Below are 55,633 nucleotides of genomic sequence, written 5' to 3' on the forward strand. Positions count from 1 at the left end.
CGGCATTGGCGCCTGTCGTCAGGCTGGCATAGATCGGCGCGCAGCCCGGCGGATCGATGATCACGAACAGGGTGACGAAGGCCGAGATGAAGAGGTCGAGCATCAGCGGGGCACCGCCGCGACGCGATCGTCGATCACCGGTTGCATCGCGGTGCCGTCCCACATCCGAACCGTGACGCGGCGCGAGCCGTCGGCGGCGACGCTCGACGTCCAGCTCAAAGTCTGGTCGGGCGAAACGCCGACGACCATATCGCCGCCGCCTTCCCCGGCATCGACCGCGACCCCGGGACGCGAACCGCATTTCGCCTGCTTCGCTTCGATGAAATCGGGCGTATCGCGCGGCGTCGTCAGCGTGTCGCCATGATCGAGCACCCAGCGTATCCGGCCTTTCTTGGGGTCGCGCCGCCAGACGGTGGTGAAATAGCCCTGCGCGCCGCCCTTCTGCCACGCACCGGTGGTGGCGCCGCTATGGCCGTCGCAACTGATATAGACGGCGTGCGGCTGCCATTTGACCGCCTCGGCCGGGTCCTTCTGCGATTTGAGCCAGTCCAGCGCGACGACGCGCTGCGGCACGAACATCACCGCATCGGGCGCGGCGGTCTCGCGAAACGCCGTCCACTGGCCCTTTTCCTGCGCCAGCCGGGCAAAGGCGATTTCGGCGGCGATATAGGCGCTGGGGTTCGGCGCCAACGGCCGGTCGCGCTCGCGCGCCGCCGCGCCGCCGACCGCGATCGCCGACGACAGGAGCGCGGCGATCAGCAGACGCCGCATCAGAAACCCTCCGGGTCGGCGAGCCCGGCGCGGCGATGCGCGGCGACGAGCGTGTTGCGCAGCAAGCAGGCGATGGTCATCGGACCGACGCCGCCGGGCACCGGGGTGACCGCCGCCGCGACCGTCGCCGCGCCCGCATAGTCGACGTCGCCGACCAGCCGGCCTTTCGCGGCGCCATCGGCGGGCGGCAGGCGGTTGATGCCGACGTCGATCACCGTCGCGCCGGGCTTGATCCAGTCGGCCTTCACCATCTCCGGCCGCCCGACCGCGGCGACGACGATATCGGCGCGGCGTACGACGTCGGCGAGATCTTTGGTGCGGCTGTGCGCGATGGTGACAGTGCAATTGGCGCCGAGCAGCAGCGCCGCCATCGGCTTGCCGACGAGAATCGAGCGGCCGATCACCACCGCATCCTTGCCCGACAGGTCGCCGAGCCGGTCCTGCAGCAGCAGCAGGCAGCCATAGGGGGTGCAGGGGACCATCCCGGCTATGCCGAGCGCGAGGCGCCCGGCGCTGACCGGGGTAAGCCCGTCGACATCCTTGTCGGGGTGGATCGTCGCCACCGCCGCCTGTTCGTCGAGATGACCGGGAAGCGGCAATTGCAGCAGGATACCGTCGACGCTGTCATCGGCATTGAGCTGGCGCAGCAGCGCCTCGACCTCGTCCTGCGCCGCGCTGGCGGGCAGGCGATGCTCGAAGCTCGCCATGCCGGCGGCAACCGTCGCCTTGCCCTTCGATCCGACATAGACCGCGCTCGCCGGATCGTCGCCGACGAGGACGACCGCGAGCCCGGGCACGCGCCCCGCCGCCGCGGCGAAGGCGGGAACCGCATCGGCGATCCGCGCGCGCAGGCCGGCGGCGAACGCCTTGCCGTCGATGACCTCAGCGGTGGTCATCTCAGGCCACTCCGGCGTTCATGCCGAGCTGGTAGAGGTAGGAGATTACCGGCCCCTGCAGGATGATGATCAGGATCAGCACGACCATCGGCGTCAGGTCGAGCCCGCCGAAATCGGGCATGATCCGCCGGAACGGACGATAAAGCGGTTCGGTGATCCGCTCGAGCACATGCCAGAGCTGCGCCACGAAATCATTGTGGGTGTTGATGACGTTGAAGGCGATCAGCCACGACATCACCGCCTGCACGATGATGATCCACCACAGGACGTTGAGGATGATCGACAGGATTTGCAGCAACATTACGTACATCAAGGTCTCCGGCCGGGCTGGTGTCGGGTCGTAGCCCCTCCTAGCGGTGAATGAGCGTGCCTGCACCCCTGGCGGTGAAAATTTCGAGCAGCATCGCGTGCGGGATGCGTCCGTCGAGGATGACCGCCGCCTCGACCCCGGCGTCGACCGCGGCGACGCAGGTTTCGACCTTCGGGATCATGCCGCCGGTGATCGTCCCGTCGCCCTTCAGCGCCTCGATAGCCGGGCGGTCGAGATCGGTGAGCAGCGCCCCCGACTTGTCGAGCACGCCCGAAACATCGGTGAGCAGGAAAAAGCGCTTCGCGCCGAGCGCCCCGGCGATCGCCCCCGCCATCGTGTCGGCGTTGATGTTATAGGTCGCGCCATCGGCGCCGAGGGCGACGGGCGCGATGACCGGGATGAAATTATCCTTGGTCAGATTGGCGAGGATCGTCGGATCGACCGCCACGGGTTCGCCGACGAAGCCGAGGTCGACGTGGCGCTCGATTCCCGAATTGGGGTCGGGTTCGCTGCGATGCACTTTTTCGGCGAGCACCAGATTGGCATCCTTGCCCGAAATACCGACCGCGCGGCCGCCGAGCCCCGCGATCCAGCCGACGATTTCCTTGTTGATCTTGCCCGCCAGCACCATTTCCGCGACCTCGGCGGTGGCGGCGTCGGTGACGCGCAGCCCGCCGACGAACTGCGATTCGATGCCGAGCTGTTTCAGCATCGCGCCGATCTGCGGCCCCCCGCCGTGCACGACGACCGGATTGATGCCGACCGCTTTCAGCAGCACGACATCCTCGGCGAAATCGCGCTGCGCCTCGGGGTCGCCCATCGCGTGGCCGCCATATTTGATCACGAAGGTCTCGCCCGCATAGCGCTGCAGATAGGGCAGCGCCTCGACGAGCGTTTCCGCCTTGGCGAGCAGGTCGGGCATTTTCGAGGGATCAGTCACAGGGGTCATTCCGCATTCTTTGTATCGAGACGGCGGCCGATCGCGACCACCGCCATCACGAGCAGCGGCACCATTACCGCCGACAGCACTACCTTGGCGATCATCTGGCCGAGCATCAGGTCGCCGATCGGCCGCACGCCATAGAAGCTGACCGTGATGAAGATCAGCGTGTCGATGATCTGGCTGAGCGCCGCCGCGACAAAGCCGCGGACCGGCAGCAACCGGCCGTTGTTCGCGGTCATCCGCGAGAAGAGCCAGACGTTGAGGCTGACCGAGACGCCATAGGCAAGGATGCCCGCCGCCATCATCCGCCAGCCCTGGCCGACGATGATCGGAAAGGCTTCCTTCGCGGGCTCGTACATGCCGGCGTCGGTCGGCAGTTGCAGGACGAAAACGGTCAGGATGATCGCGAGAATCAGCGGGATGAAGCCCAGCCGCACCAGCCGGTCGGCGACGACGCGCCCGTGCAGTTCGGCGATGCCGCTCGAAATCGCGATCAGGGTCAGGAAGGGAAAGATGCCCGCCTCGACCGCCAGCGGCCCGAGCGCGACCTGCTTCGCGCCGAGAAAGCCGCCCAGCGGAACCATGCCGCCATAGAGGATCGCAAAGAGCAGCAGGGAGGGCGCGATAACGCGCGGGGAGCCTTGTTCCATCGGCGCCGCTTAATCGCTTTTGATGGCGCTGGAAAGATAGCGCGGCCGCGCAAGCTTGCCCCGCCGCCAAAGCCCGTTAGACAGGCGGCATCATCTTTGCGGGGACGCGGCGGACTATGGAACGGTTTATCGGATTGCTCGGCATCGTCGCGCTGCTGGCGATTGCCCTGCTGTTTTCGTCGAATCGCCGCTGGATCCGCCTGCGCGTCGTCGTGCCCGCCTTTCTGCTGCAGGCCGGTTTCGCGCTGCTGGTGATCGGGACGCCGTGGGGCCGCGCGATCATCCAGGCGATGTCGAGCGGCGTGTCGAACCTGCTCGGCTATGCCAAGGCCGGGACCGATTTCATCTTCGGGCCGCTCGCCTCGCCCGAAATCGGCGCCAACAGCTTTGCGATCGCGGCGCTGCCCGTCATCATCTTCTTCGCCTCGCTGATCTCGATCCTCTATTATCTCGGCATCATGCAGCTGGTGATCAAATGGGTCGGCGGCGCGATCCAGAAGATCACCGGGATTACCAAGGTCGAGAGCCTCGGCGCCGCGGCGAATATCTTCGTCGGCCAGAGCGAAAGCCCGCTCGTCATCCGTCCCTATCTCGCGGGGCTGACGCCGTCGCAATTGTTCACCGTGATGACCGTCGGCATGGCGGGGGTCGCGGGTACGATCCTCGGCGCTTATGCGAGCATGATCGGCGAGCAATTGCTGCCCTATCTGCTCGCGGCCAGCTTCATGTCGGCGCCGGGCGGCATCCTGATGGCAAAGATCATGATGCCCGACGACCCCAAGGACATCGGCATCGAACCCGTGATCATGCCCGAGGCGAGCCACGACGAGGAGCGCCCCGCCAACATCATCATGGCGGCAGCGCAGGGCGCGCAGACCGGGGTCAAGCTGGCGGTCGCGGTCGGCGCGATGGTGCTCGCCTTCGTCGCTCTCGTCGCGCTCGCCAACGGGCTGCTCGCGGGCATCGGCGGCTGGTTCGGCTATCCCGACCTGTCGTTCCAGGCGGTGATCGGCGCGATCTTCCGCCCCGTCATGTGGCTGATGGGGGTGCCATGGGACGAAAGCGCCGCGGCGGGCGGGCTGTTCGGGACCAAGGTCGTGCTCAACGAATTCGTCGCCTTCATCGACCTCGGCAAGGTGCAGGGCGATTTGTCGGCGATCTCGGTCGCGATCGCGACCTTTGCCTTGTGCGGCTTCGCCAATTTTTCGAGCATCGCGATCCAGATGGCGGTAACCGGGGGGCTGGCGCCGAACCAGCGCCCGATGATCGCCCGGCTGGGGCTGAAGGCGCTGCTCGCGGGCAGCCTGTCGAACCTGATGTCGGCGGCGCTGGCAGGGCTGATGCTGGGGCTGATGTAGCCGGATTGCAAATCGGGCCGGTGTGACGTAGCCTTGCCCGGGACCAGCAGTGACCTTTGGCAGGGAAAGGTTTTGCGGTGATGCGACTTTCATTCCCATGGCAAGCGGCGGCAGGCATTGCGCTGATCGCCGGCAGCGGCATGCTGACCACCAGCACGGCACAGACCCCCGAAGAGCGGCGATACCGGCCGCCCGAAGCCACCATCTATCGCGATGCCGCCTACCGCGGACCCGCGGTGTTCATCGGCGAGGCGAAGTCCAACCTCGGCCTCGCGTGGCCGGTCAATTCGATCCGCGTCGCCAGCGGCCGCTGGGAATTGTGCGAAAAGACACGCTATCGCGGCACCTGCCGGACGGTCGAGCGCGACACGCCGATGCTCGGCAACGTCCTGCGCGGACTGACCATCCAGTCGATCCGCCCCGTCGGGTCGGGGGGTGGCGGCTGGAACCCGAACCCGCCCGCCAGCGATCAGGTCGTGCGCGGCAATTTCGCCGAATTCCATACCCAGCCCGGCACCGGCGGCTATCGCGTCCTCGCCTGCGCCAACGGATCGTCGACCGCCAATTGCGCCGCGCGCACCGCCGACAGCTGGTGCCGCTCGATCGGCTGGAACGGCTCGGCGCGCGAGCATATGGAAACGGTCGCGAACCGCGTCTATCTGGCCGACGTGCTGTGCGTCCGCTCGGGCTATTGACGATGCGGAGCGCCCCGACGATCGCCCTCGCCGCCACCACGCTGGCGCTGGCGGCCTGCGCTTCCACTCCGGCCCGTACCGGCACATCCTATGATTGCGACCGTGGAACGCGGCTGGTGGTCAACTATCTGCCCAATGCCGCGATCGTCCGCGTCAACGGACGTCAGACGATGACCCTGCGGTCGACGCCCGCCAATATGGGCCAGATTTACGAGAACAAGAGCGGCGCGCGGCTGCATCGCACCGGCAACAGCGTGACATGGAATACCGCGCTGCGCTCGGCGCCCGAAAGCTGCCGCGTCGCGATACGGCCGCTCTGAAAAAGGGGGATGGGCCGCCGGTAAAAGCCGGCGGCCCTTTCAAAGATCCATCTGCGCAAAGGCCGCGCGGACCTCGGCGGCGAACAGCTCGGGCTGTTCCCAGGCGGCGAAATGGCCGCCGCGAGCCGCTTCGCTCCAATAGACGATGTTGCGGTACCGCCGTTCGGCCCAGCGCCGCGACAGGCGCATGATCTCGTTCGGGAACAGGCTGCATCCCGTCGGCACGTCGATCTCGCCCGCCGCAAACTGGCGGAAGCTCTCCCAGTAGAGCCGCGCCGACGAAGCGGCGCTGGCCGTCAGCCAATAGAGGCTGATCGTGTCGAGCATCGCATCCTTCGACACCGCCTGTTCAGGGTGGCCGCCGATCGACTGGCCGCCGAGCTGATGCCCGCAATCGGTCCAGCCGTGGAATTTCTCCGCGACCCACGCCATCTGCCCGACGGGAGAATCGGTGAGCGCATAGCCGATCGTCTGCGGCCGCGTCGCCTGCTGCGTCGAATAGCCATTGTCCTTGGCCTGATACCAGCCGAAGCGCGCGAGATAGAGCTTCTCTTCGTCGGTGAGGTCGCTCATCAGCTCGGGTGGCGGCGCGCCGGTGACCATGTTGACGTGGATGCCCGCGCAATGGCCGGCGTGGTGCATGCCGATCGCCGAGGTTACCGCACTGCCCCAGTCGCCGCCTTGCGCGAAATAGCGGTCGTAGCCGAGCGCCCGCATCAGCGCGTCCCACGCGGCGGCGATCTGTTCGACACCCCAGCCCGACCGCTCCGGCTTGCCCGAAAAACCGAAACCGGGGAGCGACGGGATGACAAGGTGATAGTCGACCGACAGCAGCTCGATGACGTCGAGAAATTCGAACACCGACCCCGGCCAGCCGTGCGTCAGCACCAGCGGCCGCGCGGCGACATTGTCCGAGCGGATATGGAGGAAATGGATATCAAGGCCATCGACGGCCGCCAGAAAGTTGGGCCAGGTGTTGAGCCGCGCCTCGATCTGCCGCCAGTCATACTCATCGCGCCAATAGGTAGCGAGTTCACGGGCATAGGCGAGCGGGATGCCCTGATCCCAATCGTCGACCGTTTCCTTCTCAGGCCAACGCGTGCGCGCCAGCCGGTCGCGAAGATCGTCGAGCGCGTCCTGCGGCACCTCGACACGAAACGGCCGGATATTGTCGACGTTCATCTTGTCCCGCTCCTCTTTCCGTTCAAGGCCGCGCCGGTGCCTTGCAGCCGCGTTGCAGGCCGATGCCTTTCAGAAAGCCGCGGCGCACCGTTCCGGCATAGACCGCAAAGGCGTAGCGGCGGCGTTCGGCATTGGCGCCGGTCACCTCGCCGATCAGCCCGCCGAACGGGATGATCGATCCGGCCACATTGCCCGCGACGCGGCCGGCGGTTTCCTCGCGCTTCTTGCCGAGGCTCTTGTCTACCTGTTCGTTGACGTCGGGGCCGAGCACCTCGTTGAGTTCGCCGACCTCGCGGATGATCGCGGCACATTTGCCGAGCCCGGCGAGCGAATAGGGGTCGCCCTGGATCGCCAGCAGCTTTTCGGGCACTTCCTTGCCGTCGAAGGGTTCGGTCACCGAATCGGCGGTTTTCTTGACCGTCGATTCCTCGGGTGATCCCTGTTGCGCGTAAAGCGGCGTGGCGGATGTTACGACAAGCAGCGAAAGCGTGAAGGCAATTTTGCGGTGCATGATCGGCTCCCCTGGCGGCGCCGGAGGGCGCCTTTTCTTGCAAACGCCCGCCGGCCGTTTCGGCTCCGTTCAATCGCCGACCGCCGCCACTCTGTGCAATGACCCGGCGATCGTCCAGCCATAAATGCCGGGCGGCGCGCGCCCGCTTTCCGTCACCGCGTCGGCACGGGCTCCGGCCCCGTCCAGTCATAGAAGCCGCGCCCCGCCTTTTTGCCGACCCAGCCTGCCTCGACATATTTGACGAGCAGCGGCGCGGGACGGAATTTCGGATCGCCGGTGCCGCTGTAGAGCACGCGGATGATCTCGAGGCAGGTATCGAGCCCGATGAAGTCGGCGAGCGTGATCGGCCCCATCGGATGGTTGAGGCCGAGACGGCAGCCGGTGTCGATGTCCTGCATCGACGCGACGCCTTCACCCAATGCAAAGACCGCCTCGTTGATCAGCGGCATCAGCACGCGGTTGACGATGAAGCCCGGCGCATCGTTGGCATGGACGATTTCCTTGCCGAGACCGCGCCCGAACGCCTCGACGGCCGCCAGCGTCGCATCGCTGGTGGCAAGGCCGCGGATCAGTTCGATCAGGCCCATCACCGGGACCGGATTGAAGAAATGAACGCCGATGAAGCGCGCGGGGTCGTGCGCCGCCTGCGCGAGGCGGGTGATCGGAATCGAGCTGGTGTTGGTCGCGAGGATCGCGGTGGCCGACAGATGCGGACCGACGCTGGCGAAGATCGCGCGCTTGATTTCCTCGCGCTCGGTCGCCGCTTCGATCACCAGGTCGGCGGGGGCGAAGGCGCTGTGGTCGGCGACCGGGGTGATGCGGCCGAGCAGGGCGTCGGCGCCCTCCTGCGTCATCTTTTCCTTGGCGACGAGGCGTCCGAGCGCTTTGGCGATGCCCGCCTTGCCCGCTTCGGCGCGCGCGAGGTCGATGTCGGAGAGCAGAACGTCGTGCCCGGCGCCTGCCGAGACCTGCGCGATGCCCGCGCCCATTTGCCCTGCCCCGATGACGCCTACGATCATTGCCTGCCCTTTCGCTGGAAAACTCGCCCGTGCCCCTACGGCCTCGGGCATCCGCGTCAAGAGCGGGCGTCAGGGAGCCGAGCGGAATTCCGTCGCGGCCGCAAGGATCAGCGCGAAGGCGGGATCGGCGTCGTCCCAAGTCGCGAGCGGGGTCCAGCCGCCGGCGCGGAGCAGCAGGTTCGCGTCGCGCGGACCATATTTGTGGCTGTTCTCGCTGTGGATCGTCTCGCCCTTCGCCATATGGTAGCGCTGCCCGTCGACGGTGAAGTCCATGTCGCAGGCAGCAACGAGGTGCATTTCGATCCGCGCATGGACATCGTCCCAGATCGCGCGGTGCGAGAAATTCTCGACCGGGATGGTGCCGCCGAGCTCGCGGTTGATGCGTTCGAGCAGGTTGAGGTTGAATGCCGCGGTCACCCCGGCCGGATCGTCATAGGCGCGTTCCAATATGCCGACATCCTTGATCCGGTCGATGCCGATCAGCAGCAGCGATTCGTCGCCGAGCGCCTCGCGCCAATTCCGGAGCAGATCGATCGAGGTGCGCGCGACCATGTTGCCGATCGTCGAGCCGGGAAAGAAGCCGAGTTTGGGCAGCGGGCAAATCTCGCGCGGCAGCGCGACGCGCTGGGTGAAGTCGGCCTCGACCGGATAGACCGGCAGGCCGGGAAAGCGCGCCGCGAGCGCGAGCGCGCTGTCGCGCAGGAATTCGCCCGAAATATCGACCGGGACATAAGCGGCGGGATCGATCGCGGCGAGCAGCAGCGGGGTCTTGGTCGAGCTGCCCGACCCCAGTTCGACCACCGCGCGGCCGGGCCCGATCGCCGTCGCCATCGCGGCGGCATGGCGGCGCAGCAAGTCGGTTTCGCTGCGCGTCGGATAATATTCGGGGAGCGCGGTGATATCCTCGAACAGCGCCGAACCGGTCGCGTCGTAGAACCAGCGCGCCGGGATCGCCTTTTGCCGCTGCGCGAGCCCGGCATGGACGTCGGCGCGAAAGGCGACATCGATCCCGGCATCATCGGCCGAAATCTGCCGAAGTTGACGTACAACACCCATATTCAAAGGTCTTTCGCGAGCCGCACGCCGGTGAATTGCCAGCGCTGGTGGGGGTAGAAGAAATTGCGATAGGAGGCGCGGCAATGGCCGCGCGGGGTCGCGCAACTGCCACCGCGCAGCACGAACTGGCCGCTCATGAACTTGCCATTATATTCGCCAACCGCGCCGGGCGCGGCGCGAAAGCCGGGATAGGGACGATAGGCGCTGCCGGTCCATTCCCACACGCTGCCGAACATCTGTTGCAGATCGGTGTCGCCGTCCCCGGCCGCCACTGGATGCACCGGTCCCGCCGCGTCGAGTTGCTGCCCCGACGCGGGATCGAGCGCCGCCGCCGCGGCCTCCCATTCGATCTCGGTCGGCAGCCGCGCGCCCGCCCATGTCGCGAAGGCGTCGGCCTCGTAAAAGCTGATATGGGTCACCGGCGCGGCGGGATCGATGTCCTGCCACCCCGACAGGGTGAACTGGCGCCCGCCGTCCCAATAGGCGGGCGCGTCGATATCTTCGCCCTGCACCCACGCCCAGCCGTCGCTGAGCCAGAGCGACGGCGTGTGATAGCCGCCGTCGTCGATGAACTGCTGCCATTCGCCGTTGCTCACCGGCCGGCTGGCGAGCGCATGCGGGGTGAGAAGTGCGGAAAACTGCGGAAGTTCACAGTCGAATGCAAAAACTTCACCCGCATGACCGATCTGCACGACGCCCTCGGCGCCCTTGATCCAGCGCATCGGGCCGGCATCGGCCGAAGCCGCGGAAATCTGTGCAACTTCATTCGCGATTGCGTCTTTTTCCCACACCGCGGGGCCGAGCGGGTTCTGCGCGAAGAGATGCTTCACATCGGTGAGCAGCAGTTCCTGATGTTGCTGTTCGTGGTGGATGCCGAGCGTGACGAGCCGCTGCGCGGCGAGCGGCAGCGCCGGAAGCGCGCTTTGCACCGCGGCGTCGACATGCGCGCGCCAGACGCAGATTTCGTCGAGCGACGGACGGGTCAGGAGTCCGCGTTGCGGGCGGGCGTGGCGCGGTCCTTCAGCCTCGTAATAGCTGTTGAAGAGATAGGGATAACGCGCGTCGAACAGGCGGTAGCCGGGGAGGTGGTCGCGCAGCACGAAGGTTTCGAAAAACCATGTCGTGTGGGCAAGATGCCATTTGGCGGGCGACGCATCGGGCATCGACTGCGCGCTGGCGTCGGCATCGGACAACGTGCCGACCAGATCGAGCGACAGGCGCCGCGTCGCGGCGAAGCGGCTGGTCAGCGCCATCATCGCGTCGGTGCCGGTGGTCAGGGGCAAAGCGTCGTTCTGGCTGGCCATATCGAGACAATCCCCCGGGGCGCGATTCGGTTTCGCAAGGGGAGGAATATGATGGCGCCAGCGCGGATTGTCTAGAACATTAAGGGAACAAGATTCGTCGTCCCCGCGAAGGCGGGCGCGACGAGCGTCAGCGCGTCGCGCCCGGTTTCCAGAGGATATCGCCGCCCGCCGCGGCATTGAGGTGACGGGTCAGGACGAAGAGATGGTCCGACAGGCGATTGAGATAGGTGAGCGCGAGCGGGTTGAGGTCGCGCTCCGCATGCGCAGCGACCGCGGCGCGTTCGGCGCGGCGCGCGACCGCGCGCGCGAGGTGGAGCCGCGCCGCCGCTTCGGTGCCGCCGGGCAGGATGAAGCTTTTGAGCGCCTCGAGCCCGTCGTTCATGCGGTCGATCTCGTCCTCGAGCCGGACGATCTGGCTGGGCACGATGCGCAGTGCCATCTCGTGCGGGCCGAAACCGAACTGGATGTCGGGCGGGGTCGCAAGGTCGGCGCCAAGGTCGAACAGTTCGTTCTGGATGCGGGAGAGCATCGCCGCTTCGTCGCTCGCGGCGTCGAGCGCGGCGGCAGCGATGCCGATCGCGCTGTTCGCTTCGTCGACATCGCCGATCGCCGCCATCAGCGGCGCCGACTTGGCGATGCGCGAGCCGTCGACAAGGCCCGTCGTGCCGTCGTCGCCGGTGCGCGTGTAGATCTTGTTGAGCTTGACCATCTTATCTGCCTAGCAGCGTTCGGCACCAGCTCGCTCCGCCGGGTTGGGGGGAGCGGTCCGGTGCCGTTTGTTCAAACCAATTAGCTGCCCGCGGCGAAAGCGCCGATCAGGATGAGCAGCACGATGGTGATCGCCTGCCACTTCACGCGCGCCATCATCATCTTGTTCTGCATCACCTGATTCTCGCGCACCGTGCCGTCGATCTGGGCGCGATGTCCCTGCGAGAAATAGAAAAGCCCGCGCGCGAGCGAGAAAAGGACGAAGCCGGCGGCGACCACGACGCCAAGGACAAGCAGAAGTTCCATGCCCCCCTATTTAGGGCATTTGCAGCGAATAACCAGTGGGAAGCCGCCCGGCGCGCAAATCGGCGGCGAGCGCGGGGCCGTCAATGCCCGCATCGCGAAACGCCGCGAGCGACGCAGCCGCGTCGCGCTTGGCGAGGCGCCGCCCGTCGGGGCCGCAAACAAGCGCGTGGTGGCGATAGAGCGGCGTCGGCAGGCCGAGCAGCGCCTGCAGCAGCCGGTGGACGTCGGTCGAGGCGATGAGGTCGGCGCCGCGGATGACGTGCGTCACCCCCATGGCGGCGTCGTCGAGCGTGCTCGCGAGATGATAGCTCGCCGGCGCGTCCTTGCGCGCGAGGACGATATCGCCGTGCGCCTGGCTGTCGGCGGCGCGCCTGCCCTGCCCCGCTTCTTCCCAGTCGAGGTCGCCGGTCGCGGCGACCGCGCGCCACATGTAGAGCCGCCAGCAATGCGGCTCGTCCGCCATGCGCCGCTCGCGCTCGGCGTTCGGGAGAGTACGGCAGGTGCCGGGATAGATGGCACCGGACGGCCCGTGCGGCGCCGCAAGGCTCGCGACGATGTCGGCGCGGGTACAGAAACAGGGGTAGAGGAGGCCGCGCGCGCGGAGCGTGTCGAGCGCCGCGGCATAAGCGGGGAGTCGGTTCGACTGGCGCACCGGCTCACCATCCCAGTCGAGACCTAGCCAATCCAGATCGGCCAGCGACGCGGCGACATAATCCTCGCGCGAGCGGCTGCCGTCGATGTCGTCGATGCGGATGCGGAACTGCCCGCCGGCGGCGCGTGCGGCGTGGTGCGCAAGCGCCGCGCTATAGGCGTGACCGAGGTGAAGATCGCCGGTCGGGCTGGGAGCGAAACGCGTCAGCATGGCCGCGTCATGAATCCATATGCTGTGCCGAGTCAAAGGCAATCGATCCATATCTTGCGGGCACAAGCCCCCTTGACGTCAGAATCTGATGCGGCATGTAATGATGGTGTCATGCAGGAACGGCAGTGGCGCGCCATCCCGCGAACATAGGGGGCAGCGTTACCAAGCCATGTTCCATCCCGATCTTGCCCGGCATCCCGATAGCTGTCCGGCCCTCGTCCTCAACGCCGATTATACGCCGCTCAGCTATTATCCTCTGAGCCTCTGGCCATGGCAGACCGCGGTGAAGGCGGTGTTTCTCGACCGCGTCACCATCGTCGAAAATTACGAGCGCGAGATTCATTCGCCAACGCGGACGATGGCAATCCCGAGCGTCATCGCGCTCCGCCAATATGTGAAGCCGTCGGAGCATCCGGCGTTCACGCGCTTCAACCTGTTCCTGCGCGACCGTTTCGCCTGCCAATATTGCGGCTCGGGCAAGGACCTGACTTTCGATCATGTCGTGCCGCGCCGGCTGGGCGGGCGCACGACGTGGGAAAATGTCACCACCGCCTGCGCGCCGTGCAACCTCAAGAAGGGCGGGCGCACCCCCAAACAGGCACATATGCCGCTCTATCGCCAGCCGTGGCGCCCGACGAGCTGGCAGTTGCAGGACAATGGCCGCGCCTTCCCGCCCAATTATCTGCACACGAGCTGGATCGACTGGCTATATTGGGACGTCGAGCTGGAGGGATAGGCCGAATTCGAGCGCTGCCCACCGGCCGGAATTCGCAGGAGAAAACCGATGCTTCGTCTCGCCGCCGCTTTCGCCCTCGGGCTTTCCGCGCTCGCGCTTTCGGCGTGCACCACGACCGGCGAGGCCGAGAACCAGCAATTCACGGTGAGCGGCAGCATCGCCTATCGCGAGCGGATCGCGCTGCCGCCGACGGCGCAGATCGAGGTACGGCTCGACGACGTCAGCCTTGCCGACGCGCCGTCGCGAACGATCGCGCGGCAGGCGTTCGGCGCCGACGGCCGGCAGGTACCGATCGACTTCCTGCTCCGCTTCGACCGCCGCCAGATCGACCCGCGGCACAGCTATGCCGTGTCGGCGCGGATCACCGGCGAGGACGGCAAGTTGATGTTCATCACCGACACACGCAACAGCGTCGATTTCGAAGGCGTCTCCGAAATCGCGATGGGGACGCTCAATCTGGTGATGGTGCGCTAACGCGCGCATAGCTATGCGCCGTTACGGCGCGCTTGACCCGGCGCCTGTTGCAGTGCAGCAAGCTGCGCCCATGGGCCCGCCGATCCAGATCTCGCAAAATCCCGACATCCGCTATCTCGGGCGGATCCTCGGTGACGTCATCCGTGCCTATGGCGGCGACAAATTGTTCCGCCAGACCGAATATATCCGCTCGTCGAGCGTCGACCGGCACCGCGGCATCGCGGGGGCCGAGGCGATCGATCCGGGGCTCGATGCGCTGAGCCTCGACGACACCATCGCTTTCGTGCGCGGTTTCATGCTTTTTTCGATGCTCGCCAACCTTGCCGAGGACCGGCAGGGGGTGGCCGCCGAGCCCGAGGCGACGGTCGCCGCGGCGCTCGCGAAGCTCAAGGCCGACGGGATCGACGGCGATGCGGTCCATGCGCTGCTCGGCGCGTCGCTGATCGCGCCGGTGCTCACCGCCCATCCGACCGAGGTACGCCGCAAGTCGATGCTCGACCACAAGAACCGCATTGCCGAGCTGATGCTGCTGCGCGACGCGGGCGCTATCGAAACCCCGCAGGGCGACGTCGTCGAGGAAGCGATCAGGCGGCAGATCGTCCTCCTCTGGCAAACGCGGCCGCTGCGCACCGAAAAGCTGTTCGTCGCCGACGAGATCGACAATGCGCTCACCTATTTGCGCGACGTTTTCCTGCCGGTGGTGCCCAAACTCTATGCGCGCTGGGAGGCCGAACTGGGCCAGCGCCCGGCGCCCTTTCTGCGCGTCGGGAGCTGGATCGGCGGCGACCGCGACGGCAATCCCTTCGTCACCGCCGACACGCTGCAGCAGGCGACCGCACGCAACGCCGCAGCAGTGCTCGGCCATTATGCCGATGCGGTGCACGCGCTCGGCGCCGAGCTGTCGGTTTCGGCGAGCCTCGCGCCGGTCCCCGATGCCGTCAGCGCGCTCGCCGAAGCGAGCGGCGATGATGCACCGAGCCGCCGCGACGAACCCTATCGCCGCGCCTTGTCGGGAATCTACGCCCGCGTCTGTGCGACCTATGCCGCGATCGCCGGCAAGGCGCCGCCGCGCCCGTCGGCGCTGAAGGGCGATGCCTATGCGGCGCCCGGCGATTTCCGCCGCGATCTCGTCACGCTCGCCGACGGGCTGGCGGCGAGCGGCGAGGGCCAGCTCATCGGCATCGGCGCGCTCGGGCGGCTGATCCGCGCGGTCGAGGTGTTCGGCTTTCACCTCGCGACGCTCGACATGCGCCAGAACAGCGCGGTGCACGAACGCGTGCTCGCCGAGCTGCTGGCGGTCGCGGGCGTCTGCGCCGATTACAAAGCGCTGGGCGAGGAGGAGCGGATCGCTCTGCTCACCGCCGAGCTGCAAAGCGACCGCCCGCTTGCCGCGCCGTGGCACCAGTGGAGCGACGAGACGGCGGGCGAACTCGCGATCGTCCACGCCGCCGCCGATATCCGCGAGCGGCTCGGGCAGGATGCGATCTGCCAGTGGATCATTTCGATGTCGCAGGAACTCTCCGACCTGCTCGAAGTCCATTTGCTCGCACGCGAGGCCGGGCTTTGGCGGAGCGGCGCGGCGGCGGGCAAGGCCAATCTGATGGTCGTGCCGCTGTTCGAAACGATCGCCGACCTCGATCGCGCTCCGGCGATCATGGCGCGCTATTTCGCGATGCCCGAAATCGGCCCGCAGATCGGGGTGCGCGGGCATCAGGAAGTGATGATCGGCTATTCGGATTCGAACAAGGACGGCGGTTACCTGACCTCGACCTGGGGGCTGCATCAGGCGTCGCAGGCGCTGACCCCGGTGTTCGACGAAGCCGACACCGCGATGCAATTGTTCCACGGCCGCGGCGGCGCGGTCGGGCGCGGCGGCGGCAGCGCCTTCGCGGCGATCCGCGCCCAGCCGGCGGGCACGGTACAGGGCCGCATCCGCATCACCGAACAGGGCGAAGTGATCGCCGCCAAATATGGCACCGCCGACAGCGCGGCGACCAACCTCGAGGCGATGGTCTCGGCGAGCCTGCTAGCCAGCCTTGAGCCCGAGGCGGCGAGCGACGCCGATGCCGCGCGCTTTACCGCCGCGATGGATGCGCTGTCGGACAGCGCCTTCGCCGCCTATCGCGGGCTCGTCTATGACACGCCGGCGTTCAAGGACTTCTTCCGCGCGATGACGCCGATCGCCGAGATCGCGACGCTGAAGATCGGATCGCGCCCGTCGAGCCGCACCAAAAGCAACGCGATCGAGGATCTGCGCGCCATCCCGTGGGTGTTCAGCTGGGCGCAGTCGCGCGCCATGCTGCCCGGCTGGTACGGCACCGGCGAGGCGTTTGCCGGGTTCGCAGACAAGGCGCTGCTCGCCGACATGGCGCAGGGCTGGCCCTTCTTCGCGGCGCTGCTTGGCAATATGGAGATGGTGCTCGCGAAATCGGACATGGGGATCGCGGCGCGCTATGCCGAGCTCGCGGGGCATGTCGACGGGCACGCCGCCATTTTCGGGCGCATCCGCGATGGCTGGAACCGGGCGCACGACGGGCTGCTCGCGATCACCGGCCAGACGCGATTGCTCGAAAAGAACCCGGCGCTCGAGGCGTCGATCCGGTTGCGCCTGCCCTATATCGAGCCGCTCAACCTGCTCCAGATCGAGCTGATGAAGCGCCACCGCGCCGGCGAGACCGACGAACGGATCGGCGAAGGTATCCAGCTCACGATCAACGCGATCGCAACGGCACTCCGGAACAGCGGGTAGGTTTCAACGCAACGTCATTGCGAGGAGCGTAGCGACGAAGCAATCTCCAGCTACCGATCTCGCGCACGGCAGAGGGCTGGAGATTGCTTCGCTTCGCTCGCAATGACGATACCCTTGCGTCTATTTCGAAACGATCCGCACTTCGCCCTTCGTATTCGCCCCGTCGGGCGCAAAGTTGATCGTGAAGTCGTCGCCGTCCTTGGCGGTCCCCGCAAGCGCGTCGCCCGAGCGGGTGATCTTGACGCCCTTTTTCGCGAACTCGCCCGCCATCCAGTCGGCGGCCTTCGCCGGAGCCGCGGGAGCGGTGAAACCGAGCTGGACCGTCGCCTTGCCAGCACCGTTGGTGTCGTTCGCATCGACGTTGACCGTCGTGACATTGCTGCCGGGATAGAGCTTCACCCCGTCGATATCGAAATCGCCCGAGACGTCGAGGTTGACGAGATCGGGGATCTTCATGTCGATGTTGACCCCGTCGCCGCCGATCTTGAGCTTGCCGCCGCCTTCGCCCGCGGTGATCTGTACCCCGCCGTCGGCGCCGCCGGCGTTGATCTTGATCTCCGGGCCGTCCTTCTTGTCCTCGCCCTGCCCGCAGGCGGCGAGGAGCATCATCGGCGGAATGAGGAACGCGAAACGCATGGCACATCCCCTTGGTGCATTAGTTAAATAATACACCTTGGGATTTTGCGAGTCAATGTTTCCCTCTTTCGTCATCCCGGACTTGATCCGGGATCCATCCAACAACCACGGTTATGGACCGCGGATCAAGTCGAACGAGCCACGTGTCTCGTTCGAGGATGACGATGAGGGCGTCAGGCGTCGATGCTCGTGCCGACATTGCCGTGCACCAGCCCGCCGTCGACGGTGATCGTATCGCCGACGACATAGTCGCCCGCCTTCGACGCGAGGAAGATCGCCGCGCCCGCCATATCCTCCGGCACGCCGATGCGCTTGGTCGGAATGCTCTGCGCTACCGCGTCGCCATGATCACGCGCTGCCTTGTTCATGTCCGACTGGAAAGCGCCCGGCGCGATCGCGGTGACGAGGATATGATCGGTGACCAGCCGCGCCGCCATCCGCTTGGTGAGATAGAGGATCGCCGCCTTCGACGCGTGATAGCTGTAGGTCTCCCACGGGTTGAGGCGCATCCCGTCGATCGAGCCGATGTTGATCACCTTCGCCGGGCGCTCGTGCGAGCCGCCGGCCTTGAGCAGGCCGTGCAGCGCCTGCGTCAGGAAGAAGGGCGATTTGACGTTGATGTCCATCACCTTGTCCCAGCCCGCCTCGGGGAAGCCCTCGAAGGGTTCGCCCCATGCCGCGCCGGCGTTGTTGACGAGAATGTCGAGGCGCTCTTCGCGCGCTTCGAGTTCCTTGGCGAGCGCACGGCAACCCTCGACGGTCGCGAGGTCGACGGGCAGGCCGATGACCTTGCCCGGGTAGCGCGTCTCGAAATCGGCGACGGCTTCCTCGATCTGCGCCGTCTTGCGCGCCGAGATATAGACGCGCGCGGCGCCCGCGGCGAGATAGCCCTCGACGATCATCTTGCCGATGCCGCGCGAGCCGCCGGTGACGAGCGCGATGCGGCCGTCGAGGCCGAACATGTCCTGAAGGTTCATTGTCTCATCCTTTTCTCCCTCCCCTTCAGGGGAGGGTTGGGGTGGGGCATGTCGGGCGCAATGCCCTCCCCGCTGCGCCCCGGATCAAGTCCGGGGCTCGCTGCCCCTCCCGCAGGCGAGAGGGGCGAAAGAGATTAGTAGCCGTTCATCCGCGCGACCTGGTCGATGTGGTAATGGACATCGCCCATAAATTCGGCGAGCGCGCGGTCGCGTTTCATATAGAGGCCGATGTCATATTCGTCGGTCATGCCGATGCCGCCGTGCATCTGCACGCCTTCGCGCACCGCGAGGTTGGCGGCGCGGCCGGCCTTGGCCTTGGCCACGGAGACCATCAGCTTCGCGCCCTCGCTGCCCTGATCGAGCAGTTCCTGCGCCTTCATCACCGTGGCGCGCGCGACTTCCATCTCGCCATAGAGATGCGCAGCGCGGTGCTGGAGGCCCTGGAACTCGCCGATCAGCTTGCCGAACTGCTTGCGTTCCTTGAGGTAGTTCACCGTCATGTCCATCGCGCCCTGCCCGACGCCGACCATTTCGGCGGCGGCACCGGTGCGGGTGGCGGCAAGCAGCGCGTCGAGGATCTCGCCGCCTGCATCGACTTCGCCGATCACCGCATCGGCGTCGACCTCGACGCCGTCGAGCGTGACATGGCTCGCGAGGCTGGAGTCGACGAGGCGGCGCGGATCGGCGGTGACGCCTTTCGCATCCTTCGGCACCGCGAACAGCGTGATCCCGCCGTCGGTCTTCGCCGCGACGATGCTCATGTCGGCGACATGGCCGTGGAGGACAAAGCTCTTCTTGCCGTCAAGGCGGAAGCCGTTGCCCGCGCGCGTCGCGCTGGTCGCGATGCGGTCGGGGCGATGCTTGGCGCCTTCGTCAATCGCGAGCGCGATGATTGCCTCACCGCTGGCGATCGCGGGGAGCCAGCGTCCGGCCTGCGTACCGCCCGCTTTCGCGAGCGCGGCGACCGCGCCGACGCTGGTCGCGAGGAAGGGTGACGGGGTCAGGTTGCGGCCGATTTCCTCGAGCACGATGCCCGCTTCCATATGCCCCATGCCAAGCCCGCCATGTTCTTCGGGAACAAGCATGCCGGGCAGGCCCATTTCGGTGAACTGTGCCCAGAGGTCGCGCGAAAAGCCGGTGGCATCGGCCTCGTCGCGCAGCTTGCGGAGGTGCAGGACGGGGGCCTGTTCGGCCACGAAGGGGGCGACGCTGTCCTTGAGCATCGCCTGGTCGTCATTGTGATACAAAGGCATGGGTCAGGCTCCGGGCAGGTCGAGGATACGCTTGGCGATGACGTTGAGCATGACTTCGCTCGTCCCGCCTTCGATCGAATTGGCCTTGGTGCGCAGCCAGCCGCGCGCGCGCGCGCCGCCCTTGGTCTCTTCGCTGTCCCATTCGAGCGCTTCGCTGCCGCCGCCCGACATCACCAGCTCATGCCGGCGCTTGTTGAGCTCTGTCCCGACATATTTCATCATGTTCGAGCTGGCCGGATGCGCGCGGCCGGTTTTCCACATGTCCATGAACCGCTCGCCCATCGCGCGATAGGCAAAGACGTCGACGTCGAAGGCCGCCATTTCGGCGCGCAGGATCGGGTCGTCTAGTTCGCCATGGTCGTTCTTGCCGAGCGACTTCGCAAAGAGCGCGCCGATGCTGACCATGTCGCCGCCCGCGCCGCCGCCCGAGATCATCTCGCGTTCGTGGCCGAGCAGATATTTGGCGACGTCCCAGCCGCGGTTGATCTCGCCGACGAACTGCGTCTTCGGCACCTCGACATCGTCGAAGAAGGTTTCGCAGAAGGGCGAATTGCCGCTGATCAGCAGGATCGGCTTGGTCGTGACGCCCTTGCTCGCCATGTCGAAGAGCATGAAGGTGATGCCCTGATATTTGTTCGCCTTGTCGGTCCGGACGAGGCAGAAAATCCAGTCGGCCTTGTCGGCATAGCTGGTCCAGATCTTCGACCCGTTGACGACCCAGTGATCGCCCTTGTCCTCGCCGAAGGTCTGCAAGCTGACGAGGTCGCTGCCCGAGCCGGGTTCCGAATAGCCCTGGCACCAGCGGATTTCGCCGCGCGCGATAGGGTTCAGATAGTGGATCTTCTGCTCCTCGGTGCCGAATTGCAGCAGCGCGGGGCCGAGCATCCAGATGCCGAAGCTGTCGAGCGGCGAGCGCGCGTTGATGCGCTTCATTTCCTGTTTGAGGATCTTGGTCTCTTCGGGCGAGAGGCCGGCGCCGCCATAGGGCTTCGGCCAGTCGGGGACGGTATAGCCCTTGGCGACACAGGCCTCGAGCCACTGCTTCTGGGCGTCATTCTTGAATTCCCAGTTGCGGCCGCCCCAGCAGACGTCGCCTTCCTCGCGCACCGGTTCGCGCATTTCTGCGGGGCAATTCGCCTCCAGCCAGACGCGCACCTCGGCGCGGAAAGCTTCCAGATCGCTCATCCTCTTGGCTCCTCTTCTCCGTCCAAATCTACGTCCGGTTCGCTACTTTACGCAAGCGTCAACTTGGGCGCGCCGACCTGCCGCTACGGCGCCGTAGCGTCGGTTCGACCGCCGTTGACGCGGCTTTTCGCGCGCCTAAGCTGAGTGGCAAAAGAAAACGGGAGCAGAGGATATGCGATTCGCAGGCAAGGTCGCCGTCGTCACCGGCGCGGCGTCGGGTATCGGCAAGGCCACGGTGCTGAAACTGGCGGGCGAAGGCGCGCATGTCATCGCCGCCGACATCGACGAAGCGGGCGGGCAGGCGCTTGCCGCCGCGTCGAACGGCAAGATCGATTTCGTCCGCTGCGACGTCACCGTCCCCGCCGACATCGAGGCGCTGATGAACGCGGCCGCCGAAAAGACGGGCGGCATCGACATCGTTTTCAACAACGCCGCGGCGGGCGGCGACCGCGCGCCGATCGACGAGATTACGCCCGAGGGCTGGGACCGCACGATGGACCTGGTGCTGAAATCGGTGGCAATGGGCATCCGTTACGCGGCGCCGCATATGAAAGGCCGCAAGGGAGCATCGATCGTCAACACCGCGAGCGTCGCGGCGCTCGGTGCCGGCTATTCGCCGATCGCCTATGCCGTCGCGAAGGCGGGCGTACTCCACCTCAGCAAGGTCGCGGCGACCGATCTCGCGCAGTACGGCATCCGCGTGAACGCGATCTGCCCCGGCTTCATCAACACCAATATCTTCACCGCGTCGCTCGAGGTTCCGGGCGAACTCAAGAATCAGGCCAACGCCGTGATTGCCGAGATGAGCGCGAACGCGCAACCGGTCGCGCGCGGCGGCCAGCCCGAGGATATCGCGAACGCCGTCGCCTATCTGGCGAGCGAGGAGTCGAGCTTCATGACGGGCACCCACCTGCTCGTCGATGGCGGGCTGACGATCGGCCAGCGGCACGCATGGGACAAGGAAACACCGGGCATGTTCGACGCCCTGCTGGCGATGGAGGAAGCGGCGAAGGCCGGAGCCGCCGCGTGAGCGCCGCCGCCACGGCGGTGCCTGCACCCAAACGCCTGCCCCTCTGGCTGAAGGCGACGCACGGGCTCGGCAGCATCGCCTATGGCGTCAAGGACAACGGCTTTTCGACCTTCCTGCTGCTGTTCTACAATCAGGTGATCGGCCTCGACGCCGGCATCGTCGGGGCCGCGATCATGATCGCGCTGATCGCCGATGCCTTCGTCGACCCGGTGATCGGCGAACTCACCGACCGCACGCGCAGCCGCTGGGGCCGCCGCCTGCCCTGGCTTTACGGCGCCCCGATCCCGCTTGCGATCGCGTGGATGCTACTGTGGAGCCCGCCCGAGATGAGCGACACGATGACCGTCGCCTGGCTGATCGGGCTGGCGATCGTCGTCCGCTCGCTGGTGTCGATGTGCGAGGTGCCGTCGGTCGCGATCGTCCCCGAACTCACCGCCGACTATGACGAGCGCACCGCCGTCATGCGCTTTCGCTTCCTGTTCGGCTGGGGCGGCGGCCTCGTCATCCTGCTCCTCGCCTATGGCGTGTTTTTCGGCGGCGCCAAGGGGCTCGTCGATCCCGACGGCTATTTCCCCTATGCGCTCGCCGGGGCGCTGATGATGTCGGGGGCGGTGCTGGTGTCGGCCGCGGGGCAGCACCGGCGGATCGCGGTGTCGAACCTCGCCGACGTCAAGCCTGCCGCGAGCCTTGCCCATATCGTCCGCGACATGCGCGACACGTTGTCGAACCGTGCCTTCCTGTGGCTCGTCTTCGCGGCGCTGTTCGGATACGTCAACCAGGGCATCACCTTCTCGATGAACAACTACCTGCTGAGCTTCTTCTGGCAGTTCACGCAGGGCGAAATGATCGCCTATGTCTTCCTGCTGTTCGGGACGATGATCGCGGCCTTCATCCTCGTCGCGCCGCTGTCCGCCCGGCTCGGCAAGCGCGACGGCGCGATCGTCGCCGGAGCGATCGCGCTGCTCGTCAACAGCGGTATCTATTTCGCGTGGATCCAGGGGTTTTTCCCCGGCCTGCCCGGCAAGCCGAGCGTCGCGGCGATGTTCGCGCTGGTCTTCGTCTCGAACACCTTCTCGATCATCCTGATGATCCTCTCCTCCTCGATGATGGCCGACGTCGTCGAAGCCTCGCAGAGCGAAACCGGCCGCCGGTCGGAGGGGCTGTTCTTCGCGGGCTTTTTCTTCATGCAGAAATGCGCGACGGGCATCGGCATCTTCGCCGCCGGGCTGATCCTGTCCTTCGCCGCCTTTCCGGCCAACGCCAAACCGGGCGAGGTCGGCGACGCCGTGCTCGGCAATCTGGCGGCGGGCTATGCGCTCGCGATCCTCGTCATCGGCACGCTGGGGCTGCTCGTGATGCGCAAATTCCCGATTTCGCGCGCCGACCATGAGGCGCGGCTGGCGCTGCTCGACGATGCGGCGCGCGGCGAGCCCGACGCGACGGGGGCGCATCCGTAACGGAAAATATCGCAGGCCGACCAAATGGGGTAATTTTCGGCCCGCAGGACTTGGCAAGGCCCACGAATCGGTCCAAAGGTTTACGTGAACGTAAAGGGAAAGGAAGCGAAGATGGACTTCGATCTCACCGACCGGCAGGTCTACTGGCGCGACCGGGTTCGCGATTTCATCGAGCGCAAGGTCCGCCCGGCAGTGCCGACCTACAAGCAGCAGGACGCCGCCGGCGACCGCTGGAAGGTGATCCAGATCGTCGAGGATCTGAAGGCCGAGGCGAAGGAAGCCGGCATCTGGAACCTGTTCATGCCGCCGCGCAGCGGCGCGCACCATCATGTCGACGAGACCTTCGAGTTCGAGGGCCCCGGCCTCACCAACCTCGAATATGCGCTATGCGCCGAGGAAATGGGCCGCGTCGGTTTCGCGAGCGAGGTGTTCAACTGCTCGGCGCCCGACACCGGCAATATGGAGGTGTTCCACCGCTACGGCACGCGCGCGCAGAAGGAAAAATACCTCGGCCGGCTGATGAACGGCCAGATCCGGTCGGCCTTTCTGATGACCGAGCCGCGCGTCGCCTCGTCCGACGCGACGAACATCGAAACGCGCATCGAGCGCGACGGCGACGATTATGTCATCAACGGCACCAAATGGTGGTCGTCGGGTGCCGGCGATCCGCGCTGCGAAGTCGCGATCGTGATGGGCAAGACCGATTTCGCCGCCAAGCGCCATGCGCAGCAGTCGATGGTTCTGATGCCGTTGAACGCGCCGGGCGTGAACATCCTGCGCCACCTGCCCGTCTTCGGTTATGACGACGCGCCGCACGGCCATATGGAAATCGAACTGAAGGACGTTCGCGTCAACGCCGAGGAAGCGATGCTGCTCGGCGAAGGCCGCGGCTTCGAGATCGCGCAGGGGCGCCTCGGGCCGGGGCGCATCCACCATTGCATGCGCACCATCGGCGTCGCGGAGGAAGCGATCGCCAAGATGGCGAAGCGGCTGCAGTCGCGCGTCGCTTTCGGCCGCAAGGTCGCCGAATATAGCATCTGGGAACATCGCCTCGCCCGCGCGCGCATCGACATCGAGATGACGCGCCTGCTCTGCCTGAAGGCCGCCGACATGATGGACAAGGTCGGCAACAAGTCGGCGGCGGCCGAAATCGCGATGATCAAGGTGCAGGCGCCGAACATGGCGCTGAAGATCATCGACGATGCGATCCAGGCGCATGGCGGCGCCGGCGTCTCCGAGGACTTCGGCCTTGCGCAGGCCTATGCGCACCAGCGCACCCTGCGGCTTGCCGACGGCCCCGACGAAGTGCACGAACGCGCGATCGCCCGCATCGAATTCGCCAAGCACAGCGAGGCGAGCGATCCGGGTTTCTCGTCGGGCGATATCGGCGCGACGCGCTGACCCATTCCCCTGCCGCCCATGCCGCCTGCACGGGGCGGTGTGGGCGGCTCCCCCGTCCCGTACCCGCCGGGACGAACGGAGACTGACATGACCAAGGCCGCGATCCTGATCGAACCCGGCAAGCCGCTCGTCATCGAAGATGTGGTGGTCGCCGACTGCGGCCCGCACGAGGTGCGCATCCGCACCGCGGCCTGCGGGCTTTGCCATTCGGACCTGCATTTCATCGACGGCGCCTACCCGCACCCGCTGCCCGCCATCCCCGGCCACGAAGCCGCGGGCATCGTCGAGGCGGTCGGCAGCGAGGTACGCACGGTGAAGGTCGGCGATGCGGTCGTGACCTGCCTTTCGGCCTTCTGCGGCCATTGCGAGTTCTGCGTCAGCGGCCGGATGTCGCTGTGCATGGGCGGCGACACGCGGCGGCCGGCGGGGTCGGCGCCGCGCATCACGCGCCCCGACGGATCGCCGGTCAACCAGATGCTCAATCTCAGCGCCTTTTCGGAGACGATGCTGGTCCACGAACATGCCTGCGTCGCGATCGATCCCGACATGCCGCTCGACCGCGCCGCGGTGATCGGCTGCGCAGTGACGACGGGCGCGGGGACGATCTTCAACGCGTGCAAGGTGACGCCGGGCGAAACCGTCGCGGTCGTCGGCTGCGGCGGCGTTGGGCTGGCGACGATCAACGCGGCGAAGATCGCCGGCGCGGGGCGGATCATCGCCGCCGACCCGGTGCCCGAAAAGCGCGAGCTCGCAAAAAAGCTCGGCGCCACCGATGTGGTCGACGCGCTCGCCGACGATGCCGCGAAGCAGATTGTCGAACTGACCAAGGGCGGCGTCGACCATGCGATCGAGGCAGTCGGCCGTCCGGCTTCGGCCAGCCTCGCGGTCGCCTCGCTGCGCCGCGGCGGCACCGCGACGATCCTCGGCATGATGCCGCTCACCGAAAAGGTCGGGCTCGGCGCGATGGATCTGCTCTCGGGCAAGAAATTGCAGGGCGCGATCATGGGCGGCAACCGCTTCCCCGTCGATATCCCGCGGCTCGTCGATTTCTACCTGCGCGGACTGCTCGACCTCGACAGCATCGTCGCCGAGACGATTCCGCTCGAGAAAATCAACGAAGGGTTCGACAAGATGAAGAAAGGCGATGCCGCGCGGTCGGTGATCGTGTTCGGCCAATGACGCTCGACGCGCAAAAGGCCTTCAGCGGCACCGTCGCGCCCGAGGGCGCCGATGTCCTCGACGAGGCGAAGCTGACCGCGTGGATGGAAGCCCATGTCGAGGGGTTCGAAGGTCCGCTGACGCAGGGCAAGTTCGCCGGCGGCCAGTCGAACCCGACGTACAAGATTTCGGCGCCGTCGGGTAATTATGTGCTGCGCCGCAAACCCTTCGGTCCGCTGCTCCCCTCGGCGCACGCCGTCGACCGCGAATATAAGGTGCAGGCGGGCCTCTATAAGGCCGGCTTCCCCGTCGCGCGCCAATATGGCCTGTGCACCGACGACGATGTCGTCGGGAGCTGGTTTTATGTGATGGGCATGGTCGACGGCCGGACGATCTGGGACGGCGCGATGCCGGGGGCGACCCCTGAAAACCGCCGCGCCACCTATGACGCGATGATCGACACGCTCGCGGCGCTGCACAGCGTCGATATCGAGGCGGCCGGGCTGTCGGACTTCGGCAAGCCGGGCAATTATTTCGGCCGTCAGGTCGACCGCTGGACGAAACAGTACCGGCTTTCCGAAACCGAGACGATGGACGAGATGGAGCAGCTCATTATCTGGCTGTCCGCGACCTTGCCCGAGCAGACGCGCACCAGCATCGTCCACGGCGACTATCGCATCGACAACATGATCTTCGCGCATGATCGGCCCGAGGTTCTCGCGGTGCTCGACTGGGAGCTGTCGACGCTTGGCGATCCGCTCGCCGATTTCACCTATGTCGTAATGGCATGGGTGACCGAGAATGGCGGGCGGTCGGGCGTCATGGACCTTGATCGCAAGGCGCTCGGCATTCCCGAACTCGACGAGGTCGTCGAGCGCTATTGCGCCGCCACCGGCCGCGACGGCGTGCCCGACATGAACTGGTATTTCGCGTACAACTTCTTCCGCCTCGCCGGGATCATCCAGGGGATCAAGAAGCGCGTGATCGAGGGCACCGCCTCGTCGCAGCACGCAAAGGACATGTCCGAACGCGTCCGCCCGCTGGCCGAAAAGGCGTGGGACTTTGCCAAGAAGGCCGGCGCATGAGCCTGTTCGACCTCGGCGGCAAGGTCGCGATCGTCACCGGCTCGTCGCGCGGCATCGGCCGTGCGATCGCCGAGGAATATGCCGATCATGGCGCGAAGGTGGTGATTACCAGCCGCAATATCGAACCGTGCGAAGAGGTCGCGGCGGCGATCAACGCCAAACATCCCGGCCATGCGATCGCGGTGTCGTCGAGCCTGTCGTCGAAGGAGTCGCTGCAAGCCATGGTCGACGCCGGGCGCGCCGCCTTCGGACCCGTAGATATCCTCGTCTGCAACGCGGCGTCGAACCCGCATTACGGGCCGATGGAGACGATCAGCGACGAAGCGCTGCGCAAGACGCTCGACCATAATATCGTCGCGCAGCACTGGCTGATCACGATGGTCGTGCCCGACATGCGCGAACGCAAATCGGGATCGATCATCCTCGTCTCGTCGATCGGCGGGCTGCGCGGGACGCCGATCATCGGGACCTATGCGATCACCAAGGCCGCCGACATCCAGATGGTCAAGAATCTGGCGCGCGAATTCGGCCCCTCCAACATCCGCATCAATGCGATCGCGCCGGGTCTGGTCAAAACCGATTTCGCCAAGGCGCTGTGGGAAAATCCCGAAAATCTGAAAGCCTCGACCGCGAACGCGTGCCTCGGCCGCATCGGCGAGCCGCGCGAGATCGCCGGCGCGGCGGTATTCCTGGGGTCGGGCGCGGCGAGTTTCATGACCGGACAGACGGTCGTGGTCGATGGAGGTGTGGTGGTATGAGCGGAGCATTGGACGGCAAGGTCGCGATCATTACCGGCGCCGGTTCGGGAATCGGCCGCGCGAGCGCGCTGCGCTTCGCCGCCGAGGGCGCGAAGCTCGTCATCGGCGACAAGACGGCAGCAGTGCACGACACCGCAAAGCTGGTGAAGGACGCCGGCGGCGAGGTCGTCGCGCTGGAGATCGACGCCGGCGTCGAAGCCGATGTTGTCTCGCTCGTCGAGGCCGCGAAAGACACATATGGCGCGCTCGACGTCGCCTTCGCCAATGCCGGAATCATCGGCGACATGGGCGGCATCTTCGATTTCGACCCCGATGCCTGGGCCGAGACGCTGCGCGTCAATCTGATCGGCCCGGCGCTGATGGTGAAACATGCCGGCAAGGCAATGGTCGACCAGGGGCGCGGCGGCGCGATCGTCCTCACCGCGAGCGTCGCGGGAATCAACTCGGGTGCCGGGCCGGGCGCTTACTCGGCGTCGAAAGCCGGGGTGATCAACCTCGCCAAGGTCGCGGCGCAGCAACTGTCGACGAGCGGCGTGCGCGTCAACGCGGTCTGCCCGGGACTCACCGAAACCGGGATGACCAAGCCGACTTTCGACTATGCCAAGGCGAAGGAGGTCACCCACAAGCTCGGCCAGCTCAACCCGCTGCGCCGCGCCGCGCAGCCCGAGGAGCTCGCCAATGTCGCGCTCTTCCTCGCCAGCGATCAGGCGAGCTATGTCAACGGACAGGCGATCGCGGTCGACGGTGGCCTCACCAGTTCGCATCCGGTAACGCGTCAGTTGCTCGGCCAGACCTCGCACTGAGGAGACATAATATGCAGTACCGGCAACTTGGCGACAGCGGCATCGAGGTTTCGGCGATCTGCCTCGGTAGCTGGCTCACCTATGGGGTCGGGGTCGACGACAGCGCCGGGCGCGCCTGCGTCGATGCGGCCTTCGATGCCGGGATCAATTTCATCGACACGTCGAACGTCTATGGCCGCGGCGCCGCCGAAAGCTTCCTCGGCGATGTGCTGAAGGCGCGGTCGCGCGATAGCTATGTACTGGCAACCAAGCTGTTTTTCCCGATGTCGGACAGCGACAGGGGGCTGAGCCGGGCGCAGATCGAAAAGCAGATCGACGCCAGCCTGACGCGGCTCCAGACCGATTATGTCGATCTCTATCAATGCCACCGCTACGACCCCGACACCCCGCTCGAAGAGACGATGGCGGCGCTGTCCGACGTCGTGCGCAGCGGCAAGGCGCGCGCGATCGGCTTTTCCGAATGGTCGCCCGAACAGATCGAGGCGGCGCTGGCGCTCGCGCCGCCGCACGTCAAATTCGTGTCGAGCCAGCCGCAATACAGCCTGATCTATCGCCGCGCCGAGGCGAAGGTGATCCCCGTCAGCATGGCGAACGGCATCGGCCAGATCGTCTGGTCGCCGCTCGCGATGGGCGTGCTCAGCGGCAAATATGCCCCCGGCGCGACGCCGCCCGCCGGCACCCGCGCGGCAGGCGACGACGCCGCGTTCATGAAGCTCTATATGACCGACCCGGTGCTCGAAGCCGTGCAACGGCTGCGGCCGGTCGCCGACAAGGCGGGCTGCAGCGTGGCGCAGCTCGCGATCGGCTGGGTGCTGGCGCAGCCGGGCATCACCAGCGCGATCGTCGGCGCAAGCCGCCCCGAGCAGCTCCGCGAGACTGCCGCCGCGGCCGACCTCGATATCGACCCCGCCTTGCTCGCCGAGGCTGCCGCCATCCTCGAAGGAGTTCGCGTTTCGTGAGCCGCAAAGTGATACAGGGTTTCGATACCGCGCGGCTGGACCGCATCCCGGCCTTCCTCGCCGCCAAATATGTCGACACCGGACGGCTGCCGCATGCGGCGACGCTCGTCTCGCGGCGCGGCGAGATCGCGCATCGCTCGTGTATCGGCGAAGCACGCCCGGGCGAGGCGCTGAAGGACGACGCCATCTACCGCATCGCCAGTATGACCAAGCCGGTCACCAGCGTCGCCTTCATGATGCTGGTCGAGGAGGGCAAGGTCGCGCTGTCGGACCTCCTGGTGAAGTTCTGCCCTGAGTTCGAGGCGACCGGCGTCTTCGTCGCGGGCGGCGGCAACGTCCCCTTCCTCACCCGCCCGCCGACGCAGCCGATCCGCATGGTCGACCTGCTGCGCCACACCGCCGGGCTGACTTACGGATTTCAGGAAAGAACTCCGGTCGATGCCGCGTATCGCAAGGCGCGGATCGACGATTTCGACGCCGATTATACGATGGACAGCTTCATCGCAGGCCTCGCGAAAATCCCGCTCCAGTTCGACCCGGGCGCGCACTGGAATTATTCGATGGCGACCGACGTGCTCGGCGCGGTGATCGAGCGGATCGAGGGCAAGCCGTTCGGCGAGGTGCTGCAGGAGCGCATCTTCGCCCCGCTCGGCATGGTCGATACCGGCTTCAAGGTGCCCGCCGAGCAGCAGCACCGGCTGACCGACGCCTATGCCTTTCATCCCAAGGACAAGATGCAGGGTTTCGACGGCGGTGCGCGCAGCCGCTGGGCGAAGGACCGCAGCTTCGAATCGGGCGGCGGCGGGCTGGCCTCGACGGTCGACGATTATCACCGCTTCTGCCTGATGCTGCTCGGCGGCGGCAAGCTCGGCGACACGCGGATCATCAGCCGCAAGACGTTGGACCTGATGACGTCGAACCACCTCGTCGGCGGCGGCGACCTGACGCAGCACAGCGTCGGCATCTTCAGCGAGGACGAAAATGCCGGCGTCGGCTTCGGCCTCGGCTTCGCGGTCACGCTCGATCCGGCGGCAGCGGGCATTCCGGGCTCGCCCGGCGACTATTATTGGGGCGGCATGTTCTCGACCGGCTTCTTCGTCGATCCGGTCGAGGAGATTTGCATGGTCTTCATGACCCAGCTCATGCCCTCCTCCACCTATCCCGTGCGGCGCGAGGTCAAGACCCTCGTCCACGCCGCGATCGATGACTGAAATGCAACCCCACCTTTCCGTTCGTGTCGAGCGAAGTCGAGACACCCAGAAGGCATGCGCCAACGATGGGCATCTCGACGTCGCTCGATGCGAACGGGTTCTTGATTAAAGGAGTCTCCCATGTCCGAAGAAACCCCCAACAGCGTCACGATGGAAAAGGACGGCGAAGTCGCCGTCGTCATCGTCAACAACCCGCCGGTCAACGCGCTGAGCTGGCATGTCCGCGAAGGGCTGGCCAATCATTTCGCCGCAGCGCTCGCCGACGATAGCGTCAAGGCGATCGTGCTGCGCTGCGACGGCAGCACCTTCATCGCCGGCGCCGATATCAGCGAGTTCGGCAAGGCGCCGCGCGGTCCCGATTTCAATGCGGTGCTGAACAGCATCGAAGCCGCGACCAAGCCGGTCGTCGCCGCGATCCACGGCACGGCGCTCGGCGGCGGGCTCGAAACCGCGCTCGTGTGCCATTATCGCGTCGCCGTGCCCTCGGCGAAGCTCGGCGTCCCCGAAGTCAAGCTCGGCCTGCTGCCCGGTGCCGGCGGTACCCAGCGCCTGCCGCGTGTGGTCGGGGTCGAGGCCGCGGCGACGATGACCTCGCTCGGCGAGCCGATTCCGGCCGCCAAGGCGAAGGATCTCGGCCTCGTCGACGCGCTCGCGGGCGAGGACAGCCTGGCCGCCGACGCCATCGCCTTTGCCCGCACGAAGATCGCCGACGGCCCGCGCCCGACGCGCGAACGCAAGGTGTTCGGCGACGTCGCGGTGATCGAACAACTCAAGGCGGCGAACGCCAAGCGCTGGCGCGGCTTCGACGCGCCTTATGCCAACCTCGCCTGCGTCGAGGCGGCGACCCGGCTGCCGTTCGACGAGGGCCTCGCCTTCGAGCGCGAGGAATTCACCAAGCTGATGTTCGGCAGCCAGTCGGCGGCGCAGCGCCACATCTTCTTCGCCGAGCGTCAGGCGGCAAAGATCGACGGCCTGCCCAAGGATATCAAGCTGCGCGACATCAAGCGCGTCGGCATCATCGGCGCCGGCACGATGGGCGGCGGCATCATGATGAACTTCCTGCAGAAAGGCATCGCCTGCACGATCGTCGAGATGCAGCAGGACGCGCTCGACCGCGGCCTCGGCGTCATCCGCAAGAATTACGACGCCTCGGCCGCCAAGGGCCGCTTCAAGCCCGAACAGGTCGACCAGATGATGGGCCTCATCACCCCGTCGCTCGACCTCGAAGCGCTCGCCGACTGCGACCTGATCATCGAGGCGGTCTATGAGGATATGGGCGTCAAGAAGGAGATTTTCGGCAAGCTCGACCAGATCGCCAAGCCCGGCGCGATCCTCGCGTCGAACACCAGCTATCTCGACGTCAACGAGATCGCGGCGGCGACCAGCCGTCCCGGCGACGTGCTGGGCATGCACTTCTTCTCGCCCGCCAACGTCATGAAGCTGCTCGAGGTCGTGCGCGGCGACAAGACCGCCGACGATGTCCTCGCGACCGCGATGGCGATCGGCAAGAAGATCGGCAAGGTCGCGGTCGTCGCGGGCGTCTGCCACGGCTTCATCGGCAACCGCATGCTCGCACCGCGCCAGATCGAGGCGCAGAAGCTGCTGCTCGAAGGCGCCACCCCGGCACAGGTCGACAAGGTCCACACCGATTTCGGCATGCCGATGGGTCCGTTCCAGATGAGCGACCTCGCGGGCGTCGACATCGGCTGGCACCGCGACCCGAACCGGATCGAAAGCATCCGCGACGCGCTGTGCGCCGAGGGCCGCTGGGGCCAGAAGAAGCAGGCGGGCTTCTACGACTATGACGACAAACGCAATCCGTCGGAAAGCGCGCGCGTCGCCGAGATCATCGACGAATTCCGCAAGAAGGCGGGGATCGAAAAGCGCGAAGTGACCGATCAGGAGATCGTCGAGCGCACTCTCTATCCGATGGTCAACGAAGGCGCGCTGATCCTCGCCGAGGGCAAGGCGCAGCGCGCGAGCGACATCGATGTCGTGTGGATCTACGGCTATGGCTGGCCGGTCTATCGCGGCGGCCCGATGTTCTGGGCCGGGCTCGAAGGCACCGACAAGATCGCCGCCGCGCTGGAAAACCACGGCTTCGAGGTCGCGCCGCTGCTCAAGGAAAAGGCGGCGGCGAAGGCCGGTTTCTGAGCCACCCGCCGATAAACAAGAAAAGGCTGCCTGTCCCGGCGTGGGGCAGGCGGCCTTTTCTTTGTCAAAGTTCCGCCGTCGGTCCTGCGGAAATATTGCGATTCATGGTTAAAGGACTGGCAAGATCTGCCGTCAGGGCAGAGCATGAACGCCATGCCCGTCACCGCCATCCTGCTCCTCGCCGCGAGCGCCCCGGCCGCCACTCCGGCGCCGCAGCCGCAGGCGACCGCCATCGCCGTGGCGCGCGCGCGGATCGTGTCACCCGCCGAGGTACGGCGGGTGGACGGACGGATCGAGGTTCGCACCGGTGAGAAGAGCGCACCGACACAGGTGCACCGCACGCCACGCCGCGACGGCGGCGAAACGGCGGATTTTTACTGAGCCCCGATGGCTGAACCCTGCAGGGTCTGGATAATTGCCGAGAAATCGCGGCCGTCCTTGTCGGCTTCGACAAACGCCTCATACAATTCGCGCGCTTTCGATCCCATCGGGACATCGGCGTCGACGCTCGCCGCCGCTTCCATCGCGAGACGCAAATCCTTGAGCATCAGCGCTGCTGCGAAACCGCCCTTATAGCCGTTGTCGGCGGGGGTCGCCGGTCCGACGCCGGGGAGCGGCGCATAGCTGGTCAGCGACCAGCACTGGCCCGAGCTGACCGAGGCGATGTCGAAGAATTTCTGCGGATCGAGCCCGAGCTTCTGCGCCAGCGCGAGGGTCTCGCACGTCGCGACCATCGACGCGCCGAGCAGCATGTTGTTGCAGATCTTCGCCCCCTGCCCAGCGCCCGCGTCGCCGGCGTGAATCACCGCCTTGCCCATTTTCGACAGGATCGGTTCGGCGCGCGCGAAGCCGTCATCGGTGCCGCCGACCATGAAGGTCAGCGTGCCCGCATTGGCGGCAGCGATGCCGCCCGAAACGGGCGCATCAACCGCAACGAGGCCGTTCGCGATCGCGGCTTCGATGTTCGAACGCGCGGTGGCAACGTCGATCGTCGAGCAGTCGAGCAGCAAGGTGCCAGTCGCCGCGTTCGGGAAGACGTCGGCTTCGTAGACCGATGCGACATGCTTGCCCGCCGGGAGCATGGTGACGACGGCTTCGGCACCGGTCACGGCTTCGGCGGCCGACGCGGCACGCGAACAGCCCGCCTCGACCGCGCGCGTCAGCGCTTCCTCGCTCAGGTCGAAGGCGCGGACGTCGTGCCCCGCCTTCGCCAGGTTCGCGGCCATACCGCCGCCCATATTGCCGAGTCCGATAAAGGCGATTTTCATAGCAGTTCCAATTCACCCAGAATGATGGCCACCCCCGCGAGAATGAAGAGAGGTCCAAGAATGAACCCGAGGACGGCCTGAAGATATTTGAGAAACCAATCGAGCTTCGTGAGCGGCAGCGGCGCTTCGCCAGTCGGTCGCAGAATGGCCGCTTCCAGAATGTTGATCGTTTCCTGTTTGCGGTATCGCCAGTGATTCCAGCCGGCCAAAAGGGCGACAACCCCGATGGCCAGCGAAATCAGGCCGGCGATCACCGCCCCTTCCACACGCCTTCGCGTTTCTCGATGAAAGCGGCCATGCCTTCGGCCTTGTCCTCGGTCGCGGCGAGGATCTGGAACAGGCGGCGTTCGTAGATCAGCCCCTGATCGAGCGTCGTTTCGAACGCGGCATTGACCATGTCCTTGTTCACCATCGCGGCCATCGGGGGCATCGATGCGATCGTGGTCGCGGTCTTCACGGCTTCATCGACCAGCGTCGCATGCTCGACGACGCGGGCGACGAGCCCCGAACGCTCGGCCTCGGCGGCGTCCATCATCCGGCCGGTGAGGCACATTTCCATCGCCTTCGCCTTGCCGATCGCGCGCGTCAGCCGCTGCGACCCGCCCATTCCCGGCGCGACGCCGAGCTTGATTTCGGGCTGGCCGAATTTCGCCTTGTCCGACGCGATGATGAAGTCGGCCATCATCGCGAGTTCGCACCCGCCGCCGAGCGCGAAACCGTTGACCGCCGCGATCCACGGCTTGCGCACCTTCTTCACGAAGTCGCTCGTCCATTTCGAGAAGAAGTCCTCAAGATAGAAATCGGCGGCCGGCTTGTCGGCCATCTCCTTGATGTCGGCGCCCGCAGCGAACGCCTTGTCGCCCGAGCCGGTGAGCACGGCGCAACGCTGGCCGGGGTCGGCCTCGAACGCCGCGAAGGCCGCGATAAGGTCTTCGAGCACACCCGAATTGAGCGCGTTGAGCGCCTGCGGGCGGTTGAGCGTCACCAAGGTGACGGCGCCGCGCGTTTCGACGAGGAGGGTTTCGTAGGTCATTCGGTATTCTCCAAATTCTCGTCATGCCGGACTTGATCCGGCATCCATAGCCGCGTGGACGCCGGATCAAGTCCGGGGTGACGACCTTAGGTGAGCGGGGTCCATTTCTCGTTTTCGGGCAGCGGCGCGAAGATCGCGTCGATCCAGTCGTCGGTGACCGCTTCGGGCGTCGGCGGGTCCCATTTCGGGCTGTTGTCCTTGTCGACGATCAGCGCGCGCACGCCCTCGATAAAGTCGTGCATCGCGACGACGCGGCTGCCGATCGCATATTCCTGCGTCATCTGCGCGGCGAAGTCGTGCATCTCGCCGCCTTCCTTCAGCTGGCGGAGCGCGACCTTGCAGGTCTGCGGGCTCTTGCCGCGCAGCGCATCGAGTTCCTTCGCCGCCCAGTCGCCGCCATCGGCTTCGAGCGCGGCGAGGATGTCCTCATAGCTGTCGCTCGCAAACAACCGGTTGATCTTGTCGATCTGCCCGGTGATCGCGGCAGGCGGCGCGGTGACCGCGAGGTCGCCGAGGATGCCGCCGATGCGGTCGGGGTGCGCGGCGATGCGTTCCTTGGCCTCGGCGAGCTTCTCCGACGGCAGATAGTGCGTCGCGAGGCCGAGCGCGAGGCAATCGGCGCCATCGAGCCGCGCGCCGGTGAGCGCAAGGAAGACGCCGACGCGGCCTTCGAGGCGCGGCAGGTACCAGCCGCCGCCGACGTCGGGGAACAGGCCGATCCCCGTCTCGGGCATTGCGAAGCGGGTATGCTCGGTCGCAACGCGATATTTCGCCGGCTGCGAAATCCCGACCCCGCCGCCCATCGTGATGCCGTCCATGAAGGCGACGACGGGTTTGGCATAGGTGAAGAGCAGATGGTTGAGGCGATATTCGGTGTGGAAGAAGAAGCGTGCTTCCTTGCCGTCCTTCGCGCCGCTTTCCGCGAGCATGCGAATGTCGCCGCCGGCGCAGAAGCCGCGCCCTTCGCTATGGTCGATAATCACTGCCTCGACGCTATCGTCGCCCTGCCATTTCAGCAGCGCATCGATCATTGCCTGACACATCGGCAGGTTGAGCGCGTGGATCGCCTTCGGGCGGTTGAGCGACAGGCGGCCGACGCGGCCGTCGACACTTACAAGAACATCTTCGGTCATTGGCGCAGCAGGTCCCTTCCGACGATCATCCGCATCACCTGGTTGGTGCCTTCGAGGATCGAATGGACGCGCAGGTCGCGCCAGAAACGCTCGATCGGATAGTCGCGCAGATAGCCGTAGCCGCCGAAAAGCTGGAGCGCGTCGTTGACGATCTTGCTGCCGTTATCGGTCGCGAGCCGCTTTGCCATCGCCGAGAAGCGCGACTTGTCGGGGGCGTTGGCGGTGACCTTGGCTGCGGCTAGATAGAGCAGCGCGCGCGACGCCTCGAGGTCGGTCGCCATGTCGGCGAGCATGAACTGGGTGTTCTGGAAATCGGCGATCGGCTGGCCGAACTGCTGGCGGTCCTTGCTATAGGCGATCGCCTCGTCGAGGCAGCGCTGCGCGCCGCCGAGCGAGCAGGCACCGATGTTGAGGCGGCCGCCGTCGAGCCCCGCCATCGCGAAGCGGAAGCCGTCGCCCTCGGCGCCGACCAGATTTTCGACCGGCACGCGGCAATCCTCGAAAATCACCTGCGCGGTGGGCGAGGCGTTCCAGCCGAGTTTCTTCTCGGGCGCACCGAAGCTCAGCCCCGGCGTATCCTTTTCGATGACGAGGCAGCTAATGCCCTTCGACTTCTCGTCGCCGGTGCGGACCATGCAGACATAGATATCGTTGTAGCCGGCGCCCGAGATGAACTGCTTGGTGCCGTTCAGTACATAATGGTCGCCATCCTTCTTCGCGGTTGTCTTGAGCGCCGCGGCGTCGGAGCCCGAGCCCGGTTCGGTGAGGCAATAGCTCGCGATCTTTTCCATGCTGACGAGTTCGGGCAGGAAACGGGCCTTGATCTCGGCGCCGCCGAAGCGGTCGATCATCCACGTCGCCATATTGTGGATCGAGACATAGGCGCTGGTCGCGGGGCAACCATAGGCCATCGCCTCCATGATCAGCGCCGCCTCCAGCCGGCCGAGCCCGATGCCGCCCGATTCCTCGGCGACGTAAATGGCGCCGAAGCCGAGCTCGCCCGCCGCCTTCCACACCTCGACGGGATAATGGCTTTTCTCGTCCCACTCGGCCGCAAAGGGCGTGATGCGATCGGCGGTGAACTTGCGCGCCATGTCCTGGATGGCGAGCTGGTCGTCGGTAAGCTGGAACTGGTCGGTCATGGTCACTTCTCTAAAATGGCTTCGGCTTCGATTTCGACTTTCCATTCGGGCCGGATCAGCGCCGGCACAACCAGCATCGTCGATGCCGGTCGCACATTTTTGAATGCCGATCCGTGCGCACGGCCGACGAGGTCGGCATCGGCGGCGTCGGTGATGTACATGCGGGTACGCACGACGTCGGCGAAACTGCCGCCGAGCGCTTCGAGCGCCTCGCCGATGATCGCGATGCAGCGCGCCGCCTGCGCCCCCGCGTCGCCGGGGGTCGACGAACCGTCGGGCTCGATCGGCGCGCAGCCCGCGACGTCGATGCGATTCCCCACCCGAACCGCCCGGCTGTAGCCGTAGACGGGTTCGAAGGGGGATGCGGAGGAATATAGCTGGCGATCAGTCATTGTGCGTTCTCTTCCTCCGCCGGCAGCATATAGTCCCAGCCATATACGAAGCCTTGTTGGCACCCGCTTCGTTTGTCATCGATCATGCCGAAGCTTTTGATCAGCTCGGCATCGATCCCCCCGCCGGTTGTCGCTTCGCTCGAGACATTCGCGAGATAATGTTCCTGACCCACGGTGAAATCGGCCGGACCGTAAATCATGTAAACCGGAGCCGACCCGCCGGTGCGATATATGCGCATCCGGTTAGCTTGCCGGACGAGCGTGCCACGGCGGCGAGGCTGCTGGTAAATCTGGCTTTCGCCGATCGAAACAGTCGAACCGTCGGCGCGTTCGATCTTCAGGAAAGCCGTTTCGGTTCCGGCGCCAAAATGTGTGATCCGTTCGCCAGCGGCGAGATCGAAAGCAACATAGTTGAGGCAAATACGGCGAGGCCCGGAAACCGGGTCCGCCAATTGCGAAGCATCGGCCCACGCCGGGCCGTGCGAAGCAGCCAGAACAAGGACCAAAACAACCGTCCATTTTGGAAAACCGCGTCTCATCAGGCACGGCGGCCCCGAGCTAAGATCAGAAGCATCGGAGAATCAGCCACAGGTGACCTGCGTGATCTTCGAAGCGTCGTCGTACATCACGTTCACCCGGTCGACGCGATAGTCCATCGTCATCGCCGAGCGCGGCGGGCCCCAGCGCAGTGTGCGCGCACCCGATGCCTTGAGGATCCCCGCGCCGAGGTCGGGGCTGACGCTCTGGCCGACGTAGCTTTGCACCGCATCGGCCTTGCACGTCATTTCGGCTTCAGGCGGCGGCGGGGTCGATTCGGGCGGGCGTTCCTGCGTGCAGGCGGCGAGCGGCAGAACGGCGGCGATTGCCATGATGCGAATGTCCATCGTGAGTCTCCCTTGCAAAGCCGTCATCCGGCACAGCGCGTATAGCGTATCGGCTCGGCCGCGGCACCCTCGCCAGAATCGCGACGAACGAGCGTCTTGCCGCCGTCGGCGAGTTCGAGCTGCATCCGGCGATCCCATTCCTCACCCTCGCCGCTGAAGCGGTAATCGGCGACGATCCGCTCGGCACCGCTCTCGCGAACCCGGGCGAGTTCGCCGTGCGATTCGAAGAAGCGCAGGTTGGCAGCGTCGATGACCAGCGCGGTGAGGTCGGTTCCCCGTTTCGCCGCACAATCGGCAACTTTCAGCGCCCAGCGGCCGCGGATCGCAGGCGGGATCGTCTTGCCGTCGCCGACAGTCTCCGCCGTTTCCTTCGTGGGCGCCGGCTCGGCGGCAGCTTCGGGCAGGTCCCCGTCGACCGCCGTTTCGGGCGCCGGGCGGTCGGCCTTTTGCAACGGCGAGATATCGGCCGTGTCTTCGGGGCCGGACTTGTCGTCGCCGCCGCTGCACGCGGCGAGAAGCAGCACCATCGCGGGAAGCATGAAGCGGGTCATTTCTCGTCTCCTTCGGAAGGAGAAATGCCCGGTGCGGCGCGCGGGTTTCATCGCGCGCCGCTTTCGCCGGACAGGATCGGACGCCGCCGCAACCGGCGTTACCCCATCGTCGGGATGACGAAGGCGTTGCCGCCGTCGGGCGAGCCGTCGGGCCAGCGCGCGGTGATCGTCTTGACCTTGGTCCAGAATTTCACGCCTTCCATGCCGTGCTGGTTGGTGTCGCCGAACGCCGACCGCTTCCAGCCGCCGAAGGTGTGATAGGCGACCGGCACCGGGATCGGCACATTGATGCCGACCATGCCGACATTGACGCGCGCGGCGAATTCGCGCGCGGCGTGGCCGTTGCGCGTGAAGATCGCGACGCCATTGCCATATTGATGCTTCGACGGCAGTTCGAGCGCGCTTTCGAAATCGGCGGCGCGGACGATCTGCAGCACGGGGCCAAAGATTTCTTCCTTGTAGCTTTCCATGTCGGGGGTGACATGGTCGAACAGGGTCGGGCCGACGAAGAAGCCTTTCTCGTGGCCCTGCAGGGTGAAGCCGCGGCCGTCGATGACCAGTTCGGCGCCTTCATCGGCGCACTTCGCGATCCAGCCTTCGACCTTGTCCTTGTGCGCCTGCGTCACGACGGGGCCGTAATGCGCTTCGTCGTCGGTCGACACCCCGACGCGCAGCGCCTCGATCGCCGGGACGAGCTTTTCGCGCAGGCGGTTCGCAGTGTCCTCGCCGACGGGGACGACCACGGGCAGCGCCATGCAGCGTTCGCCCGCCGAACCGAAAGCGGCGCCGGTAAGGTCGTTGACCACCTGATCGAGGTCGGCGTCGGGCATCACGATGCCGTGGTTCTTCGCGCCGCCCATCGCCTGCACGCGCTTGCCGTTGGCGACACCGCGATTATAGACATAATGCGCGATGTCGGACGAGCCGACGAAGCTGACCGCGCCGATATCGGGATGGTCGAGGATCGCGTCGACCATTTCCTTGTCGCCATGGACGGTCTGGAAAATTCCTTCGGGCATACCGGCTTCGAGGAAGAGTTCGGCCAGCCGCACCGGCACGCTGGGGTCGCGTTCGCTGGGCTTGAGGATGAAGGCGTTGCCGACGACGGTCGCGATCGCGCCCATCCACAGCGGGATCATCGCCGGGAAGTTGAACGGGGTGATGCCGGCGCCGATGCCGATCGGCTGGCGCATCGAATAGACATCGATGCCCGGGCCGGCGCCGACGGTATATTCGCCCTTCAGGATATGCGGCGCGGCGCAGGCGAATTCGACGACGTCGAGGCCGCGCTGGATGTCGCCCTTGGCGTCGGCGATCACCTTGCCATGTTCGGCCGACAGCATTTGCGCGAGCCCGTTCATATTGGCTTCGACGAGACGCTTGAAGTCGAACATCACGCGCGCGCGGCGCTGCGGGTTGGTCGTCGCCCACGCCGGCTGCGCCGCTTTCGCCGCCGCCACTGCACGGTCGAGGACGGCGCGGTCGCCCAGCGCGACCTGCGCCTGGACGCCGCCATTGTTCGGGTCGAGGACGTCGGCGAAGCGGCGGCTGCCGCCGGCACCGCCGACGATGTGATGGTCAATCTGTCGCATGGGTCGAATCTCCCGTCTGTGATTGCCCGCTGCAACAGACGAATCGCGCGCTGAAAGCAAGGGATAGACTTGCAGTTCGATCCTGCATATTTGCAGCATATGGATTGGGACAGGCTGCAATATTTCCTGCTCGTCGCGCGGCACGGCACCCTCGCGCGCGCCGGGGCGGCGCTGCATGTCGACGCGACGACGGTCAGCCGGCGGGTCAGCGCGCTCGAAGCTGCGCTCGGCCAGACGCTTTTCGAACGCGCGCCGACGGGCTTCGTGCTGACCGCGGCGGGACGCGCGCTGGTCCCGCATGCCGAGGCGATGGCCGCGGCGGCGGCACGCGTCCATATGGCGCCGGGCGGCCGGGCGGGATTGTCGGGACAGCTTCGGCTCAGCGTGACCGAGGGCTTCGGCAACAGTTTCATCGCACCGCGGCTCGCCACCTTCGTCGCCGCGCATCCCGAGCTCGAGATCGACCTTGTCGCCTCGTCGGGTTTCCTCAATCCCTCGCGGCGCGAGGCCGATATGGCGGTGCTGCTCGCGCGGCCCAGAAAAGGCCCGCTGATCACGCGCAAGCTGTCGGACTACAGCCTCGGCCTTTATGCGCCCGCGAGCCGGCCCGACTGGCAACAGGCGGTCGGACAGGCGCCGCTGTCGCGCGCGGGGATTCCGGTGATCGGTTATATGCCCGATATTCTTTATGCGCCCGAACTCGATTATCTCGACGAGATCGAACCGGGGCTGCGCGCCAGCGTGCGGTCGTCGTCGATCCTCGCGCAGCGGCGGATGATTGCGGGCGGCGCCGGGGTCGGCGTGCTTCCCTGCTTCATCGCCGCGGGCGATCCCGGGCTGGTGCGGGTGCGGCCCGAACAGGTCATCGCGCGCGCCTTCTGGCTGGCGCTCCACCGCGACGTCGCGCCGCAGCCGCGCATCCGGGCGTTCATCGACTGGCTCGACGCCGAGGTGCGCGAGAGCCGGGGGTTGCTGGTGCCAGCCTAGGCCGGGCGCCAGTCCGACGCGATCAGTCCGCGCTCCCCGAACAGCCTTGCCATCGCATCCGGCCCGGCTACGGCGGCGCGCAACCGGTCGGCGAGCGGGTCCTCGACGGGCTCGCCACTGCGCAGGAAAGCGATCCACGCCGCCACCGCCGCCGCGAGCGAAGGACACTGCGCCCCGCGCTGTTGATGCCAGGCCAGCGTTTCGAGCCAGCGCTGCGGAATCTTCTGGCTGCCGTCCATCGCGATCTGGGCGAGCCGGTGGTCGAGCGCCGGATTGGCGAAGCGACCCAGCAACGCGTCGGCATAGGCGGCAAGGTCCTGACCCGGCGCCGCGGCGATCGTCGGCGCCGCTTCCTCGCGCATCAGCCGTTCGATGACCGGGCGGATATCGGGATCGGCGATCGCCTGATGGACGAATATATGACCCCGCCCGAGCCCGATATAGGCGAGCGCCGAATGCGCGCCGTTGAGCAGCCGCAGCTTTGCGGTTTCATAGGGCGCGACGTCGGCGACCAATTCGGCGCCGCCCGTTTCCCAGCGCGGGCGCGCGCCGGCGAAGTCATCCTCGATCACCCACTGGCTGAAACTTTCGGTGACGACCGCTCCTTCGTCGCGGGCGCCGAGCGCGGCTTCGACGGCGGCGCGGTCGGCGCCGGTCGTGGCGGGGACGATGCGGTCGACCATCGTCGCAGGACAGGTGCATTCGCCGTCGAACCATGACGCGAGGCCGGGATGATAAGCGGCGAGATATTCGCGCATCAACCGGCGCAGCACCGCGCCGTTGCCGGCAAGATTGTCGCAGCTGAGCAGGGTGAGCCCGCCCAGCCCCGCCGCCTTGCGTGCCGCGAGCCCGGCCGCAACGAAGCGATAGAGGCTCGATCCGCCGACTGCCCCCGCGAGGTCGAGCGATCCGTCGGGGCGGCGCAAATAGCCTTTCTCGGTCACGGTAAGGCTGACGATATGCGTCGCGGGCGCAGCGATGGCGTCGATCACCGCCTGCGGATGCTCCGCGGCAACGAGCGTTTTGCGCACCGCACCGATCAGGCGCAGCCGCGTGCCCGCAGCGCCGCGGGCGCTCACCGTGTAGAGCCCGTCCTGCGGGCCGAGCTGCGCCGCGACATCGGGAGAGCGCAGCGACACCCCGACGATCCCCCAGTCGCGGTCGCCGGCATTCATCGCATCGTCGGTGTAGACCGCCTGATGCGCGCGGTGGAAGGCGCCGATGCCGAGATGGACGATCCCCGTCGCCTGCGCGTACCGGTCATAGGCCGGGCGCTGCACCGCGGCGGGCAGCGTCGTATCGGGCGACAGCCTCACAGCCGATATGCTTTCCTGGCGAGGTTACAGGCAAGGTCGGCCGCGAGGTCGGTGGCCTCCCATTCCTCCATGCGATGTTCGGCGACGAGCCCGGCGAGGAAGCCGCAGTCGATCCGCCGCGCGACGTCGTGGCGCGCGGGGATCGACAGGAAGGCGCGCGTGTCGTCGTTGAAACCGACGGTGTTGTAGAATCCCGCCGTCTCGGTGACCTGCGCCCGGAAACGGCGCATCCCCTCCGGGCTGTCGTGGAACCACCAGGCTGGGCCGAGCCGCAGCGCCGGATAATGGCCGGCGAGCGGCGCGAGTTCGCGCGCATAGCTCGTCTCGTCGAGCGTGAAGAGGATGATCGTCAGCTCCGCTTCATTGCCGTAGCGCGCGAGCAGCGGGCGCAGCGCATGGACATAGTCGGTGCGCATCGGAATATCGGCGCCCTTGTCGCGGCCATGGCGCGCGAACAGCGCGGGATTGTGGTTGCGGAAACTGCCGGGGTGGATCTGCATCACCAGCCCGTCGTCGAGGCTCATCCCCGCCATCACCGTCAGCATGTGCGCGCGGAACAGTTCGGCGTCGGCGGCACTGACCTGGTCTCGGGTGACCCGCGCGAACAGCGCTTCGGCCTCGGCGTCCGACAGGTCGGCAGTCGCGGCGGTCGGGTGCCCGTGATCGGTCGAGGTCGCGCCCATTTCGGCGAAAAAGGCGCGGCGATTGCGATGGGCGGCGAGGTAACCGGCATAGCTGAACGCGTCCTCGCCCGACACTTCGGAGAAGCGCGCGAGATTGTCGCCGAAACCCTCGAACTCGGGATCGACGACGGGATCGGGACGATAGGCGGTGATCACGCGCCCGCCCCATTCGCCGCTTTGGTTGGCGGCGCGGATCGCGGCGTGATGCGCCAGCGTGTCGAGCGGGCTTTCGGTCGTCGCGATCACCTCGATCCCGAAACGGTCGAACAGCGCGCGCGGGCGGAAGGCGTCGGCGCCCAGCGCATCGGTGATGCGGTCGTAATAATCGTCCGACGTCGCCGCGGCGAACTGGACATCGAACCCGAACACCTCGGCAAACACCCAGTCCATCCACATCCGCGTCGGGGTGCCGCGGAAGAGGTGATAATGTTGCGCGAACAGCCGCCAGCTTTCCCGGGGATTGGCCTGCAGGTTGCCGATGCCGAGCGCTTCGAGCGGCACGCCCTGCGAATAGAGCATCCGGAAGATATAATGGTCGGGATGCAGCAGCAGTTCGGCGGCGTTGCCGAACGGCGCATTGTCCGCAAACCACGCCGGGTCGGTGTGCCCGTGCGGGCTGACGATCGGCAGGTCCGCGACCGCGCCGTACAGCCGCCGGGCGATATCGCGCTGCCCCGGATCGGACGGAAACAGCCGGTCGGGATGCAGGATCAGCGGGGTCGTCATACGCTTTCGACGCTGACCGGCGCGAGGCGCGGGCTGAGGAGGTGGATCGCCAGCACGGCGAGGAAATAGACGACGGTACAAGCCGCGAAGATGACCGTGTAATTGCCCCCGGTCGCATCGAGCACGAGCCCGGTCGACTTCGCCATGATCATCCCGCCGACACCGCCCGCGAAACCGCCGAGCCCGATCACCGATCCGACCGCGCGCTTCGGGAACATGTCGGGCGGGATCGAGAGGATCGTCGACGAAAAGGCCTGATGCCCCGCGAGCGCGATGCCGATCAGCACCACCGCGAGCCACATATTGTCGAGCCCCGAGACGAACAGCAACGGCAGCACACAGCAACCCGCGCCGAGCATCGTCGCCTTGCGCGCGAAATTCACGCTGCGGCCGGTCTGGATCAGCTTCGACGATACCCAGCCGCCAAGGATGCTGCCGATGTCCGAGAGCAGGTACATGATGATCATCGGCAGCAATACGACCTTGAGATCGACGTCGTAGGTGGTGCTGAAATATTTGGGCAGCCAGAAGAGCATCAGGAACCAGACGGGATCGGTCAGGAACTTTCCGATCGCATAGGCCCATGCCTCGCGCTTGGTGACGATCGCGCCCCAACCGAGGCGCCCAACCGTTTCGGGCGGGTCATGCTCGATCCACGCGAGTTCCGCCTCGCTCACCTTCCCGCTTTCGCGCGGGTTGCTGTAGAGCCAGAGCCAGAGCAGCAGCAGGATCACGCCGAAGGCACCGGTATAGATGAAGGTTTCGCGCCAGTCGAAACCGAGGAGGCGCATGAACAGCGCGATCGTCGGTGCGGTCAGGATGACGCCGATCGTCGTCGCGCTGTTGACCCAGCCGATCGCGTAGGCGCGTTCCTTTTGCGGGAACCACTCGCTCGCCGCGCGGACGACCGAGGGGAAATGCCCCGCCTCGCCGACGCCGAGGATGACGCGCGCCATCATGAAGGACGCGACCGAGGAGGCGAAGCCGTGCGCAACATGGCCGACCGTCCAGATCGATATGGCGATCGCATAACCGACTTTGGGACCGAAACGGTCGATGAGCCAACCCATCGCGAGGAAGCCGAGTGCATAGGCGGCCTGAAAGGCGGTGACGATGTTGCCATAATCATTTTCGGTCCACCCGAGCTCATCGCCGAGCGTCGGCGCGAGCAGGCCGAGCATGGTGCGGTCGATGTAGTTGACCGTGGTCGCCGCGAACAGCACCCCGACGATCAGCCAGCGGTAACGTCCCGCCCGGGGCGTCGGCGCCGCCGCCGCTTCGCCCGCACTTGCCTCTGCCATGATTCTCTCCCGATTTTTCCTTAATCGCTAATCGTGCAACCGACGCGGATTTTTCCGTCGAACAGCGCTTCCCCGCTTTGGCCGGGGCGAATTTCGTGGATGCCGGTGATCGCGCCCGACGACAGCCAGGTCCCGGGCGGGATCGCGATCCCGCGCGCGCGGAGGGTGCGGATCAGGAACAGCGCCGATCCGAACGGGCCGTCGAGCATCGTTTCCATCGTCGCCGCGCCGACGGTTTCGCCATCGATGGCGAACTCGACCGGCATGTGGATCAGGTCCCTGTCCTGCCAACCGGCGAGCGGCGGCCCGAGCACCAGCCCCCTGTTGTTGCCGAAGTCCGAAGCGGTGACCGCAGGGCCGTGGCGGTTGATACCCTGAAAAGGCGAGCTGGCGATTTCGATGCCGGTCCGCACCTCGGCGATGCAGTCGCGCACCGATGCAATGTCATAATCATGGTCCGCGACCGTCCCGAAGCACAGCACGACTTCGGCTTCGGCCGCCGCGAAGCCGCTTGCATAGACGGGCATGGCGGGGCGGGCTGCACTTGCGTCCCCGACAATTTCGTCGGCAAAGATCGGCCCGGTCAGCCGGTTCTCGCCATAGCGGCCGACGAGATCGGCGGCGATGCGCCCGACCTTCCAGCCGCCGACGCGGCGCCCGTCGAGCGCGATCGCCGCATCCTGGATCGCATAGGCATCGGCCATCGTTTCGGGCATCGCGCCGGGATATGAGGTAAGCGGTGTCTTTTTTGCCCGCGCGGCGAGGAACGCTGCGGCGATATTTTTCTGTTCGGTGGTCGCTGCCATGGGCCTGCTTTTTCCTCTTCCGCGACGAGGCTTAAAAGACACCGGTGTCAAAAGCAAGCAAATAGCCGTTGTTGCGGTTGATTTTGCCCAACCGAGCGCCCATCAGGGAAGCGACAGGCCAAAGTGGTGGGACACGGTGCGGCGCGCCGGGCAAGGCCTGTGGAGGAAAGCTGGAGTCATGGCGGGACAAGCGGGCGGCAAACAACCGACGATCAATGATGTGGCGGCGCTCGCCGGGGTATCGAAAAAGACCGTCAGCCGCGTCATCAACCGGTCCGAATTCATCAGCGAAAAGACCCGCAAGGCCGTTCAGGGGGCGATCGAGACGCTCGGGTTCGTCCCCAACCCGCAGGCGCGGGCACTCGCTTTTCGCCGCAATTTCCTGATCGCGCTGCTCCACGACAACCCCAATGCGCAGACGGTGCTGAACTTTCAGCAGGGCGTACTCGACGCGATCAAGGACAGCGATCTCGCGCTGCTCGTCCGCCCGGTCGACCGGGGGTCGGACCGGATGCTCGACGACGTCCGCACCTTTCTCGAAAAACAGCGGCCGATCGGCGCGATGCTGCTGCCGCCGATTTCGGAGAATGACGATCTTGCCGCGCTCTGCGAGACGCTCGGCGTACGCTATGTCCGCGTCGGATCGGCGCCGCTCGACGATCCGCAACATTGCGTCGCGTCGAACGACCATGACGTCGTCAAGGAAGCGGTGCGGCGGCTCGTCGACCTTGGCCACCGCCGCATCGGATTCGTGCGCGGGCCCGAGGGCTTCCGTTCGGCGGCCGAGCGTGAAAAGGGCTTCCGCGAGGCGCTCGCCGACGCCGGGCTGAGCCTTGCCGACGATCATTATGCGCCCGGCAATTACCGCTATGCTGCCGGGGTCGAGGCGGGCGAAAAATTGCTGGCGCTTGCCGAACCGCCGACCGCGATCTTCTGTTCGAACGACGAAATGGCGGCCGGTGTGATAAGCGTCGCGCATGGCAAGGGGATCGCGGTGCCGGGCGCGCTGTCGATCATCGGCTTCGACGATTCGCCGACCGCGACGCACATCTGGCCGGCGCTGAGCACGGTGCGCTGGCCGATCCGCCAGATGGGAGTGCGCGCGGCGCAGCTCCTTGTCCCCGACTTCCTCGGCGCGGGCGCCAAGGCCATCGACCCCGATCCCGCCGCACTTACCTCGACCTTCGTCGAACGCCAGTCGGTCGCGCCGCCCGGGCGGTGAGGATCAGCGCCGCCGCCGCGCCAGTTGATAATCGTAGAGCGAGGGCACCGCATCGAACGCCATGCCCGTCGCCTCGATATAGGGCGCGGGGTCATAGCTGACCGTGATCCGGCGGTTCGCGTGCAGCCCGACGATCCGCTCGCCCGGCCCCTCGAGCCCGCTGACGATCGCAACCTCGGCATCTGCGGGAACCGCGCCGGGGATCACCAGCCGCGCGTTCCACAGCGTGTTGTAAAGCCCGTGCCCCGGCTTCCAGTAAGGCGCGCCGCCGCCCATCCACAGCCGGTAGCGCCACGCGCCCTTGTCCTGCTTCGGATCAATATGCAGCGTCACCTGGTCGAACAGATTCTGGTGGTTCGATCCGCTGTGCTCGTCGATCACGCCGTCCTGCGCGACGGTCGAGCGAAGGAAGACCGAGCGCGTCGAGCGCGTGTTGACGCTGAGCGGATGGATCACCGGATTCTCGACCTTCAGATCCCGGACCAGCACATTGTGCACTGCGCCGACATGCACCGAATAATGCGCGGCGCGATCGCCCGTCGTCGTCACATCGGCGATCGTCAGGCTGGCGGCATTGTCGGTCAATATGCCGCTGTCCGACCGGTCGATGACGAGGTTGCGGACCCAGCCGTCGAAGACCCCGGTCATATAGATGCCGTTATAACCCTGTTCGAGATGATGGCCGAACGCCGGCGCTGCGGGGAATTGCAGCCGCAGATTCTGGATGCCGACATGTTCGAGATGCCGCCAGTTCGCGAGCACCGCGGGCTGGTCGGCGCGCACGTCGTGGAGCAACGGATCGCCCAGCGTTACCGTCTTGCCGCGGATCGCCGCGATGCGTGTCGCCTGCACGACGACCGGGCGGTCGGGCGACGACCAGTGATGCGATCCGATCGGCAGGTCGGTGTCGCCATAGAGCGACTTCAATATCGCGCTCTTGGGCCCGTCGACCGAAAACCATTGGAGCTGGACGACGTCGCCGGCCTTGAGCCTTGCGGCATCGTCGACGGTGAGCGTGCGGCCGAACTGTTTTCCCGCGACCCCGCGCGCCAGCACCGGGTCGCGCGCGTCCTTGCTGCCGTCATAGGAGACGGCGCGCGTCTTGTCGGGGCCGACGGTGATCATCCCGCCGGCCCAGCTATATTCGGTGAACAGATAGTCGATGTTGTTCTCGGGCTCGACCTGATATTTCTTCTCGCGCACCAGATAGGCGCGCAGCTCGTCATAATCATGACTGTTGTCGATCAGCTTCAGCGGCCGGGGAAACCAGAGTTCGCTGCCGCCGGGGCCCTCGCCGGCGCCGGCGAGGACGATATCGCTGCGCGTGATGCGCAGCACTTCGGTGATCTGCGTCCGTCCCTTGGGGAAGCGCAGCGTGACCTTGCCCTTCACCGCATTGGCGGCGGCGAGCGCGCGCAGCACCGCCTTCGTATCGTCGAGCCCGTCGCCGGGGATCGCGCCATGGTCGGTGACGTCGACGATCGTCCCCGCGTCGGCCGGTAGCGGCGCGAGGCCGAAACCATAGCCGGCGTAGGAGAAGTCGGGGAGCGGGTTGGCCGCCATCGTCGCGGGGTCGGAGAGGATTTTGGGCAGCTTTGCCGGTTCGGCCTGCACCGGCAAGGCCAGCAGCGCGCCGAGCGCAGCACCGAAAGCGAGGCGCGCGCGCCGATGACCCGATATCTTCACTATCCCATCTCCTGACGATCCGGTTCCGGTGGCGGCGTGGACGGTGCCGCCACCGGAGGGGGATCAGAATTTCGCCCGCACGCCGACCGAGAAGCGACGCTCCGACAGGGCATAGCTATTGAGCGCGGTCGGGTTGAAATTGCTATATTCGCTCGTCGCCGATTTTTTCGGCATCAGATTCTGCGCCTGCAGCGACAGGGCAAAATTCTCGGTCAGGTCGAATCCGAGCTGGGCGTCGAGTTGCGACCGCGCGCCGATGAAGCTCGGCCGGCCTTCGGAAAATTCGAACACCGCCTCGTCGCGGTAATTATATGCGATGCGCGCCGAGAAAGGGCCTTTTTCATAGAGGCCGACGAGGTTGTAGCTGTTCTTCGACACCGCAACGAGCGGGAAGCCGGCATTATCCTCCGAGTCCGAATAGGTGTAATTGGCGATGATGCCGAGGCCGTCGAACGGCGCGGGCAGGAAGTCGGCGAACTGCTGGATGCCGATCTCGAACCCCTTGATCCGGGCGCTGGCGAGGTTTTCCGGTCGCGAGAAGGTGAGCTCGCGCCCCTGATCGTCGAGGTCGAGGTCGACGCCGGTGGTCACGAAACTGGCGATGAAATCCTGCACATCCTTATAGAAGACCGCGCCCGAGATCAGCGAGCTCTTGCCCGTATAATATTCGAAGCTGACATCGGCCTGCGTCGAGATCGGCGGCTTGAGGTTCACATTGCCGCCGGTGACCGACAGGTTCGTCGCGTTGAAAAAGGTCGACGGCGCAAGGTCGGCGATCGACGCGCGCTGCATCGTCTGCGATCCCGAGACGCGGACCAGGAAATTGTCGGTGACGTTGAAGGCGATGTTCGCGCTGGGCAGGACGTTCGTATAGCGGTTCTTGTCGTTGCGCAGGGTGCTGACCGTCCCGACGTTGACATAGCTATCGACCGACAGCCGGGTGCTGGCGATACGCACCCCGGCATTCGCCTTGTACGGCATGCCCCATATTTCGCCCTCGCCCGATACCATCAGATAGGCGGCGAGCGTGCGTTCGCTGAAGTCATAATCGCGCTGGAGGTTGGGCAGCAGCGTCGACCGGCCGTTCGCATCGGGATTGGGTTCGGCCGCCTGCGCGCGGGTGAAGACATAGTCGAAGGTCGGCGCGGTGCTGAGAAAGCCGCGCGGGAAGCTGCCCGCGATGTCGGGCAGGAAATCCTTCGCGTCGATCAGCTTCAGATAAGGCTCGAGCTCGGCGCGGGTCGGGGTCACCTGGCTGCGATAGGCGTTCGACCGGGCGTGCAGGTCGGTATAGCGCACCCCGGCGGCGATGGTGACGCCGCCGCCGGTTTCGTAGCTGACGTCGAGCTTGCCGGTCCATTCCTCGAGCAGCCCGATCAGCCGGTTGCTGCGCACGCCGTTGTTCGCGGGATTGTACGACGCATAATCGGCGGGGTCGAAAGTGCCGCCGAGCGTCAGCGACGGGATGGTGTCGTCGCGGAAATCGAAGGCGCCGGGCACGGGCGCGGCCGCCTGCAGCGTGATGATCTGGATCGTCTGGTCGATCGTGCCCTTGCTGTAATAGCCGTCGGCCTCGATCGTCAGCCCGCCGCTCTCATATTTGCCGTTGAGCCCGTAGAGGAAGCTTTCGGTCGGCTCGTTGCGGATCTGCCCCGCGGTCGTGACGGTGCCGTTGGCGTTGCCCGCAACGACCATGCCGTCCTCGACCACCGCATCGGTCACCGGATTGGCGCCGGTCGGCAGGCGGAACGCGAAAAAGTCCTGCCGGCGTCCGGTCTTGAGCTTCGAATAGAGCGCATCGGCGGTGAGCGTGAATTCGGGCGTCACCTCGAACTGGATCGCGCCGTTGAGGCCGAGCCGCGAACGGTCGACGGTGAACTGTTCATATTGCAGCAGCGCCGGGGTCGGCTGGACGGTCGTAACGCCGCCGGCGGTATAATTGCGATTAAGGAAATTATTGCGCTCGAAGGCCTGGGTGACCGACGTGCGCTTCTGATATTCGCCCGCGATCATGATGCCGATACGGTCGTCGGCGAACTTCGTCGTCGCAAAGCCGGTGATCGCGGGTTCGAACTTGTCGCTGTTCTCCGAATAGACGCCCTGCACGCGCAGCGAGGCGGTCGGTTCCTTGAACGAGAGCGGTTTCGGGGTGACAAGGTTGACCGTGCCGCCCAGCCCGCCCTCGGCCTGGCTGGCGAGCGGCGACTTGCGCACTTCGAGGCGGCCGAACAGGCTCGATGGCACTGAATCGAGCCCCGACGAGCGGCCGAGCTGGTCGTTCTCGGGCGGCGACAGCCGCGCCGACCAGCCGAGCAGGGTGCGGCCATCGACTTCGACGCGGACCTGCTGCAGCCCGCGCACCGACACCGACTGGCCTTCGCCGAAAACACGGGTGATCTGGACGCCGGTAACGCGCTGCAGCGCCTCGGCGACATTGGCGTCGGGAAGCTTGCCGACATCCTCGGCGGTGATGACGTCCATCACCTGCCCTGCCTCGCGCTTGATATCGGCCGCACGCTCGAGCGACGCGCGAATGCCGGTCACGATGATTTCGCCTTCGGGCGTGTCCGCGCCCGCTTCCTGCGCATAGGCTGGTGCCGCCATCAGCACCGCGAGCGAGACGCCGCCCGCCAGTTTCGCCGTCAATGCGCCGCCCCGCTTCACCCGAATAGCCATATGGTCCTCCCTTTCGCAGCGCATCTCCGCCGAAGCAAGAAATGACACCGGTTACTCTTGCGGACAAAAGGCAATGGCGCGCTTTTGCCCCTGTTTTTTCGAGAGTAAGCGGAGGGCCGTCGGTTTCGACGGGCCGGACGCCCTCTCCCCCATAATATCGTCTCATTGACCGATTCAGGTAACCGGTGTCAGTAACAGGTGACGCATTGCCAGATCGATGTCAAGCGCCATTGTCGTACAACTTGCGGCGCAACCCGGCGCCAGCGGGCTCAACGTCTGACGTCGAGCCCGCCGGCGTGGAACGCCGCAATATCGGCGGCGCCGAAACGGCTGGCATCGCCGGGCAGCGAATGTTTGAGGCAGGTGAGCGCGAGGCCGGTTTCGGCCATCGCGCGCGCATCGCCGCCCGCGCGCCAGGCATGGAGCACCCCGGCGGCGAAGGCGTCGCCGGCGCCGATGCGATCGACGATACCGGTCACGTCGACCTCGCCGGTCTGGTGTGCGCTGTCCCGGCGGTCGACGCGCGCGGCGACGCGGTGATGGTCGGCGGTAAGGACATGCCGCGCGGTCGAGGCGATGATCCGCAGGCCGGGGAACGCGGCAAAGCCCGCCTCCGCCGCCTCGCGCCGCCGGTCTTCGCCCTCGCCGCCGAAATCCTTGCCGAGGACCAGCGACAGGTCGCGGTGGTTGCCGAAGAATACGTCGGCGAGGCCGATCAGTTCGCTGAGGATCGCGCGCGGATCGCTGTCCCACGCCTGCCACAGCATCGCGCGGTAATTGCCGTCGAAGCTGACCGGCACGCCAAGCCGCTTTGCCGCGCGCGCCGCCACCAGCGCCGCCGCGGCCGGGTGCGGCCCGAGCGCGGGGGTGATTCCCGACAGGTGCAGCAACCCCGCTCCGGCAAGTAGCGCGTCCCAGTCATAATCCTCCGCACCGCTTGCGGCGAAGCTCGATCCGGCGCGGTCGTAGACGATCTCGGATGCGCGCAGCCCGGCACCGACGCTGAGGAAATAGAGCCCCATGCGCCCCGCGCCGGTCGCGACGGCGCCGCAATCGACGCCCGCGCCGCGCACCGCCGCGATCGCGCCGCGCCCGAGCGCATTGCCGGGGACCGCGCTCACCATCGCGCAATCGTGGCCGAGATGGGCGAGCCCGACCGCGACATTCGCCTCGGCCCCGCCGACATGGAGCGCGAGCGACGGCGACTGCATCAGCAATTCGTTGCCCGGTGCGGTGAGGCGGATCAGCAGTTCGCCGAAGAAGACGAGACGGTCCGGCATGGCGCGATGCTAGCGTGCGAGCCAGCCGCCGTCGACGGCGAGGATATGGCCCTGCACATAGTCCGAGGCCGGCGACGCGAGAAACACGGCCGCGCCGCCGATATCCTCGGGGCCGCCCCAGCGACCGGCGGGGATGCGCTCGACGATCTGGCGATTGCGCGTCTCGTCGCCCTGCAACGCCGCGGTGTTGTTCGTCGCGATATAGCCGGGGGCGATCGCGTTGACGTTGACGCCCTTCGCCGCCCATTCGTTCGCGAGCAGCTTGGTCAGCCCGCCGACCCCCGATTTCGACGCGGTGTAGCTCGGCACGCGAACCCCGCCCTGAAAGGTCAGCATCGAGGCGATGTTGATGATTTTGCCATTGCCACGCGCGATCATGTGGCGGCCAACGCTCTGGCAGAGGAAGAAAAGCGTCTTGAGATTGGTGTCCATCACCGCGTCCCAGTCGGCTTCGGTAAAGTCGACGGCGTCAGCGCGGCGAATGATCCCGGCATTGTTGACGAGAATGTCGATGCGCCCGAATTCGGCGACCACCGCATCGACGAGCGGCTGCACTGCTCCGACGCTCGACAGGTCGGCGGCGAAGTTGTCGGCCTTGCGGCCAAGCGCGCGCACCTTGCCGACGGTTTCATCGGCAGGAGAACGGCCCGCGGCGGCGATGTCGGCGCCCGCTTCGGCAAGCGCGAGCGAAATGCCCTGCCCGATACCGGTGTTGGCGCCGGTGACCAGCGCGACTTTTCCGGCGAGGTCGAACATCTTCATTCTCTTACCTTTCGTCATGCCGGACTTGATCCGGCATCCATCGCCGCGACCCTGCATGGACCCCGGATCGAGTCCGGGGTGACGATGAATGGCTTACTTCAACTGGCAGATGTCGAGGACGTTCATGTCGGTATAGTCGAGATTCTCGCCGCCCATCGCCCAGATGAAGGCATATTTCTTCGTCCCCGACCCCATGTGGATCGACCAGGGCGGGCTGATCACCGCTTCCTCGTTCGCGATCACGATGTGCCGCACGCTGTCGGGCTCGCCCATATAATGGAAGATGCGGTCGCTTTCCTCGGGCAAGTCGAAATAGAGATAGATTTCGCTGCGCCGGTCGTGGAGGTGCGGCGGCATCGTGTTCCACACGCTGCCCTCTTCGAGCACGGTGAGCCCGAGCAGCAATTGCGCGCTCTCGCATACGCCGGGGATCACGAGCTGATAGATCGTCCGCTGGTTCGAATTGGCAAGGTCGCCGCGCGCGAGCGGGTTCGCCTGATCGAGCGTGATGTGCCGGATCGGGTAGACCTTGTGCGCCGGGAGCGACGCCAGATAGAAGCGCGCGCCGTCGCCTTCGAAGACCACCTCCTTCGATCCCATCGGGATATAGAGGCATTCCTTGTTCTTCATCGCAAAGCGCTGGCCATCGACGCTGATCGTGCCGTCGGTGCCGATATTGACCGCCGCCATCTCGCGCCGTTCGAGGAAGGGGTGCCCCGCCGCCGAAGCCGGCTCGCTCTGGTCAGGAAGCCGCAGCGCGCCGCCCTTCGGCACCGCGCCGCCGATGACGAATCGCTCATTGTGCGAATAGTTGAGGTTGATCCTGCCGTCGGCGAACATGCCCGGGACAAGATAGCGATCGCGCAGCGCGTCATTGTCCACGCATTCCATCATGTCGGGATGGGTCGCGTGATAGGTTTTGGCAAACATGATGATCCTCATCCCGTCTTCGTCGTCGCTATTTGCTAAACCCGATGGTAACCGGTGTCAATGCCGAGGCATCGATGCGCGGGCAAAATTGTCGCACTTTGTCGCAAAGCCCTGAAAGCGCTTGCATGGCGCCTTCCAAATGGTGGAATAGGCATCATTCCTCCCCCGCCGTCGGCGGACCGACACGAGATAATAATTATGCAGGACAACAGGCCGCTGCTCCGCGCGGGAGCCTTGTGTGCCATGATGCTGTCGCTGGGCGCTTGCGCCGGCAAGGACGACGAGGGCGGACGCGGGCGCGGCGCCCCCGAGGTCGGCTATGTCACGGCCGTGGTGCAGGCGGTTC

General features: G+C 66.1%; 57 protein-coding genes (2 of these 57 running past the window's edge). 20 read left to right on the top strand and 37 right to left on the bottom strand.

All coding sequences use genetic code 11. From position 1 onward, the window contains the following. The 6 genes in view from V6U71_RS19040 to V6U71_RS19065 are tightly spaced (at most 40 nt apart) and all read right to left on the bottom strand, a layout consistent with a single transcriptional unit that may run on beyond the window. Positions 1-103, bottom strand: partial view of a MarC family protein gene (locus V6U71_RS19040; RefSeq protein WP_411339906.1) — the 5' portion only. 527 nt of this gene lie to the left of the window's left edge; only the first 103 of its 630 coding nucleotides appear in the window; the start codon lies at positions 101-103; the stop codon falls past the left edge of the window. Further along, a complete protein-coding gene (locus V6U71_RS19045) occupies positions 103-771 on the bottom strand; it encodes a hypothetical protein (RefSeq protein ID WP_411339907.1) in 669 nt (222 codons plus the stop codon). The genes V6U71_RS19040 and V6U71_RS19045 overlap by 1 nt, the downstream gene beginning before the upstream one ends. Next, positions 771-1,667: a bifunctional methylenetetrahydrofolate dehydrogenase/methenyltetrahydrofolate cyclohydrolase FolD gene (gene folD, locus V6U71_RS19050; protein ID WP_411339908.1), complete on the bottom strand. Its 897-nt coding sequence runs from the start codon at positions 1,665-1,667 to the stop codon at positions 771-773. Before folD ends, V6U71_RS19045 begins: the two co-directional genes overlap by 1 nt. A gap of 1 nt (position 1,668) precedes the next feature. Beyond that, positions 1,669-1,977, bottom strand: a complete 309-nt coding sequence (locus V6U71_RS19055; protein ID WP_054731929.1) for a YggT family protein — start codon at positions 1,975-1,977, stop codon at positions 1,669-1,671. A 40-nt stretch (positions 1,978-2,017) separates the two neighbouring features. Next, a complete protein-coding gene (gene argB, locus V6U71_RS19060; RefSeq protein WP_054589439.1) occupies positions 2,018-2,926 on the bottom strand; it encodes an acetylglutamate kinase in 909 nt (302 codons plus the stop codon). Continuing rightward, positions 2,923-3,570, bottom strand: coding sequence for a queuosine precursor transporter (locus V6U71_RS19065; protein ID WP_411339909.1), 648 nt, complete (start codon positions 3,568-3,570; stop codon positions 2,923-2,925). The genes argB and V6U71_RS19065 overlap by 4 nt, the downstream gene beginning before the upstream one ends. 116 nt (positions 3,571-3,686) lie before the next feature. Here V6U71_RS19065 and V6U71_RS19070 point away from each other — a divergent pair, with 116 nt between their 5' ends. From V6U71_RS19070 to V6U71_RS19080, 3 genes are all read left to right on the top strand, one after another. Further along, the gene (locus V6U71_RS19070; protein ID WP_054731932.1) at positions 3,687-4,928 is read left to right on the top strand and encodes a NupC/NupG family nucleoside CNT transporter; all 1,242 of its coding nucleotides are present in this window, start codon (positions 3,687-3,689) and stop codon (positions 4,926-4,928) included. A gap of 80 nt (positions 4,929-5,008) precedes the next feature. Beyond that, on the top strand, positions 5,009-5,623 hold the full coding sequence (locus tag V6U71_RS19075; protein ID WP_411339910.1) for a beta/gamma crystallin-related protein: 615 nt from the start codon (positions 5,009-5,011) through the stop codon (positions 5,621-5,623). A 2-nt stretch (positions 5,624-5,625) separates the two neighbouring features. Further along, positions 5,626-5,943 (top strand): MliC family protein, encoded by a 318-nt coding sequence (locus tag V6U71_RS19080; RefSeq protein WP_411339911.1) that lies wholly within the window; start codon positions 5,626-5,628, stop codon positions 5,941-5,943. A 39-nt stretch (positions 5,944-5,982) separates the two neighbouring features. Here the strand turns inward: V6U71_RS19080 and V6U71_RS19085 are convergent, their stop codons facing one another. The 8 genes from V6U71_RS19085 to gluQRS form a co-directional block, all read right to left on the bottom strand. After that, entirely contained in the window at positions 5,983-7,125 is a 1,143-nt protein-coding gene (locus V6U71_RS19085) for an epoxide hydrolase family protein (RefSeq protein WP_411339912.1), read from the bottom strand. A gap of 22 nt (positions 7,126-7,147) precedes the next feature. Further along, complete coding sequence (locus V6U71_RS19090; RefSeq protein WP_411339913.1) at positions 7,148-7,636, bottom strand: hypothetical protein; 489 nt, start codon at positions 7,634-7,636, stop codon at positions 7,148-7,150. A 152-nt stretch (positions 7,637-7,788) separates the two neighbouring features. Then, the gene (locus V6U71_RS19095; RefSeq protein ID WP_411339914.1) at positions 7,789-8,655 is read right to left on the bottom strand and encodes a 3-hydroxyacyl-CoA dehydrogenase NAD-binding domain-containing protein; all 867 of its coding nucleotides are present in this window, start codon (positions 8,653-8,655) and stop codon (positions 7,789-7,791) included. A gap of 69 nt (positions 8,656-8,724) precedes the next feature. Beyond that, positions 8,725-9,711, bottom strand: a complete 987-nt coding sequence (egtD, locus tag V6U71_RS19100) for an L-histidine N(alpha)-methyltransferase (protein WP_411339915.1) — start codon at positions 9,709-9,711, stop codon at positions 8,725-8,727. 2 nt (positions 9,712-9,713) lie between these two features. After that, a complete protein-coding gene (gene egtB, locus V6U71_RS19105; protein ID WP_411339916.1) occupies positions 9,714-11,015 on the bottom strand; it encodes an ergothioneine biosynthesis protein EgtB in 1,302 nt (433 codons plus the stop codon). Between the two features lie 127 nt (positions 11,016-11,142). After that, entirely contained in the window at positions 11,143-11,724 is a 582-nt protein-coding gene (locus V6U71_RS19110; RefSeq protein WP_411339917.1) for a cob(I)yrinic acid a,c-diamide adenosyltransferase, read from the bottom strand. An 80-nt stretch (positions 11,725-11,804) separates the two neighbouring features. After that, positions 11,805-12,029 (bottom strand): HIG1 domain-containing protein, encoded by a 225-nt coding sequence (locus V6U71_RS19115; RefSeq protein ID WP_054589450.1) that lies wholly within the window; start codon positions 12,027-12,029, stop codon positions 11,805-11,807. Positions 12,030-12,039: 10 nt separating this feature from the next. Further along, entirely contained in the window at positions 12,040-12,891 is an 852-nt protein-coding gene (gene gluQRS / locus V6U71_RS19120; protein ID WP_411339918.1) for a tRNA glutamyl-Q(34) synthetase GluQRS, read from the bottom strand. A 169-nt stretch (positions 12,892-13,060) separates the two neighbouring features. Here gluQRS and V6U71_RS19125 point away from each other — a divergent pair, with 169 nt between their 5' ends. From V6U71_RS19125 to ppc, 3 genes are all read left to right on the top strand, one after another. Continuing rightward, complete coding sequence (locus tag V6U71_RS19125; protein WP_054589452.1) at positions 13,061-13,627, top strand: HNH endonuclease; 567 nt, start codon at positions 13,061-13,063, stop codon at positions 13,625-13,627. Positions 13,628-13,675: 48 nt separating this feature from the next. After that, a complete protein-coding gene (locus V6U71_RS19130) occupies positions 13,676-14,101 on the top strand; it encodes a YbaY family lipoprotein (RefSeq protein ID WP_411339919.1) in 426 nt (141 codons plus the stop codon). 70 nt (positions 14,102-14,171) lie between these two features. Then, entirely contained in the window at positions 14,172-16,850 is a 2,679-nt protein-coding gene (ppc, locus tag V6U71_RS19135) for a phosphoenolpyruvate carboxylase (RefSeq protein WP_411339920.1), read from the top strand. A gap of 120 nt (positions 16,851-16,970) precedes the next feature. On the opposite strand, the gene V6U71_RS19140 is transcribed toward ppc, so the two are convergent. The 4 genes from V6U71_RS19140 to V6U71_RS19155 form a co-directional block, all read right to left on the bottom strand. Further along, positions 16,971-17,486 carry a hypothetical protein gene (locus tag V6U71_RS19140; RefSeq protein ID WP_411339921.1) on the bottom strand — a complete coding sequence of 172 codons (516 nt, stop codon included), beginning with the start codon at positions 17,484-17,486 and terminating at the stop codon, positions 16,971-16,973. A 173-nt stretch (positions 17,487-17,659) separates the two neighbouring features. After that, on the bottom strand, positions 17,660-18,463 hold the full coding sequence (locus tag V6U71_RS19145; RefSeq protein ID WP_411339922.1) for an SDR family oxidoreductase: 804 nt from the start codon (positions 18,461-18,463) through the stop codon (positions 17,660-17,662). A 134-nt stretch (positions 18,464-18,597) separates the two neighbouring features. Continuing rightward, positions 18,598-19,716 carry an acyl-CoA dehydrogenase family protein gene (locus V6U71_RS19150; RefSeq protein WP_411339923.1) on the bottom strand — a complete coding sequence of 373 codons (1,119 nt, stop codon included), beginning with the start codon at positions 19,714-19,716 and terminating at the stop codon, positions 18,598-18,600. 3 nt (positions 19,717-19,719) lie between these two features. Beyond that, entirely contained in the window at positions 19,720-20,901 is a 1,182-nt protein-coding gene (locus V6U71_RS19155) for an acyl-CoA dehydrogenase family protein (RefSeq protein ID WP_411339924.1), read from the bottom strand. A gap of 172 nt (positions 20,902-21,073) precedes the next feature. On the opposite strand from V6U71_RS19155, the gene V6U71_RS19160 reads away from it, so the two are divergent. The 11 genes from V6U71_RS19160 to V6U71_RS19210 all read left to right on the top strand — a co-directional run bounded on the left by V6U71_RS19160 (position 21,074) and on the right by V6U71_RS19210 (position 33,298). Beyond that, entirely contained in the window at positions 21,074-21,931 is an 858-nt protein-coding gene (locus V6U71_RS19160) for an SDR family NAD(P)-dependent oxidoreductase (protein ID WP_411339925.1), read from the top strand. Then, positions 21,928-23,388, top strand: coding sequence for an MFS transporter (locus V6U71_RS19165; protein ID WP_411339926.1), 1,461 nt, complete (start codon positions 21,928-21,930; stop codon positions 23,386-23,388). The genes V6U71_RS19160 and V6U71_RS19165 overlap by 4 nt, the downstream gene beginning before the upstream one ends. A gap of 111 nt (positions 23,389-23,499) precedes the next feature. After that, positions 23,500-24,789: an acyl-CoA dehydrogenase family protein gene (locus tag V6U71_RS19170; RefSeq protein WP_411339927.1), complete on the top strand. Its 1,290-nt coding sequence runs from the start codon at positions 23,500-23,502 to the stop codon at positions 24,787-24,789. 87 nt (positions 24,790-24,876) lie between these two features. Continuing rightward, the gene (locus tag V6U71_RS19175; RefSeq protein WP_411339928.1) at positions 24,877-25,968 is read left to right on the top strand and encodes a Zn-dependent alcohol dehydrogenase; all 1,092 of its coding nucleotides are present in this window, start codon (positions 24,877-24,879) and stop codon (positions 25,966-25,968) included. Then, complete coding sequence (locus V6U71_RS19180; RefSeq protein WP_411339929.1) at positions 25,965-27,032, top strand: phosphotransferase family protein; 1,068 nt, start codon at positions 25,965-25,967, stop codon at positions 27,030-27,032. The genes V6U71_RS19175 and V6U71_RS19180 overlap by 4 nt, the downstream gene beginning before the upstream one ends. Beyond that, positions 27,029-27,790: an SDR family oxidoreductase gene (locus V6U71_RS19185; protein WP_411339930.1), complete on the top strand. Its 762-nt coding sequence runs from the start codon at positions 27,029-27,031 to the stop codon at positions 27,788-27,790. The genes V6U71_RS19180 and V6U71_RS19185 overlap by 4 nt, the downstream gene beginning before the upstream one ends. Further along, on the top strand, positions 27,787-28,593 hold the full coding sequence (locus tag V6U71_RS19190) for an SDR family NAD(P)-dependent oxidoreductase (protein WP_411339931.1): 807 nt from the start codon (positions 27,787-27,789) through the stop codon (positions 28,591-28,593). The genes V6U71_RS19185 and V6U71_RS19190 overlap by 4 nt, the downstream gene beginning before the upstream one ends. A gap of 11 nt (positions 28,594-28,604) precedes the next feature. Then, positions 28,605-29,552, top strand: a complete 948-nt coding sequence (locus V6U71_RS19195) for an aldo/keto reductase family protein (RefSeq protein WP_411339932.1) — start codon at positions 28,605-28,607, stop codon at positions 29,550-29,552. Between the two features lie 8 nt (positions 29,553-29,560). Further along, positions 29,561-30,763 carry a serine hydrolase domain-containing protein gene (locus V6U71_RS19200; RefSeq protein ID WP_411342377.1) on the top strand — a complete coding sequence of 401 codons (1,203 nt, stop codon included), beginning with the start codon at positions 29,561-29,563 and terminating at the stop codon, positions 30,761-30,763. A gap of 120 nt (positions 30,764-30,883) precedes the next feature. Beyond that, a complete protein-coding gene (locus tag V6U71_RS19205) occupies positions 30,884-32,917 on the top strand; it encodes a 3-hydroxyacyl-CoA dehydrogenase NAD-binding domain-containing protein (protein WP_411339933.1) in 2,034 nt (677 codons plus the stop codon). A gap of 144 nt (positions 32,918-33,061) precedes the next feature. Further along, positions 33,062-33,298 carry a hypothetical protein gene (locus V6U71_RS19210; RefSeq protein WP_054731965.1) on the top strand — a complete coding sequence of 79 codons (237 nt, stop codon included), beginning with the start codon at positions 33,062-33,064 and terminating at the stop codon, positions 33,296-33,298. Here V6U71_RS19210 and mmsB read toward each other — a convergent pair. The 10 genes from mmsB to V6U71_RS19260 all read right to left on the bottom strand — a co-directional run bounded on the left by mmsB (position 33,292) and on the right by V6U71_RS19260 (position 40,912). Next, on the bottom strand, positions 33,292-34,185 hold the full coding sequence (gene mmsB, locus V6U71_RS19215) for a 3-hydroxyisobutyrate dehydrogenase (RefSeq protein WP_411339934.1): 894 nt from the start codon (positions 34,183-34,185) through the stop codon (positions 33,292-33,294). The genes V6U71_RS19210 and mmsB overlap by 7 nt on opposite strands. Beyond that, positions 34,182-34,439, bottom strand: a complete 258-nt coding sequence (locus V6U71_RS19220) for a hypothetical protein (protein WP_411339935.1) — start codon at positions 34,437-34,439, stop codon at positions 34,182-34,184. The genes mmsB and V6U71_RS19220 overlap by 4 nt, the downstream gene beginning before the upstream one ends. Next, on the bottom strand, positions 34,436-35,218 hold the full coding sequence (locus tag V6U71_RS19225) for an enoyl-CoA hydratase-related protein (protein ID WP_411339936.1): 783 nt from the start codon (positions 35,216-35,218) through the stop codon (positions 34,436-34,438). The genes V6U71_RS19220 and V6U71_RS19225 overlap by 4 nt, the downstream gene beginning before the upstream one ends. A gap of 86 nt (positions 35,219-35,304) precedes the next feature. Continuing rightward, complete coding sequence (locus tag V6U71_RS19230; protein WP_411339937.1) at positions 35,305-36,351, bottom strand: enoyl-CoA hydratase/isomerase family protein; 1,047 nt, start codon at positions 36,349-36,351, stop codon at positions 35,305-35,307. After that, positions 36,348-37,493 carry an acyl-CoA dehydrogenase family protein gene (locus tag V6U71_RS19235; RefSeq protein WP_411339938.1) on the bottom strand — a complete coding sequence of 382 codons (1,146 nt, stop codon included), beginning with the start codon at positions 37,491-37,493 and terminating at the stop codon, positions 36,348-36,350. Before V6U71_RS19235 ends, V6U71_RS19230 begins: the two co-directional genes overlap by 4 nt. A gap of 2 nt (positions 37,494-37,495) precedes the next feature. Next, complete coding sequence (locus V6U71_RS19240; RefSeq protein WP_411339939.1) at positions 37,496-37,885, bottom strand: RidA family protein; 390 nt, start codon at positions 37,883-37,885, stop codon at positions 37,496-37,498. Next, positions 37,882-38,424 (bottom strand): hypothetical protein, encoded by a 543-nt coding sequence (locus tag V6U71_RS19245; protein WP_411339940.1) that lies wholly within the window; start codon positions 38,422-38,424, stop codon positions 37,882-37,884. The genes V6U71_RS19240 and V6U71_RS19245 overlap by 4 nt, the downstream gene beginning before the upstream one ends. 42 nt (positions 38,425-38,466) lie before the next feature. After that, the gene (locus V6U71_RS19250; protein WP_411339941.1) at positions 38,467-38,769 is read right to left on the bottom strand and encodes an I78 family peptidase inhibitor; all 303 of its coding nucleotides are present in this window, start codon (positions 38,767-38,769) and stop codon (positions 38,467-38,469) included. Positions 38,770-38,792: 23 nt separating this feature from the next. Continuing rightward, positions 38,793-39,320: a hypothetical protein gene (locus tag V6U71_RS19255; protein WP_411339942.1), complete on the bottom strand. Its 528-nt coding sequence runs from the start codon at positions 39,318-39,320 to the stop codon at positions 38,793-38,795. 98 nt (positions 39,321-39,418) lie between these two features. Continuing rightward, the gene (locus V6U71_RS19260; RefSeq protein ID WP_411339943.1) at positions 39,419-40,912 is read right to left on the bottom strand and encodes a CoA-acylating methylmalonate-semialdehyde dehydrogenase; all 1,494 of its coding nucleotides are present in this window, start codon (positions 40,910-40,912) and stop codon (positions 39,419-39,421) included. A 99-nt stretch (positions 40,913-41,011) separates the two neighbouring features. On the opposite strand from V6U71_RS19260, the gene V6U71_RS19265 reads away from it, so the two are divergent. Further along, positions 41,012-41,899 carry a LysR family transcriptional regulator gene (locus V6U71_RS19265; protein WP_411339944.1) on the top strand — a complete coding sequence of 296 codons (888 nt, stop codon included), beginning with the start codon at positions 41,012-41,014 and terminating at the stop codon, positions 41,897-41,899. On the opposite strand, the gene V6U71_RS19270 is transcribed toward V6U71_RS19265, so the two are convergent. The 4 genes from V6U71_RS19270 to V6U71_RS19285 are packed head-to-tail and all read right to left on the bottom strand — an operon-like array spanning position 41,896 to position 46,731. Then, positions 41,896-43,215 carry a mannitol dehydrogenase family protein gene (locus V6U71_RS19270; protein WP_411339945.1) on the bottom strand — a complete coding sequence of 440 codons (1,320 nt, stop codon included), beginning with the start codon at positions 43,213-43,215 and terminating at the stop codon, positions 41,896-41,898. The two genes, V6U71_RS19265 and V6U71_RS19270, sit on opposite strands and share 4 nt — an antisense overlap. Next, positions 43,212-44,624, bottom strand: coding sequence for a glucuronate isomerase (uxaC, locus tag V6U71_RS19275; RefSeq protein WP_411339946.1), 1,413 nt, complete (start codon positions 44,622-44,624; stop codon positions 43,212-43,214). The genes V6U71_RS19270 and uxaC overlap by 4 nt, the downstream gene beginning before the upstream one ends. Continuing rightward, on the bottom strand, positions 44,621-45,925 hold the full coding sequence (locus V6U71_RS19280) for an MFS transporter (RefSeq protein ID WP_411339947.1): 1,305 nt from the start codon (positions 45,923-45,925) through the stop codon (positions 44,621-44,623). Before V6U71_RS19280 ends, uxaC begins: the two co-directional genes overlap by 4 nt. Positions 45,926-45,945: 20 nt before the next feature. After that, positions 45,946-46,731 (bottom strand): 2-keto-4-pentenoate hydratase, encoded by a 786-nt coding sequence (locus V6U71_RS19285; RefSeq protein WP_411339948.1) that lies wholly within the window; start codon positions 46,729-46,731, stop codon positions 45,946-45,948. A gap of 178 nt (positions 46,732-46,909) precedes the next feature. Here V6U71_RS19285 and V6U71_RS19290 point away from each other — a divergent pair, with 178 nt between their 5' ends. After that, positions 46,910-47,953 (top strand): LacI family DNA-binding transcriptional regulator, encoded by a 1,044-nt coding sequence (locus V6U71_RS19290; RefSeq protein ID WP_411339949.1) that lies wholly within the window; start codon positions 46,910-46,912, stop codon positions 47,951-47,953. A 3-nt stretch (positions 47,954-47,956) separates the two neighbouring features. On the opposite strand, the gene V6U71_RS19295 is transcribed toward V6U71_RS19290, so the two are convergent. The 5 genes from V6U71_RS19295 to kduI all read right to left on the bottom strand — a co-directional run bounded on the left by V6U71_RS19295 (position 47,957) and on the right by kduI (position 55,287). Beyond that, complete coding sequence (locus V6U71_RS19295) at positions 47,957-49,639, bottom strand: hypothetical protein (RefSeq protein ID WP_411339950.1); 1,683 nt, start codon at positions 49,637-49,639, stop codon at positions 47,957-47,959. 63 nt (positions 49,640-49,702) lie between these two features. Further along, entirely contained in the window at positions 49,703-52,315 is a 2,613-nt protein-coding gene (locus V6U71_RS19300) for a TonB-dependent receptor (protein ID WP_411339951.1), read from the bottom strand. Positions 52,316-52,584: 269 nt separating this feature from the next. Then, entirely contained in the window at positions 52,585-53,595 is a 1,011-nt protein-coding gene (locus tag V6U71_RS19305) for a sugar kinase (RefSeq protein ID WP_411339952.1), read from the bottom strand. Between the two features lie 9 nt (positions 53,596-53,604). Continuing rightward, on the bottom strand, positions 53,605-54,357 hold the full coding sequence (gene kduD / locus V6U71_RS19310) for a 2-dehydro-3-deoxy-D-gluconate 5-dehydrogenase KduD (protein ID WP_411339953.1): 753 nt from the start codon (positions 54,355-54,357) through the stop codon (positions 53,605-53,607). 93 nt (positions 54,358-54,450) lie between these two features. Next, entirely contained in the window at positions 54,451-55,287 is an 837-nt protein-coding gene (gene kduI / locus V6U71_RS19315; RefSeq protein WP_411339954.1) for a 5-dehydro-4-deoxy-D-glucuronate isomerase, read from the bottom strand. Positions 55,288-55,530: 243 nt separating this feature from the next. Here kduI and V6U71_RS19320 point away from each other — a divergent pair, with 243 nt between their 5' ends. Further along, on the top strand, positions 55,531-55,633 hold the beginning of the coding sequence (locus V6U71_RS19320) for an efflux RND transporter periplasmic adaptor subunit (RefSeq protein ID WP_411339955.1). 1,037 nt of this gene lie beyond the right edge of the window; the window shows 103 of its 1,140 coding nt (coding positions 1-103); the start codon lies at positions 55,531-55,533; its stop codon lies off the right edge, out of view.

This window comes from Sphingopyxis sp. J-6, from assembly GCF_046603995.1.
Classification (GTDB): domain Bacteria; phylum Pseudomonadota; class Alphaproteobacteria; order Sphingomonadales; family Sphingomonadaceae; genus Sphingopyxis.

Coding starts and splice junctions, on each gene's coding strand:
- V6U71_RS19045 (WP_411339907.1), bottom strand. CDS start 771: ATGCGGCGTCTGCTGATCGCCGCGCTCCTGTCGTCGGCGATCGCGGTC.
- folD (WP_411339908.1), bottom strand. CDS start 1,667: ATGACCACCGCTGAGGTCATCGACGGCAAGGCGTTCGCCGCCGGCCTG.
- V6U71_RS19055 (WP_054731929.1), bottom strand. CDS start 1,977: ATGTACGTAATGTTGCTGCAAATCCTGTCGATCATCCTCAACGTCCTG.
- argB (WP_054589439.1), bottom strand. CDS start 2,926: ATGACCCCTGTGACTGATCCCTCGAAAATGCCCGACCTGCTCGCCAAG.
- V6U71_RS19065 (WP_411339909.1), bottom strand. CDS start 3,570: ATGGAACAAGGCTCCCCGCGCGTTATCGCGCCCTCCCTGCTGCTCTTT.
- V6U71_RS19070 (WP_054731932.1), top strand. CDS start 3,687: ATGGAACGGTTTATCGGATTGCTCGGCATCGTCGCGCTGCTGGCGATT.
- V6U71_RS19075 (WP_411339910.1), top strand. CDS start 5,009: ATGCGACTTTCATTCCCATGGCAAGCGGCGGCAGGCATTGCGCTGATC.
- V6U71_RS19080 (WP_411339911.1), top strand. CDS start 5,626: ATGCGGAGCGCCCCGACGATCGCCCTCGCCGCCACCACGCTGGCGCTG.
- V6U71_RS19085 (WP_411339912.1), bottom strand. CDS start 7,125: ATGAACGTCGACAATATCCGGCCGTTTCGTGTCGAGGTGCCGCAGGAC.
- V6U71_RS19090 (WP_411339913.1), bottom strand. CDS start 7,636: ATGCACCGCAAAATTGCCTTCACGCTTTCGCTGCTTGTCGTAACATCC.
- V6U71_RS19095 (WP_411339914.1), bottom strand. CDS start 8,655: ATGATCGTAGGCGTCATCGGGGCAGGGCAAATGGGCGCGGGCATCGCG.
- egtD (WP_411339915.1), bottom strand. CDS start 9,711: ATGGGTGTTGTACGTCAACTTCGGCAGATTTCGGCCGATGATGCCGGG.
- egtB (WP_411339916.1), bottom strand. CDS start 11,015: ATGGCCAGCCAGAACGACGCTTTGCCCCTGACCACCGGCACCGACGCG.
- V6U71_RS19110 (WP_411339917.1), bottom strand. CDS start 11,724: ATGGTCAAGCTCAACAAGATCTACACGCGCACCGGCGACGACGGCACG.
- V6U71_RS19115 (WP_054589450.1), bottom strand. CDS start 12,029: ATGGAACTTCTGCTTGTCCTTGGCGTCGTGGTCGCCGCCGGCTTCGTC.
- gluQRS (WP_411339918.1), bottom strand. CDS start 12,891: ATGCTGACGCGTTTCGCTCCCAGCCCGACCGGCGATCTTCACCTCGGT.
- V6U71_RS19125 (WP_054589452.1), top strand. CDS start 13,061: ATGTTCCATCCCGATCTTGCCCGGCATCCCGATAGCTGTCCGGCCCTC.
- V6U71_RS19130 (WP_411339919.1), top strand. CDS start 13,676: ATGCTTCGTCTCGCCGCCGCTTTCGCCCTCGGGCTTTCCGCGCTCGCG.
- ppc (WP_411339920.1), top strand. CDS start 14,172: ATGGGCCCGCCGATCCAGATCTCGCAAAATCCCGACATCCGCTATCTC.
- V6U71_RS19140 (WP_411339921.1), bottom strand. CDS start 17,486: ATGCGTTTCGCGTTCCTCATTCCGCCGATGATGCTCCTCGCCGCCTGC.
- V6U71_RS19145 (WP_411339922.1), bottom strand. CDS start 18,463: ATGAACCTTCAGGACATGTTCGGCCTCGACGGCCGCATCGCGCTCGTC.
- V6U71_RS19150 (WP_411339923.1), bottom strand. CDS start 19,716: ATGCCTTTGTATCACAATGACGACCAGGCGATGCTCAAGGACAGCGTC.
- V6U71_RS19155 (WP_411339924.1), bottom strand. CDS start 20,901: ATGAGCGATCTGGAAGCTTTCCGCGCCGAGGTGCGCGTCTGGCTGGAG.
- V6U71_RS19160 (WP_411339925.1), top strand. CDS start 21,074: ATGCGATTCGCAGGCAAGGTCGCCGTCGTCACCGGCGCGGCGTCGGGT.
- V6U71_RS19170 (WP_411339927.1), top strand. CDS start 23,500: ATGGACTTCGATCTCACCGACCGGCAGGTCTACTGGCGCGACCGGGTT.
- V6U71_RS19175 (WP_411339928.1), top strand. CDS start 24,877: ATGACCAAGGCCGCGATCCTGATCGAACCCGGCAAGCCGCTCGTCATC.
- V6U71_RS19180 (WP_411339929.1), top strand. CDS start 25,965: ATGACGCTCGACGCGCAAAAGGCCTTCAGCGGCACCGTCGCGCCCGAG.
- V6U71_RS19185 (WP_411339930.1), top strand. CDS start 27,029: ATGAGCCTGTTCGACCTCGGCGGCAAGGTCGCGATCGTCACCGGCTCG.
- V6U71_RS19190 (WP_411339931.1), top strand. CDS start 27,787: ATGAGCGGAGCATTGGACGGCAAGGTCGCGATCATTACCGGCGCCGGT.
- V6U71_RS19195 (WP_411339932.1), top strand. CDS start 28,605: ATGCAGTACCGGCAACTTGGCGACAGCGGCATCGAGGTTTCGGCGATC.
- V6U71_RS19205 (WP_411339933.1), top strand. CDS start 30,884: ATGTCCGAAGAAACCCCCAACAGCGTCACGATGGAAAAGGACGGCGAA.
- V6U71_RS19210 (WP_054731965.1), top strand. CDS start 33,062: ATGAACGCCATGCCCGTCACCGCCATCCTGCTCCTCGCCGCGAGCGCC.
- mmsB (WP_411339934.1), bottom strand. CDS start 34,185: ATGAAAATCGCCTTTATCGGACTCGGCAATATGGGCGGCGGTATGGCC.
- V6U71_RS19225 (WP_411339936.1), bottom strand. CDS start 35,218: ATGACCTACGAAACCCTCCTCGTCGAAACGCGCGGCGCCGTCACCTTG.
- V6U71_RS19230 (WP_411339937.1), bottom strand. CDS start 36,351: ATGACCGAAGATGTTCTTGTAAGTGTCGACGGCCGCGTCGGCCGCCTG.
- V6U71_RS19235 (WP_411339938.1), bottom strand. CDS start 37,493: ATGACCGACCAGTTCCAGCTTACCGACGACCAGCTCGCCATCCAGGAC.
- V6U71_RS19240 (WP_411339939.1), bottom strand. CDS start 37,885: ATGACTGATCGCCAGCTATATTCCTCCGCATCCCCCTTCGAACCCGTC.
- V6U71_RS19245 (WP_411339940.1), bottom strand. CDS start 38,424: ATGAGACGCGGTTTTCCAAAATGGACGGTTGTTTTGGTCCTTGTTCTG.
- V6U71_RS19250 (WP_411339941.1), bottom strand. CDS start 38,769: ATGGACATTCGCATCATGGCAATCGCCGCCGTTCTGCCGCTCGCCGCC.
- V6U71_RS19255 (WP_411339942.1), bottom strand. CDS start 39,320: ATGACCCGCTTCATGCTTCCCGCGATGGTGCTGCTTCTCGCCGCGTGC.
- V6U71_RS19260 (WP_411339943.1), bottom strand. CDS start 40,912: ATGCGACAGATTGACCATCACATCGTCGGCGGTGCCGGCGGCAGCCGC.
- V6U71_RS19265 (WP_411339944.1), top strand. CDS start 41,012: ATGGATTGGGACAGGCTGCAATATTTCCTGCTCGTCGCGCGGCACGGC.
- uxaC (WP_411339946.1), bottom strand. CDS start 44,624: ATGACGACCCCGCTGATCCTGCATCCCGACCGGCTGTTTCCGTCCGAT.
- V6U71_RS19280 (WP_411339947.1), bottom strand. CDS start 45,925: ATGGCAGAGGCAAGTGCGGGCGAAGCGGCGGCGGCGCCGACGCCCCGG.
- V6U71_RS19285 (WP_411339948.1), bottom strand. CDS start 46,731: ATGGCAGCGACCACCGAACAGAAAAATATCGCCGCAGCGTTCCTCGCC.
- V6U71_RS19290 (WP_411339949.1), top strand. CDS start 46,910: ATGGCGGGACAAGCGGGCGGCAAACAACCGACGATCAATGATGTGGCG.
- V6U71_RS19300 (WP_411339951.1), bottom strand. CDS start 52,315: ATGGCTATTCGGGTGAAGCGGGGCGGCGCATTGACGGCGAAACTGGCG.
- V6U71_RS19305 (WP_411339952.1), bottom strand. CDS start 53,595: ATGCCGGACCGTCTCGTCTTCTTCGGCGAACTGCTGATCCGCCTCACC.
- kduD (WP_411339953.1), bottom strand. CDS start 54,357: ATGAAGATGTTCGACCTCGCCGGAAAAGTCGCGCTGGTCACCGGCGCC.
- kduI (WP_411339954.1), bottom strand. CDS start 55,287: ATGTTTGCCAAAACCTATCACGCGACCCATCCCGACATGATGGAATGC.